Source organism: Pedobacter sp. AC163 (genome assembly GCF_979258665.1).
The window spans coordinates 3,287,275-3,344,945 of record NZ_OZ409872.1 but is presented as its reverse complement, the minus strand read 5'-3'; the positions used below and the strand labels follow the sequence as shown (position 1 = coordinate 3,344,945).

General features: G+C 37.9%; 55 protein-coding genes (2 of these 55 only partly in view). 31 read left to right on the top strand and 24 right to left on the bottom strand.

What is annotated here, in order from left to right:
* A protein-coding gene (locus tag ACZZZK_RS14455; protein ID WP_463484752.1) for a bestrophin family protein crosses the window boundary here: on the top strand, nucleotides 1-224 show its 3' end. Its footprint begins 667 nt before the window's first position; 224 of the gene's 891 nt are visible here — the last part of the coding sequence; its start codon lies beyond the left edge, outside the window; the stop codon is at nucleotides 222-224.
* On the opposite strand, the gene ACZZZK_RS14450 is transcribed toward ACZZZK_RS14455, so the two are convergent.
* The 8 genes from ACZZZK_RS14450 to ACZZZK_RS14415 all read right to left on the bottom strand — a co-directional run bounded on the left by ACZZZK_RS14450 (nucleotide 221) and on the right by ACZZZK_RS14415 (nucleotide 10,022).
* Entirely contained in the window at nucleotides 221-826 is a 606-nt protein-coding gene (locus ACZZZK_RS14450) for a Pr6Pr family membrane protein (RefSeq protein WP_463484751.1), read from the bottom strand. The genes ACZZZK_RS14455 and ACZZZK_RS14450 overlap by 4 nt on opposite strands.
* Nucleotides 827-936: 110 nt before the next feature.
* The gene (locus ACZZZK_RS14445) at nucleotides 937-1,479 is read right to left on the bottom strand and encodes a peroxiredoxin family protein (RefSeq protein ID WP_463484750.1); all 543 of its coding nucleotides are present in this window, start codon (nucleotides 1,477-1,479) and stop codon (nucleotides 937-939) included.
* 158 nt (nucleotides 1,480-1,637) lie between these two features.
* The gene (locus tag ACZZZK_RS14440; protein WP_463484749.1) at nucleotides 1,638-2,924 is read right to left on the bottom strand and encodes a hypothetical protein; all 1,287 of its coding nucleotides are present in this window, start codon (nucleotides 2,922-2,924) and stop codon (nucleotides 1,638-1,640) included.
* A 161-nt stretch (nucleotides 2,925-3,085) separates the two neighbouring features.
* Complete coding sequence (locus ACZZZK_RS14435; protein ID WP_235527247.1) at nucleotides 3,086-3,631, bottom strand: hypothetical protein; 546 nt, start codon at nucleotides 3,629-3,631, stop codon at nucleotides 3,086-3,088.
* The gene (locus ACZZZK_RS14430) at nucleotides 3,624-4,181 is read right to left on the bottom strand and encodes an RNA polymerase sigma factor (protein ID WP_082454863.1); all 558 of its coding nucleotides are present in this window, start codon (nucleotides 4,179-4,181) and stop codon (nucleotides 3,624-3,626) included. The genes ACZZZK_RS14435 and ACZZZK_RS14430 overlap by 8 nt, the downstream gene beginning before the upstream one ends.
* 150 nt (nucleotides 4,182-4,331) lie before the next feature.
* Nucleotides 4,332-6,527 (bottom strand): S41 family peptidase, encoded by a 2,196-nt coding sequence (locus tag ACZZZK_RS14425; protein WP_463484748.1) that lies wholly within the window; start codon nucleotides 6,525-6,527, stop codon nucleotides 4,332-4,334.
* Nucleotides 6,528-6,652: 125 nt separating this feature from the next.
* Nucleotides 6,653-9,490, bottom strand: coding sequence for a carbamoyl-phosphate synthase large subunit (carB, locus tag ACZZZK_RS14420; protein WP_463484747.1), 2,838 nt, complete (start codon nucleotides 9,488-9,490; stop codon nucleotides 6,653-6,655).
* Nucleotides 9,491-9,704: 214 nt separating this feature from the next.
* Nucleotides 9,705-10,022 (bottom strand): carboxypeptidase regulatory-like domain-containing protein, encoded by a 318-nt coding sequence (locus ACZZZK_RS14415; RefSeq protein WP_463484746.1) that lies wholly within the window; start codon nucleotides 10,020-10,022, stop codon nucleotides 9,705-9,707.
* A gap of 469 nt (nucleotides 10,023-10,491) precedes the next feature.
* Here ACZZZK_RS14415 and ACZZZK_RS14410 point away from each other — a divergent pair, with 469 nt between their 5' ends.
* The 5 genes from ACZZZK_RS14410 to ACZZZK_RS14390 all read left to right on the top strand — a co-directional run bounded on the left by ACZZZK_RS14410 (nucleotide 10,492) and on the right by ACZZZK_RS14390 (nucleotide 15,854).
* Complete coding sequence (locus ACZZZK_RS14410) at nucleotides 10,492-11,022, top strand: AAA family ATPase (RefSeq protein WP_463484745.1); 531 nt, start codon at nucleotides 10,492-10,494, stop codon at nucleotides 11,020-11,022.
* A gap of 605 nt (nucleotides 11,023-11,627) precedes the next feature.
* A complete protein-coding gene (locus ACZZZK_RS14405) occupies nucleotides 11,628-13,967 on the top strand; it encodes a TonB-dependent receptor (protein ID WP_463486295.1) in 2,340 nt (779 codons plus the stop codon).
* A gap of 141 nt (nucleotides 13,968-14,108) precedes the next feature.
* Nucleotides 14,109-14,741 (top strand): thiamine phosphate synthase, encoded by a 633-nt coding sequence (locus ACZZZK_RS14400; protein ID WP_463484744.1) that lies wholly within the window; start codon nucleotides 14,109-14,111, stop codon nucleotides 14,739-14,741.
* 61 nt (nucleotides 14,742-14,802) lie between these two features.
* Complete coding sequence (locus tag ACZZZK_RS14395; protein WP_463484743.1) at nucleotides 14,803-15,363, top strand: thiamine pyrophosphokinase; 561 nt, start codon at nucleotides 14,803-14,805, stop codon at nucleotides 15,361-15,363.
* Nucleotides 15,360-15,854: an N-acetyltransferase family protein gene (locus ACZZZK_RS14390; RefSeq protein ID WP_463484742.1), complete on the top strand. Its 495-nt coding sequence runs from the start codon at nucleotides 15,360-15,362 to the stop codon at nucleotides 15,852-15,854. The genes ACZZZK_RS14395 and ACZZZK_RS14390 overlap by 4 nt, the downstream gene beginning before the upstream one ends.
* Nucleotides 15,855-15,974: 120 nt before the next feature.
* On the opposite strand, the gene ACZZZK_RS14385 is transcribed toward ACZZZK_RS14390, so the two are convergent.
* From ACZZZK_RS14385 to ACZZZK_RS14370, 4 genes are all read right to left on the bottom strand, one after another.
* Complete coding sequence (locus ACZZZK_RS14385; RefSeq protein ID WP_463484741.1) at nucleotides 15,975-17,282, bottom strand: M20/M25/M40 family metallo-hydrolase; 1,308 nt, start codon at nucleotides 17,280-17,282, stop codon at nucleotides 15,975-15,977.
* A gap of 4 nt (nucleotides 17,283-17,286) precedes the next feature.
* A complete protein-coding gene (locus tag ACZZZK_RS14380; RefSeq protein ID WP_463484740.1) occupies nucleotides 17,287-17,676 on the bottom strand; it encodes a PDZ domain-containing protein in 390 nt (129 codons plus the stop codon).
* A 95-nt stretch (nucleotides 17,677-17,771) separates the two neighbouring features.
* Nucleotides 17,772-17,990, bottom strand: a complete 219-nt coding sequence (locus ACZZZK_RS14375; RefSeq protein WP_463484739.1) for a M61 family metallopeptidase — start codon at nucleotides 17,988-17,990, stop codon at nucleotides 17,772-17,774.
* A 147-nt stretch (nucleotides 17,991-18,137) separates the two neighbouring features.
* Nucleotides 18,138-19,262: a DUF4407 domain-containing protein gene (locus tag ACZZZK_RS14370; protein ID WP_463484738.1), complete on the bottom strand. Its 1,125-nt coding sequence runs from the start codon at nucleotides 19,260-19,262 to the stop codon at nucleotides 18,138-18,140.
* A gap of 125 nt (nucleotides 19,263-19,387) precedes the next feature.
* On the opposite strand from ACZZZK_RS14370, the gene ACZZZK_RS14365 reads away from it, so the two are divergent.
* Nucleotides 19,388-19,705: a rhodanese-like domain-containing protein gene (locus tag ACZZZK_RS14365; protein WP_056848082.1), complete on the top strand. Its 318-nt coding sequence runs from the start codon at nucleotides 19,388-19,390 to the stop codon at nucleotides 19,703-19,705.
* 142 nt (nucleotides 19,706-19,847) lie between these two features.
* The gene (locus ACZZZK_RS14360) at nucleotides 19,848-20,045 is read left to right on the top strand and encodes a DUF6358 family protein (protein ID WP_463484737.1); all 198 of its coding nucleotides are present in this window, start codon (nucleotides 19,848-19,850) and stop codon (nucleotides 20,043-20,045) included.
* Here the strand turns inward: ACZZZK_RS14360 and ACZZZK_RS14355 are convergent.
* Nucleotides 20,023-21,054 carry a dipeptide epimerase gene (locus tag ACZZZK_RS14355; RefSeq protein ID WP_463484736.1) on the bottom strand — a complete coding sequence of 344 codons (1,032 nt, stop codon included), beginning with the start codon at nucleotides 21,052-21,054 and terminating at the stop codon, nucleotides 20,023-20,025. The genes ACZZZK_RS14360 and ACZZZK_RS14355 overlap by 23 nt on opposite strands.
* Before the next feature lie 80 nt (nucleotides 21,055-21,134).
* Between ACZZZK_RS14355 and ACZZZK_RS14350 the strand changes: the two genes are divergently transcribed.
* Both ACZZZK_RS14350 and ACZZZK_RS14345 read left to right on the top strand, forming a co-directional pair.
* Nucleotides 21,135-22,271, top strand: a complete 1,137-nt coding sequence (locus ACZZZK_RS14350) for a hypothetical protein (RefSeq protein WP_463484735.1) — start codon at nucleotides 21,135-21,137, stop codon at nucleotides 22,269-22,271.
* A 682-nt stretch (nucleotides 22,272-22,953) separates the two neighbouring features.
* A complete protein-coding gene (locus tag ACZZZK_RS14345) occupies nucleotides 22,954-23,919 on the top strand; it encodes a hypothetical protein (protein WP_463484734.1) in 966 nt (321 codons plus the stop codon).
* On the opposite strand, the gene ACZZZK_RS14340 is transcribed toward ACZZZK_RS14345, so the two are convergent.
* From ACZZZK_RS14340 to ACZZZK_RS14330, 3 genes are read right to left on the bottom strand one after another with little or no spacing between them, the layout of a single operon-like run.
* Nucleotides 23,920-24,540 carry a rhomboid family intramembrane serine protease gene (locus tag ACZZZK_RS14340; protein WP_463484733.1) on the bottom strand — a complete coding sequence of 207 codons (621 nt, stop codon included), beginning with the start codon at nucleotides 24,538-24,540 and terminating at the stop codon, nucleotides 23,920-23,922. It lies immediately after the preceding gene.
* Nucleotides 24,541-24,544: 4 nt separating this feature from the next.
* Complete coding sequence (locus tag ACZZZK_RS14335) at nucleotides 24,545-26,284, bottom strand: M14 family metallopeptidase (protein WP_463484732.1); 1,740 nt, start codon at nucleotides 26,282-26,284, stop codon at nucleotides 24,545-24,547.
* Between the two features lie 28 nt (nucleotides 26,285-26,312).
* Entirely contained in the window at nucleotides 26,313-27,044 is a 732-nt protein-coding gene (locus tag ACZZZK_RS14330; RefSeq protein ID WP_463484731.1) for a hypothetical protein, read from the bottom strand.
* A 59-nt stretch (nucleotides 27,045-27,103) separates the two neighbouring features.
* Here ACZZZK_RS14330 and pepT point away from each other — a divergent pair, with 59 nt between their 5' ends.
* Entirely contained in the window at nucleotides 27,104-28,357 is a 1,254-nt protein-coding gene (gene pepT, locus ACZZZK_RS14325; protein WP_463484730.1) for a peptidase T, read from the top strand.
* Between the two features lie 78 nt (nucleotides 28,358-28,435).
* Here the strand turns inward: pepT and ACZZZK_RS14320 are convergent, their stop codons facing one another.
* Complete coding sequence (locus ACZZZK_RS14320) at nucleotides 28,436-28,759, bottom strand: nuclear transport factor 2-like protein (protein ID WP_056849347.1); 324 nt, start codon at nucleotides 28,757-28,759, stop codon at nucleotides 28,436-28,438.
* A gap of 151 nt (nucleotides 28,760-28,910) precedes the next feature.
* On the opposite strand from ACZZZK_RS14320, the gene ACZZZK_RS14315 reads away from it, so the two are divergent.
* Nucleotides 28,911-29,777: an aldose 1-epimerase family protein gene (locus ACZZZK_RS14315; RefSeq protein ID WP_463484729.1), complete on the top strand. Its 867-nt coding sequence runs from the start codon at nucleotides 28,911-28,913 to the stop codon at nucleotides 29,775-29,777.
* Nucleotides 29,778-30,185: 408 nt separating this feature from the next.
* Here the strand turns inward: ACZZZK_RS14315 and ACZZZK_RS14310 are convergent, their stop codons facing one another.
* Together ACZZZK_RS14310 and ACZZZK_RS14305 are read right to left on the bottom strand one after the other, a co-directional pair.
* Nucleotides 30,186-31,574, bottom strand: a complete 1,389-nt coding sequence (locus ACZZZK_RS14310; RefSeq protein WP_463484728.1) for a Gfo/Idh/MocA family protein — start codon at nucleotides 31,572-31,574, stop codon at nucleotides 30,186-30,188.
* 21 nt (nucleotides 31,575-31,595) lie between these two features.
* Nucleotides 31,596-32,414, bottom strand: coding sequence for an endonuclease/exonuclease/phosphatase family protein (locus ACZZZK_RS14305; RefSeq protein ID WP_463484727.1), 819 nt, complete (start codon nucleotides 32,412-32,414; stop codon nucleotides 31,596-31,598).
* A 196-nt stretch (nucleotides 32,415-32,610) separates the two neighbouring features.
* Here ACZZZK_RS14305 and ACZZZK_RS14300 point away from each other — a divergent pair, with 196 nt between their 5' ends.
* From ACZZZK_RS14300 to ACZZZK_RS14290, 3 genes are all read left to right on the top strand, one after another.
* A complete protein-coding gene (locus ACZZZK_RS14300; RefSeq protein ID WP_463484726.1) occupies nucleotides 32,611-33,045 on the top strand; it encodes an ester cyclase in 435 nt (144 codons plus the stop codon).
* 78 nt (nucleotides 33,046-33,123) lie between these two features.
* Entirely contained in the window at nucleotides 33,124-33,546 is a 423-nt protein-coding gene (locus tag ACZZZK_RS14295; protein WP_463484725.1) for a VOC family protein, read from the top strand.
* Nucleotides 33,547-33,701: 155 nt separating this feature from the next.
* A complete protein-coding gene (locus ACZZZK_RS14290) occupies nucleotides 33,702-34,781 on the top strand; it encodes an acyltransferase family protein (RefSeq protein ID WP_463484724.1) in 1,080 nt (359 codons plus the stop codon).
* 172 nt (nucleotides 34,782-34,953) lie between these two features.
* Here ACZZZK_RS14290 and ACZZZK_RS14285 read toward each other — a convergent pair whose 3' ends face one another.
* Nucleotides 34,954-36,546 (bottom strand): ABC-F family ATP-binding cassette domain-containing protein, encoded by a 1,593-nt coding sequence (locus tag ACZZZK_RS14285; protein ID WP_463484723.1) that lies wholly within the window; start codon nucleotides 36,544-36,546, stop codon nucleotides 34,954-34,956.
* Nucleotides 36,547-36,888: 342 nt separating this feature from the next.
* On the opposite strand from ACZZZK_RS14285, the gene ACZZZK_RS14280 reads away from it, so the two are divergent.
* Nucleotides 36,889-38,172 (top strand): ATP-binding protein, encoded by a 1,284-nt coding sequence (locus tag ACZZZK_RS14280; RefSeq protein WP_463484722.1) that lies wholly within the window; start codon nucleotides 36,889-36,891, stop codon nucleotides 38,170-38,172.
* 185 nt (nucleotides 38,173-38,357) lie between these two features.
* On the opposite strand, the gene ACZZZK_RS14275 is transcribed toward ACZZZK_RS14280, so the two are convergent.
* Nucleotides 38,358-39,230, bottom strand: coding sequence for a hypothetical protein (locus tag ACZZZK_RS14275; protein ID WP_463484721.1), 873 nt, complete (start codon nucleotides 39,228-39,230; stop codon nucleotides 38,358-38,360).
* A gap of 386 nt (nucleotides 39,231-39,616) precedes the next feature.
* Between ACZZZK_RS14275 and ACZZZK_RS14270 the strand changes: the two genes are divergently transcribed.
* The 10 genes from ACZZZK_RS14270 to ACZZZK_RS14225 all read left to right on the top strand — a co-directional run bounded on the left by ACZZZK_RS14270 (nucleotide 39,617) and on the right by ACZZZK_RS14225 (nucleotide 47,818).
* Nucleotides 39,617-39,808: a hypothetical protein gene (locus ACZZZK_RS14270; RefSeq protein ID WP_463484720.1), complete on the top strand. Its 192-nt coding sequence runs from the start codon at nucleotides 39,617-39,619 to the stop codon at nucleotides 39,806-39,808.
* A 100-nt stretch (nucleotides 39,809-39,908) separates the two neighbouring features.
* Entirely contained in the window at nucleotides 39,909-41,534 is a 1,626-nt protein-coding gene (locus ACZZZK_RS14265; RefSeq protein WP_463484719.1) for a tetratricopeptide repeat-containing sensor histidine kinase, read from the top strand.
* An 11-nt stretch (nucleotides 41,535-41,545) separates the two neighbouring features.
* Nucleotides 41,546-42,211 carry a response regulator gene (locus ACZZZK_RS14260; protein ID WP_463484718.1) on the top strand — a complete coding sequence of 222 codons (666 nt, stop codon included), beginning with the start codon at nucleotides 41,546-41,548 and terminating at the stop codon, nucleotides 42,209-42,211.
* A 246-nt stretch (nucleotides 42,212-42,457) separates the two neighbouring features.
* Complete coding sequence (locus ACZZZK_RS14255) at nucleotides 42,458-42,817, top strand: hypothetical protein (protein ID WP_463484717.1); 360 nt, start codon at nucleotides 42,458-42,460, stop codon at nucleotides 42,815-42,817.
* A 122-nt stretch (nucleotides 42,818-42,939) separates the two neighbouring features.
* Complete coding sequence (locus ACZZZK_RS14250; protein WP_463484716.1) at nucleotides 42,940-44,001, top strand: type I restriction endonuclease; 1,062 nt, start codon at nucleotides 42,940-42,942, stop codon at nucleotides 43,999-44,001.
* Between the two features lie 103 nt (nucleotides 44,002-44,104).
* A complete protein-coding gene (locus ACZZZK_RS14245) occupies nucleotides 44,105-45,637 on the top strand; it encodes a DUF6804 family protein (RefSeq protein WP_463484715.1) in 1,533 nt (510 codons plus the stop codon).
* 1 nt (nucleotide 45,638) lies between these two features.
* Nucleotides 45,639-46,727 carry a hypothetical protein gene (locus ACZZZK_RS14240; protein ID WP_463484714.1) on the top strand — a complete coding sequence of 363 codons (1,089 nt, stop codon included), beginning with the start codon at nucleotides 45,639-45,641 and terminating at the stop codon, nucleotides 46,725-46,727.
* Between the two features lie 18 nt (nucleotides 46,728-46,745).
* Nucleotides 46,746-46,955 carry a hypothetical protein gene (locus ACZZZK_RS14235; RefSeq protein WP_463484713.1) on the top strand — a complete coding sequence of 70 codons (210 nt, stop codon included), beginning with the start codon at nucleotides 46,746-46,748 and terminating at the stop codon, nucleotides 46,953-46,955.
* On the top strand, nucleotides 46,943-47,464 hold the full coding sequence (locus ACZZZK_RS14230) for a thermonuclease family protein (protein ID WP_463484712.1): 522 nt from the start codon (nucleotides 46,943-46,945) through the stop codon (nucleotides 47,462-47,464). Before ACZZZK_RS14235 ends, ACZZZK_RS14230 begins: the two co-directional genes overlap by 13 nt.
* Nucleotides 47,465-47,566: 102 nt before the next feature.
* Nucleotides 47,567-47,818, top strand: a complete 252-nt coding sequence (locus ACZZZK_RS14225; RefSeq protein WP_463484711.1) for a hypothetical protein — start codon at nucleotides 47,567-47,569, stop codon at nucleotides 47,816-47,818.
* Nucleotides 47,819-47,897: 79 nt separating this feature from the next.
* On the opposite strand, the gene ACZZZK_RS14220 is transcribed toward ACZZZK_RS14225, so the two are convergent.
* From ACZZZK_RS14220 to ACZZZK_RS14210, 3 genes are read right to left on the bottom strand one after another with little or no spacing between them, the layout of a single operon-like run.
* Nucleotides 47,898-48,737, bottom strand: coding sequence for an endonuclease/exonuclease/phosphatase family protein (locus ACZZZK_RS14220; protein WP_463484710.1), 840 nt, complete (start codon nucleotides 48,735-48,737; stop codon nucleotides 47,898-47,900).
* A gap of 16 nt (nucleotides 48,738-48,753) precedes the next feature.
* On the bottom strand, nucleotides 48,754-50,532 hold the full coding sequence (locus ACZZZK_RS14215) for a RagB/SusD family nutrient uptake outer membrane protein (RefSeq protein WP_463484709.1): 1,779 nt from the start codon (nucleotides 50,530-50,532) through the stop codon (nucleotides 48,754-48,756).
* A gap of 25 nt (nucleotides 50,533-50,557) precedes the next feature.
* Nucleotides 50,558-53,866, bottom strand: a complete 3,309-nt coding sequence (locus tag ACZZZK_RS14210) for a SusC/RagA family TonB-linked outer membrane protein (RefSeq protein ID WP_463484708.1) — start codon at nucleotides 53,864-53,866, stop codon at nucleotides 50,558-50,560.
* A 331-nt stretch (nucleotides 53,867-54,197) separates the two neighbouring features.
* Between ACZZZK_RS14210 and ACZZZK_RS14205 the strand changes: the two genes are divergently transcribed.
* From ACZZZK_RS14205 to ACZZZK_RS14185, 5 genes are all read left to right on the top strand, one after another.
* Nucleotides 54,198-54,755: an RNA polymerase sigma factor gene (locus ACZZZK_RS14205; protein WP_463484707.1), complete on the top strand. Its 558-nt coding sequence runs from the start codon at nucleotides 54,198-54,200 to the stop codon at nucleotides 54,753-54,755.
* Nucleotides 54,748-55,536: a hypothetical protein gene (locus ACZZZK_RS14200; RefSeq protein WP_463484706.1), complete on the top strand. Its 789-nt coding sequence runs from the start codon at nucleotides 54,748-54,750 to the stop codon at nucleotides 55,534-55,536. Before ACZZZK_RS14205 ends, ACZZZK_RS14200 begins: the two co-directional genes overlap by 8 nt.
* Nucleotides 55,537-55,555: 19 nt before the next feature.
* Nucleotides 55,556-56,473, top strand: a complete 918-nt coding sequence (locus tag ACZZZK_RS14195; protein ID WP_463484705.1) for a DUF4097 family beta strand repeat-containing protein — start codon at nucleotides 55,556-55,558, stop codon at nucleotides 56,471-56,473.
* 56 nt (nucleotides 56,474-56,529) lie between these two features.
* Complete coding sequence (locus tag ACZZZK_RS14190; protein ID WP_463484704.1) at nucleotides 56,530-57,255, top strand: hypothetical protein; 726 nt, start codon at nucleotides 56,530-56,532, stop codon at nucleotides 57,253-57,255.
* Nucleotides 57,256-57,408: 153 nt separating this feature from the next.
* Nucleotides 57,409-57,671, top strand: the 5' portion of a protein-coding gene (locus ACZZZK_RS14185) for an outer membrane beta-barrel protein (RefSeq protein WP_463484703.1). The gene runs 2,176 nt beyond the window's last position; the window shows 263 of its 2,439 coding nt (coding positions 1-263); it begins with the start codon at nucleotides 57,409-57,411; the stop codon falls past the right edge of the window.

Genomic DNA, 57,671 nt, shown 5'->3' with positions numbered 1-57,671 from the left:
AGGATGCAGGACCGGCATCAATCTTTTTAGGCTGGTTGATTGGTTTTGTGTTTGTATCCACTCAAATCAATGGGATGAGCCTGGTTGATCCGTTTGAGAATAATTCTGCAGGAATTCCATTAAATCAGATTACCAGAACAATTGAAATTAACCTGCTGCAAATGATGGAGGAGAATGAAATTCCAGAGCCTATTAAACCAATTAATGAAGAATATGTACTTTAGCTTTTAGCTAGCTTTTTCCCTATCCAAATTAACAATAGGGAGAGTATCCAAAAAAGAAACAGGCAGCCAAAGGCATTCAGTAGCGCTTTTGGATAGCCCAAATCAACCACATTAATAAATGGGTAAGGATATTGGTTGATTAAATATCCACGGATTACAATAAATATAATGTAGGCTAGTGGATAAAGCAACCAACTGAAAGCATCTCTATATTGCAGCGTTTGCTTGTTGACGAATAACATCCAAAATCCTAGAAATATTAGTGGATTAACAACATGGAGCAATTCGTCAGCAACCCTGGCCCATCCCACAGGGCGAAGTAAACCGCGTAACAACACGTTGTATATAATGCCTACTACAACAATGTAAACCGTTATTGCTGTTTGTGTTGATGGCCTGGAAAAGAAAACTCCTAATTTAGTCTTGCTAAACAGAATTATTGTAGTAAAGCAAATGGCCACAATAATATTTGTAGTGATGGTAAAAAAGGATAAGTATAATTTAGTAGTTGATAGAAAATCATAGTCAGCAGCTTTTAAACTTACTATAAATTGTAAAATTAAAGCAAACCAGACCACGGCGGCGCCGAATGCTAAATACATTTTAATAGCAGGAGATGACTTCATATTAGGGATGTGCTGATGGTTATGCAAGGTAAGTATTTACCCTCAATGCTTAGTAATAAGGAACATCGAATTTAAGTCATGACCGATTATTTACCCAGTGCTTGTAGCAGCCTCTCTTCAAATAGAATTGATCTTTCTTTGAATTCTTGATCAAGAAAAGAGATGTTGGCCATTGCGGAGATGATTTTACCGTTTTTATCCACAAGAATATTTGAAGGAAAGCCGTGGTTAATATTAAGCTTTGCGATGTCAGCCTTGCTTAAACTTACAATTTCGTATTGATAATTGTTCTTCGTTTGAAAACGTTTGGCTGTGAGTGGGACATCGTGAGTGATGCCTATAAAACGAACGCCTTTTTTAGCATATTTCTCCACTAATTTATTCAGTTCTGGCATCTCTGCAATACACGGCGGGCAGTTTTCAAACCAGAAGTTAATCACCACAATTTGATTGTTCAAACTTGTTTTTGAAAACATTTTCCGATTTGTTGTCAAGCCTTTGAAATAGGGTAAATCTTTTCCTATCAATTCTTCGAAAAAAGTTTCCTGAGTAGCCCATTTCACTGGGGTCTCTTGTGCTTTGGTGGTGAAGCCAAGAAGGAGAATAAAACAAAAAAAATAGGCTTTCATAAGCAGCAAAGATAAGCCAAATACGCCAATGCAACATTAAACAAAAAAGTCTTACCGAATTTCCAGCAAGACTCTTAGTTTGTTTGGTGATTATTTTGTTTTCAAAGATTTCTCGGCTTAGCCCAAATGGCGATTATTGCAATTCAGGCCTGTAAAAACTATTTGAAAGTAATTGAACCGTACTCAGTTTTAACGTTAACATTTGCTCCACCGCCGCTGCCGATTTTGCCTGCATATTTTCTGGTTTCGTCATCTTTACTCACTAAACTGGAACTAACATTAGCGCCATATTTAAAGCCAGAGTATGAAGTTGAAACATTGAAATTTCCATTAAATCGATCGGCGAAACCAAGTCCTACCGAAACATATTCGCCCCCGAAAGTGAAGCTTTTGCAGGCTGGAGTAATTTCGTTTACGTTTAACCTGTTATAATCCATATTGATATTGGCATCGCCATTAAGCGTACCCAAATTTACGTTTGAATATTCTGCATTAACGGCTATTTTACCCGCTGCCGCAATATTTAAATCGCCATAGGCCTGCTTAACTACGGTATTTCCTTTTACAGTGTTGATGTTTACTTTAGCATATTCGGCACTTAACAACAGGTTGCCGCCAATGTTACCTACTGTTAAACCTTTACCATACTGAACTTTGATATCTGCCGATCTTCTGATGGTGTTGATATTTACCCCAACGTACTCTGCATCTAACTCTAAAGTTCCTACAGCACCGATCGTTACCGGGCCGTTGTATTCATGTTTAACTACAGCAGCATTCATATCCTGAATATCGCACTTGCCGTACTGAACATTAATGTAATTGTTGCTGTTACTTAAATTTCCTGCCACCAAGTTTCCATATTGTACTTTTAATGAGGTTGGTCCAGAGAAATTCCCTACCTCAACATTACCATATTGCTGCAAAACAGATAGCGGGTTTGAGGCTGGCATGTATACCACATAATTAATTTTTACTTCTCGTCGCCAGGTAGTTATCCCATTTCTGACACCTCTTCCCCAACGGCCACTTCTATCAGCCAAATTGGTTTTTATCGAAACTACATCACCACTTTTAGTAGCATCAATATTAACCGCATCCAGCAATTTCTGCACATCATTATCCGAATTGCTAAACGCTTTAATGTCTATATCTACTTTAACTTCTTTCCTATCCCAGGTTTTTACCACGATAGAGCCGTACTGATTGTTCAAGTTTACTTTATCGCTATTGTCAACGCTAAAGCTTTTTGAAAAACTTTTCGACCGTTCGGCATCCGCACCCGATTGAACATCGGCGCTCACAGTTACATTGTTGTTAAGAGATACCGAAGTTTTATTCACTGCGTAGGTATTGTTTGATGTTGATACCACTACAGTCTGTTGCGCATTCGCTTTTCCGGCAATGAAAGCCACTAAGGCTAAGAATATTTTAATTGTTTTCATGTTGTTAATTGTTAAACATCTATTTGGCTCCACCTGCCGACCGGTTTTGCTTTGAAATGTTGTGAGCGTATTATCTTGTACTTAGTACTTGGTATAAAGTAGCTAGATTGGGTTCCAAAACTTTACACTTTCTACTTTAAACTTATTACTTTAAACTTCTTCTAAATCTGATTTACTTTTTTATAATCGTCTACCTGATTGATAATTAGCAATTGTTGTTTTAAAAGTTGTAGTTGTATTTCGCGGTTTTTAACCATTGCTTTAACTACGAAAGTTTGGTTCGGCGACGTTGGAAGCTCCAATCTTAATCGTTCATATTCTTCATCTAACTTGGCCAAATCAGCAGTAAATTTTTTATAAAGCTCTGGGTTTGCCGAAGCGAAAATGGCCAGGCTATCTCTTTTCTCGGTGATTAATCCCGTAAAATGAACTTCTTTCTGTGCATAAGCTTCGTTAACATCCGCGATTTCTAAATCTTTGTTTTGCAACCTTCCGGCGTACAACCAAACTAAACCGAAAACCACTACCAAACTTGCGGCTACACTCATCCATAAGTATAACTTTACCGGCTTTTTTTTATCTTGTTTTACCTGATTTTGTTTTGAATCTAACTCTAGCTCTATTTTGGCCCAAAGCCCCACTGGCGGCTCCATTACATCAAAAGCCTTTCGATTTTCTTTAACAAAAGTTTCTAATCTGTTATTCATCTCTCATCCCTTTCTGTTCTAAAATACTTTTTAACTTTTTCTTCGCCCTCATGTATTGTGTGCGACTTGTGTTTTCACTTATTTTTAAAATATGTGCTATTTCTTCGTGGTCGTAACCTTCTAATAAATACAAACTTAATACCACTCTATAACCATCCGGAAGTTCTGAAATGGCATTCCTAACCTCCTCGGCCTGCAATTTAACTTCATATTCATCTGCAGAAATTTCATCAGGTATTTCTGATAACTCTTCCGTTCCAACAAATTCAAATTTACGCTTGCGCAAATAGTTGATAGATTTGTTGATTACAATCTGCTTTAGCCAAAGTCCGAAAGTAGTTTCCTGTCTAAAATCTACAATCCTGGTAAATGCATCTAAAAACGATTCTTGTAAAACATCTTCAGCTTCTTCTTCATAATTCAGGATTCGTAACGCCACATTATACATCGCCTTTGCATACAGTTTGTACAAATCAAACTGCGCTGCCCGGCTGCCCTGCATGCATGCTTTAACTAGCTCTAGGTTTTTATCTACGTAAACGGTTTCCAAAATTTTGAATATTCTGATTATAAGACAGGCGGGATTTTAAAACGTTGCATCAAGGTATAAAAAAAATTGAACAGCCTCCTTACTTTGAGGAGGATAAGGAAACTCAACTTTGTATAGATAGGTGCAGAACCAGGAGAAAAGCAGAAATAATTATTTATATGCGGTGGCTAATCTAATGGCTTCTTCAAGAATTTCATCTTTTCCTTCCTGTATGCCCTTAATCGTATTCTTCACCATCACATCAGGAACTACACCGTTTAAATGGTGTTTGCTCCCATCAGGGTTTTTAACAAGCATACCCGAATAAACAAAGCGATATCCACCTGGCATCGAGATTAAATTTATATTGCCATTTGTACCAGAACTTGGCTGCCCCACAATTGTTGCTACTTTAAATTGCTTATAAGCAGATAAAAAGCTTTCAGTAGCGCTTTGACCGGTAGCATCAGCCAACAGGAATATTTTTGCTTTTACTATAGGCAAAGCAGGTTCAATAGTATAAGACCCTATAGCATATGATACTTTCTGATAATCTGGATATAATATTTGAGGTGTAAACATTCCACTATTTGAGGTTAGCTTTTTATCCGTTAAATGCGATAAAAATGTTTCTGTATCTTCATTCAAATAACCTCTCATGTCAACAATTACGGATTTTGCTTTCAAAATTTCAGCCATGTGTACCTCAGTTGTTGTTTTATTTAAATTAATATAGAAGATATCCTTCGATATCCATTCACTCTTCCCTCTATTATTTCGATCAGAGCCAGAGGTATATTCACTGTATGGGTAGGTTCTAGAAATATCGATCGAAATATTTTGGTTTGTTCTTTTCAAATTCAAATGAACAACTTCATCCTTTTTACCTTTTGTAAGAGCAACTGTACTTTTGGCGAGCTTCCATTGTGCCGAACCCGAAAAAAGCGAATCGGTAGATCGAAGAATATCGAATGGTTTTTTACCGTTAATTCGAATAAGCTCGTCACCTGCTTTAACCTGATCAATCAATCCAGAGTCAAGTATTCTTTTTACAACTATCTTTCCCTCTGCAACATCAAAAAGCAGTGGTAATGTAGCAATGTCTTTATTAGAGTCGCCATTCAAATCTACAAACATATGACCATCGTTGAGGGAATTTGCAATCCACTTTAATGTTTTCAAAAAATCTTGATCTGTTTTATCAGAGAAAGCCCTTAATATACTTTTACTCCAAATTTCATCGGCACTCAATGAAGCATCATCCCAATAAGGATAAGAATGTTTTAAGGCATTATATAGAATGATAAGATCCGCTAATCTAATTTTTAAATCTGCGCCACTGATTTTAAATTCGCCCTGATCATCTTTCGGCCACGAATCATAAGCAAGTTTGATGAGTTCAGCCACTCGACTTTCATTCACTATAGGGTAGGTATGCTTTTCATTTCCGTACAAGGCCAAAGGAACAATGCATTTTATCCCAGGCACTAAGGTTTGTGTTATAATCTCACCAATTTTAAGCTCTTCTTCGAAAAATTTTTCATCGCCCTGAGGTTTAAAAATTCGAATAATTCTTCTATCGATTTTCGAATCCAATTGGTTTAACGCCACCATTTTTTTAACCAGTGGGATAATTGGTCCTTTATCCTCATTTATAACATTTAAACTGATGTTGTCAAAATTCAAAGATCCGGAGCCAAAATTAGTTTCTATGGCAATGGTAAATAATTCTAATTCAGGGTCAAAAATTCCTTCGAAAATATACTTCTTTTCGCTACTTGAAACAACAGAATCTTTAACAAAGTTGAGTTTACCCATATAAGGCTTTAAAACCAAATCCTTAACGTCTGATTTGACAGTAATATTTAAGATAAATTTTTTGCCCTTATATGCTACTACACTAATTGGTGAGATTATGGCAAATGCTCTTTGGTTAATTCTTTCTTCTGATACAGGATTAAACCTATTGATACGGATGCTATTGTAAATATTAGTGAAATAAGGAAGCTTTAAACCAACATGTTGCCAATAAATAGGAGTATATCCAACTAAGGTTGGAGGTGTTATTTGGCTTACATCAAATTTCAGATTTTCTTTTACAGAAATTTTTATGGTTGGCGCAAGCGGAAGAAACAATTCATTTAATGTGTTAACTAATTCTTGATCATTTTTAACCTGAAGCATTTTTTGACTTCCATAAATAGCAAAACTTTGCCATTCAATTTTCGAAGCTTCATCTGAAGGATGGAAATATTGAATATAGCCATATAGCTTATTAAATGCGGTTAAATTGCGGATTTGCTGCTGAGTTTGTGTAAACCCTGTCAGAGAAGTAATAGTTAGGAAGATTGTAAACAGGAACCGCATTGGCTGATGATTGATTAAAAACAGCTTAAGATAACGACTAATCCTTTTTGAAATTTAGTTTTAACAAACATTAACATCATTTCTGATCAACCAAAAAGGGCGATGTTTCCATCGCCCTTTTGCTATTATTTACTCAAATACATTGATTTATCTTTGTAAAGCTTGCGGAAGTAAGGATCTTCCAAATCTTTAATGAAACGGATCGCTTCACCCGTAGATTTCATTTCCGGACCTAACTCTTTCGTCACCTCAGGGAATTTCTCGTAAGAGAAAACCGGCTCTTTAATTGCATAACCTTTAAGTTTACGCTCGATAGTGAAATCTTTCAATTTCGCCACACCTAACATAATTTTAGCTGCAATATTAATGTAAGGAACGTCGTAAGCTTTAGCGATGAAAGGAACTGTACGCGAAGCTCTAGGATTTGCTTCGATCACATAAACTTTCTCATCTTTAATGGCGAACTGAATGTTTAACAATCCACGAACATCTAAAGCTTTCGCTATTTTGATCGAGTATTCTTCCATCGATTTAGTCACGGATTCAGGTAAGCTGAAAGTTGGCAACACAGCGAATGAATCTCCCGAGTGGATACCTGCAGGCTCAATGTGTTCCATCATCCCTACAATGTGAACATCATCTCCATCAGAAATCGAATCTGATTCTGCTTCTTCTGCTCTATCTAAAAAGTGATCGATTAATACACGGTTACCCGGTAAATCGCCCAATAATTTTACCACTGCTTTTTCAAGGTCTTCATCATTGATCACGATGCTCATACCTTGTCCACCCAAAACATAACTCGGACGAACCAGAACCGGGTAGCCCACTTCGTTTGCTACAACGATGGCTTCCTCAGCATTTTCTGCTACACCGTATTTAGGATAAGGAATATCTAGTTCTTTTAACAAGTCGGAGAAACGTCCACGATCTTCGGCGATATCCATGTTCTCAAAAGAGGTTCCAATGATTTTGATACCTTTTTCAGTTAGTTTTTCAGCCATTTTCAAAGCGGTTTGTCCACCTAACTGAACGATAACACCCTCTGGTTTTTCTAGTTCGATAATCTCGCGAACATGTTCCCAGAAAACCGGCTCGAAGTATAATTTATCGGCCATGTTAAAATCTGTAGAAACCGTTTCAGGGTTACAATTAACCATGATGGCTTCAAAACCTGATTCTTTAGCTGCTAATAAACCGTGTACACAAGAGTAATCGAACTCAATACCCTGGCCAATACGATTTGGACCTGAGCCTAATACGATTACTTTTTTGCGATCGGATGAAATAGACTCATTTTCTTCATCGAAAGATGAATAATAATATGGCGTTTTTGCCGGGAATTCTGCCGCACAAGTATCCACCATTTTATATACTCTATTTATGCCCAAAGCTTTACGTCGGTCGTAAACTTCATCTTCAGTAACGTTGCCCAGTAACCATGCAATCTGAATATCAGAGAAGCCTTTGGTTTTAAGCGTGAAGAAGAAATCTTGAGGGATATTGTTTAGCGAGTAACGTTTCAATTCAACTTCTAAAGCAACAAGCTCCTGAATTTGATTTAAGAACCACTTATCAATTTTTGTTACCTTACGGATGGATTCCAAAGGCACGCCCATTGTCATGGCATCTTTTATTAAGAATAAACGGTTCCATGAGGCATGCTCCAAACCGTCCATAATTTCGTTAATGTTGCGGTTCTGGCGACCATCGGCACCTAAACCTGCACGGCCAATCTCTAAACTCTGACAAGCTTTTTGTAGAGCTTCGATGAAGGTACGGCCGATAGCCATTACCTCACCAACAGATTTCATTTGTAAACCTAATTCTTTGTTAGCGCCTTTAAACTTGTCGAAATTCCAACGAGGGATTTTAACAATTACGTAATCTAAAGTAGGTTCGAAATAAGCTGAAGTTGTTTTTGTAATCTGATTTTCGATTTCATCCAAGTTGTAACCGATGGCTAATTTGGCTGCAATTTTAGCGATTGGATAACCAGTGGCCTTACTTGCTAACGCTGATGAACGTGAAACACGAGGGTTAATCTCGATGGCAATAATATCATCATTTGCAGGATTAACCGAGAACTGAACATTACAACCGCCGGCAAAAGTTCCGATGGCTCTCATCATTTTAATCGCCTGGTTACGCATATCCTGGTAACAACGATCAGATAATGTCATGGCTGGCGCAACCGTAATAGAGTCGCCAGTATGAATCCCCATTGGGTCGAAGTTCTCAATCGAACAAATGATAATTACATTATCGTTGCTATCTCTAAGTAACTCTAATTCGTATTCTTTCCAACCTAAAACGGCTTGTTCTACTAAAACTTCGTGAGTTGGCGAGGCCTCTAAACCGCGTTTAAGTGCGGCATCAAATTCTTCTTTTTTGTGCACAAAACCACCACCAGAACCACCCAAGGTGTATGATGGGCGGATTACCAATGGAAAACCGATTTCCTGAGCCGCTTCTTTACCTTCTAAAAATGAATTGGCAATTTTAGATGGCGCTACCCCTACACCTATATCAACCATTAACTGGCGGAAGGCTTCACGATTTTCTGTTTTTTCGATGGCTGCTACATCAACACCGATCACTTTAACACCATATTTTTCCCAAACACCCCGCTCAGAAGCTTCTACGCATAAGTTCAACGCAGTTTGACCGCCCATAGTTGGCAATACTGCATCAATTCTTGGTAAATCTGGCGAATCAATGTGTTCTTGAAGAATAACTTCAATTGAATCAACAGATAAAGGGCGAAGATAAACGTGGTCGCCGATAACTTTATCCGTCATGATAGTTGCCGGATTTGAGTTGATAATCGAAACGGTGATTCCTTCTTCTTTCAAAGAAAGTGCCGCTTGAGAACCCGAGTAATCAAATTCACAGGCCTGGCCAATAATAATTGGTCCCGATCCGATAATTAATACTGAGCTTATGGAAGTGTCTTTAGGCATGATAAAGTTTAATACAATAATTAAAATTCTAAAGTTTTTTAACCTGTTAAGGCTGAAGAAGCAAGGAGGTGTTTTGCTTTTGAGGAGGAAAATCCCAACTGTTCTGTCGGGATGCAAAGATAGGTTTTTCGTATCGTTTTTAAATTACTTTTTTAAAATAAAAAAGAGGAGTTTATAAGCTCCTCTTTTTAAAATTATTCTTCCGAAATATTCATTATTGTTGCAATTTAATTTCGCCTAAATCAGTTGTTGCACTATCTTTCACGGCAACCTTTTCTATCAAAAAATCCTTGTAAGGAGCATTAGCCTTAATAGATATAGTATAAACGCCTTCTTTTAAATTCGTAAAAGTAAAAGCACCTTGATTCATCTGCGCCTCAACTGTATCTGTTCCGGCAATCAGTGAAATGCCTGCAACTGCTTCGGCTGGATTAATCCGCCCAACTATTCCTCCTTGTTTAATCAGTGCAAAAGCAAAAAAGAAAACAGTTGATACCATTAATGCGATTAAAAAAACTCCTAGCTTTTTCATTTTGATACATTTTAATAGTTAGAATCCAAATTTCCTCACTAAACGTATGATATGCAAAAATTGTTTGTCGCAGAATTAGCACAGTAGACAGTCTTGAACTAATTCCTTGTCTGAATTTTTGTACAACATTTAAGAAGTTAACGCTTCGAGAAGTTAACAAAGCGTTAAAACCTGATTAGAATGTAACATATCTATAGTGTTAAACACACACGAAGTCATGTTTTCGTCATGAAAGCATAGTATCGAAAAAATTGGCAATAATGTTGTAATAAGCAGAACATATATGCGTTTTGTATATACTTTAGAAAAAGATCTAAAGCTTCCTCCGCGGAGTAGTTAACCGCAATGAGGATTTCTTCATAAATAGTTTGTTTGGTTTATTATCCGGTTAGAGGAGCCCTCCTCAACCGGATTTTTTCTTTTTCAGCCATTTTCCTTTACATTTGATTTGATTGTAAAAAATTTTAATGTGAGCCGATCCATAAAAAAAATCGCCATTGTAGGCCCTGAAAGCACAGGAAAATCAACCATGTCGCAACTGCTTGCAAAATATTATAAAGTATCATGGGTACCAGAATATGCCCGCTACTACTGCGAAAATTTAACTGCGCCTTACACTTTACAAGATGAGGTAAATATGTATTATGGTCAGGTAGCTTTGGAAGATGCGATTCTAGTGACAACAGAAAGTGAGTTCATTATCTGCGATACCACATTTGTAACCGTAAAAATCTGGAGCGATGAAATGCTGGGCGAAACGCCACAAATAGTTTTGGATGCTTTGCCGAAAAGACCATATGACCTTTATCTGCTGATGGATATCGATTTACCTTGGCAGGATGACCCTCTGCGAGATTTCCCCAATCAACGGGAATATTTTATGGAGGTTTGGCATAAGGAACTGCAGGCTCTAAATGCTAACTATAAAGTGATTAGTGGTTTGGGTGAAATTAGGATACAGCATGCTATTACAGCAGTAGATCAATTTTTAGCTTTATAATTTGGAAAGCAATGGCAGCGGTTATAGAGCAAATTGTTCCCGCCCCCGCTTCTGCCACAATGAAAAAATGGTGGGCATCTCGCTAGGGTCGGGTTTAGGTGGCAACCTAGCAGCACAACTTTAGGTTAAATAAACCCGATTAAAATGAAAATCCTTTTTATATTTTTCAAATTACTAACCCTTCTATCTAAATTAAACAGGGTTAGTAACTTGAAATAAAAAGATTGAAGTGTAAGCGGGACTACAAATTCCGATGAAGCACCGAAATTGCTTTTCTAAAAAAGTAAAAAAGATAAATCTTTGAATATATTTTCTACATTTGCCCCATCATTAGGGGTGCCTTGTTTGTTATAAACACAAAAACGGGCTGAGATCATACCCATTTTAAGTAGAAAGTGAAAAGTAAAAAGTGAAAAGTTTGGTCAACCATCGAACTTTCAACTTTTAACCCTCAACTTTTAACTTGAATGCACCTGATCCGGGTAATGCCGGCGTAGGGATTGGAGTTATGGAAGTTTAACTGAAATCGGGAGTACCCCTATTTCCGATGGGTTTAACTAAAAACAAAAACATTGAAAAATTTACTTTTTGCAGCCCTTGTTGCAATGTTGCCTTTATTTGCATCGGCACAAAATTCGGTTACCGGAAAAGTTACCGATAACAATCAAAACGCCTTGCCTGGCACAACCATTAAAATCAAAAATCAGCGAACAGCAGTATTAAGTGATGCCAATGGGAACTACACTCTGGCCAATTTAGCTGGAGGCAATTACACCATCGTGGTCAGTTATGTGGGCTACAGAACGCAGGAAAAAGAAGTAAATTTAAATGGCAATGCTAACTTAAACTTTGCGCTGGTTCAGCAAAACTTTCTGGCCGATGATGTTGTGGTTAGCGCCACCCGTGCATCAAAAAACTCTGCTACAACTTTTAGAAACCTGGACAAAGCGGAGCTGGCGAAAAATAATCTGGGCCAGGATTTACCTTATTTATTAAATCAGACACCTTCAGTTGTGGTAACTTCCGATGCAGGAGCTGGTGTGGGCTATACAGGCCTTCGTATCAGAGGTAGTGACGCTACACGTATCAACGTTACGCTTAACGGCATCCCTTTAAACGATGCAGAAAGCCAGGGAAGTTTTTTTATTAACCTCCCAGATTTAGCTTCATCAGTTGATAACATCCAAATTCAGCGTGGTGTGGGCACCTCTACAAATGGTGCTGGCGCTTTTGGCGGGAGTTTAAATATTCAAACCACTACCCGCCGGGATTCTGCTTATGCCGAACTCAACAATACCTACGGCTCTTACAATACCTGGAAAAATACAGTGAGTGTAGGCTCTGGCTTAATTGCAAACAAGTTTACCTTTGATGGGCGTTTATCACGGATAAAATCTGACGGCTATGTAGATCGTGCATCGTCCAACCTAAAATCATTTTTTGTTTCTGGTGCCTATTACGGTAAAAAAGATATCCTTCGTGCCAACGTATTCAGCGGTACAGAAAAAACCTATCAGGCCTGGAATGGGATAAGCGAAGAAATGCTGCTTACTAATCGCAGACATAACGATTTTACGTACGACAATCAAACCGATAATTATCAGCAAGATCATTATCAGTTATTCTATACCAGAAATATAACCAGCCAGTTGGTAGCCAATGCGGCCTTGCATTATACTTACGGACGGGGTTATTATGAAGAATACAAGGAAGATCGAAACCTCGAAGATTATGGAATTCCTCCTGTGGTTTTAGGTGGCGTTACACAAAACACCTCCGATTTAGTTCGCCGCCTGTGGTTGGATAATGATTTCTATGGCGTAACCTACTCCCTAAATTATACACCAAAAAACGATCTGAATTTTGTTTTAGGTGGTGCTTACAACGAATATAAAGGCCGCCATTTTGACGAGGTAATTTGGGCACAATTTGCCAACTACGATGGCAGTGGATCCATTCGTCACCGTTATAATGATAATGACGCCTTCAAAACAGATTTCAATGTTTTCGGGAGAGCAAATTATCAGATTGGAAAGTTCAACCTTTTTGGCGATCTGCAATATAGAAGAGTCTATTATTCTTATTTTGGTATAGATCCAAATGGTGATCCGGCTCAGCAAAATGCAACCTTGGATTTTTTCAATCCGAAGGCTGGAATAACCTATAATTTTAACGATAAAAGCAATGTTTATGCATCAGTTGCTGTTGGCAACAAGGAGCCAAACCGGAGAGATTTTACGGATTCTAATATCAACAGTCGCCCCAAACCAGAAAACCTAACAGATATTGAAGCAGGTTACCGTACGCAATTTTCTAATTTCAATGTTGGTATAAATGGTTTTGCCATGTTTTATAAAGATCAGCTAATCAACACAGGAAAATTAAATGATGTTGGAGGCCAAACCCGTCAAAATGTTCCTGATAGCTATAGAGCAGGGATTGAAGTAGATGGCAAATGGCAGATTTTCAAGAATTTATCCTGGGCTGCAACGGCAACGTTTAGCCGGAATAAAATTAAGGAGTTTACAGAATTTATTTATGATGACGCCAACGGCGCTTTAACTACTTTTAGTTATAACAATACCAATATCGCTTTCTCACCTTCAATTATTGCATCAAGCGAGATTAATTATACTGTTTTACCAAATGCAAGCATTGCGTTTTTAAGCAAATATGTGGGCAAGCAAAATCTGGATAACACCTCTGCCGATTCACGCATTCTTTCTAGTTTTTTTGTGAATGATGTTCGTTTGATGTACAATACGCCTTTGGCCGGAATAAAAAATGTAGGCCTAAGTTTACTCATCAACAATGTGTTCAGCACTTTATATGAAAGTAATGGTGGTACTTATCCCTATTTATATGCTGGTGATTTACGCAGGTCGAATTATTATTATCCGCAAGCAACCCGTAACTTTTTATTGAGTTTAAACGTGAAGTTTTAAAATAGAGGGCATAAGGATAGGCTTAAAGTTAAAAGCAACACGGCAACCAGTCGCAAAACTTTAGTACATTCGTCATTGCGAGGCACGAAGCAATCTCTATTTCAGATTGCTTCGTGCCTCGCAATGACGAATTTTTTGATTATGAAATACATCGAGAAGCTTCAATATATTACCCACGACATTCCTAGTTTATCTCATATTGAGCAAGTGCAACTGGCTTGCGAAGCCGGGGCAAAATGGATCCAATACCGTTGTTTAAGTAAAAACGAGGAGGAACTTTTAACCGACATCAATTCGGTTGCAGAAGTTTGTGACGATTGGGGAACCACACTCATCGTTACCAAACACATTCACCTCAATGGAAAGGCAGACATTCAGGGTTTTCACATCGAAGATAGCAAAGCTGATTTCATCGCTTTGCGAAAATTAGTAGGTGATGATATCACCTTGGGAGGCACAGCAAATTCAGTTGAAAATATAATTCGTTTGGCAGAGCAAGGCGTTGATTACGTTTGCTTAGGTCCATTCTCTGCAGTTGAAACCAATACGAATAGTTCTCCGTTTTTAGGTATCGATGGCTATTTAAATTCAATAAATCAACTTAAAGAATTAAATATTAATATCCCTGTTTTAGCCGCTGGCGGGATTAAAATTTATGATGTAGAGCCGCTAATGCAAACCGGAATTTTTGGGATAGCAGTTTCTGATGCGATTTATTCCGCTGATGATTTCATTCAGGCTTATCAGGATTTTTATGATTTGGTGAAAGGATAGTTTAGCCCAAAAAATCTAAAATCGTCATTTCTAAAATCTGAAATTAGCTTATCTTCGCAACATGTCCTCACATCACATTGTAAAAGAAAAACAAGAGCCTGCCTTATATATTGATGAGCTTGGCAATTTTAATGAAGAACTTTTAGGTCAGCTTTTAGAATGGAGCCCAACTCTTTTGGTCAACGGCGAAAATTACGATAAAATCGTTTCGTTGGGGCTGAAAGTAGATGTTTTGGTTAATGGGAGCAATGAGGAAGTGCAGGAAGATACCAGGATTGTACAAGGCCCTGTTGATGCACTAATGGTCGCTATCAATTTTCTTTATGAACAAAGATACCCGGCAGTAAATGTAATTACCAGGAAGTTCGATCTGGAGAAATTTGCTGGTTTTGAAGATAAGATTAACATTGTTGTTTTTACTGAAAGAGCAAAACATTATCCTATCAAATCTGGCTTTTCCGTTTGGAAACCGGCAGGAAGTCAGTTTCTCATCCATGGAAACCGATACCTGGAAGTTACTAATCTCATGCAAAATGAAGAAGAAGTTTTCGAAGTGGTGAATGATGGATTTGTGGAGTTTTCTTTTTCAGGACAACCCATTTTTATTAGTGAGCCGATATGATTACGCTAAGAAAAGCCAAAGAACAGGATATTGAGGTGATCAGAGCTATTGCCGCTGCAACCTGGCCATCAACCTATCTTGACATTATAGGCCAGAAACAAATTGATTACATGCTCGACAAAATGTATAGTAAAGGGGAGCTACTCGGACAATTATTGGAGGGCCACATTTTCATCATTGCGGAAGATAACGAGAACCAATTTGGTTTTGCCGGCTACTCGATTATTGATCATGAAGAACGAATTTACAAATTACACAAGTTGTATGTTTTGCCTTCGGCACATGGAAAGGGAGTTGGTAAAATCTTGATTAACGAGGTTTTTAATCAGGTAAAAGATGCCGGCGCAACTGCCTTGCAACTTAATGTAAACAAACACAATAAGGCAAAAGACTTCTATTTAAAAGGTGGGTTTAGCATCAAAGAATCTGTAAAACTGGATATCGGTGAAGGCTATTTCATGGATGATTATGTGATGGAGTATCGGTTTTAGATTTTCCCGATATAAAAAAATTAGGCCACAGATTTACAGATTCTAATCATTAATCTGCAAATCTGTGGCCTTTCTTTTTTCAAAGAATTCTCCACGTCGGTCGAAATGACGGTTTATATCCTACTGTTTCAACTTCGGTATTCTTGTTGGTGCATCTGTTCCGTTTACAATGGAGGTTGCACTCTTGGCGATTGCTTTAATAGTTGAAAGAATATTTTCTACATCTAAAGTGCTGTATTCATCCTTAACGGTGTGGTAAAGTTTATCTACATCAATTTGATCGGTACTGATGGTGTGCGCCGGCACCCCTAAAGCAGCTAATGTTGCGTTATCACTTCTGTAAAATAAATTTTGTTCCGTGTATGGATCTGGGTGAAAGGTAAATTCTGTTCCTGCTAAGTTCTTTTGCAGAATTTTTCCAAAATCAGATTTATCGTAACCGGTAATGAAAGCGGTATTTTTCCCGAATTTAGAATCTTTACCGATCATTTCGATGTTGAACATGGCTACAACTTCATCAGGATTTAATTTGCTTGAAAAATACTTGGCTCCAAAATTTCCGATTTCTTCTGCGGTAAAAGCAACAAAAATCAATGTACGCTCATTATTTTTTTGTGCTTTGTAGTATTTAGCCAAGGCAATCATCGCTGTTGTTCCTGATGCATCATCATCGGCACCATTCGCTATACTATCGCCATCTACCGTTTTAATCACACCTAAATGATCATAATGGCCAGAAAAAACAACCAGCTCTTTTGCTTTTGATTTGCCCGGAATCATTCCAGCCACATTAAACAAAGCCATTTTATTAACTTTTCCTTTCAATTCTACAGTAAACTCATCGGCTTTTTTAGCGCCCAATACAAAAACCTGAACAGCAGATTTGCCGGCACCCATATCTTTTTCATCCAAAGTTGTCGGTTTATCAAAGTAAGCTTTATAGCGCTTAAAGTTTTCAGCAAACTTATCATCAACTAAAATAATTTGATTTTTGCCTGCAGCCAACATCGTCCTAAACTGATTTACGAAAGGCTTCTCTGGATCCAAAACCACAACTGTAGCATTTGACTTATTAAGCGTGATATTTTCTTCATTAGCACCGGCCAGAATTACATTTTCAGAAGAAATTTCGCTGCCATCTATTTTGATGCTTTTGCTCACATTGGCTACCTGGTATTTATAAAAAGTCTGACGGAAACCTTTCTCACCAGCTAAAGGTTGTAAGCCTATTTTCTTAAATTCTGATTCAATAAATGTAGCTGCTTTATCTATTCCTGGCGTAAAAGTACCGCGACCCTGCATTTCATCGCCACTTAAAGTTTTGATTAAATGATCAGTGTATTCTCTGGTAATTATATTATCAATGTTTTGCGCTTGAAGCTGCAAACCTGCCATAGCAGCAAGGGTAAAAAGGAATATTTTCTTCATCTTATTATTTCTGTTTAGAATTTACCTGCGAGTTTAACCAATTATCTCTGAAATTTTGCATTGCGGGAGTTAATGTTCCACCCGTTTTCTCTATCGAAACAACTTCCAAAGCTGGGTCTTCGGCAAATGTTAATTTCGTTGTTTTATTTTCGCCTCGATATTGATATTTAATTTCTACTACATCGCCTGGCTTATGCGATTTTGTGATGTTGTCAACAACCGATGCATCCGTTACATTTTGTCCGTCGATACTTAAAATGACATCACCCACATCTAAACCCGCCTGATAAGCTGGTGTTCCCTGCAATGTTTGCATTAGCGTTACTTTACTATCTGCTGAATTAAAGTTGCCTAAACCTGTGTAAGCCTGCCCGGGCTTTGCTTTGCGTAACACAAAACCAGCATTTAAAAGCAACTTTGCATAGTCGTTTTTCTCTTTGCCATAAATGTAACTGCTAAAGAAATCCTTTGCAAAAGCTTCATTTTTTGTTAAAGAAGAAAGGGTTTTTTGTGTGTGGCATATCTTCCAGGAGATGATCTGCTCATTCTAACTGTTAAATTTCCGGCAGGAACATTGGCGATGCTCATGGCAATTTCAGCCTCATGATGTATTGCATTTGAAAATGAAACCACGTAACTTATTTCATTCTGAGCAAGGGCAGAAAGCGACAACACACTAAACAAAGCGGCAGCTAAAAATTTCTTCATAAAAAAGGGTTTTGTGGTGGAAAAATACAAAAAATGAAACAGGTAAGATGTAAAATGGTTGATGGGTTGCCTCTATTCCCTGTTTTCTATTCTCCATTTCCTATTCTCTATTTTCCATTTCCAATTTCCTATTCTCCATTTCCTCTTCTACTCCTTATCCCAATCGTATTTTTCCAGGTCGCGGTAGGCTTTACCCTTAATAATTTCTTTACGTTTTGATGCTTCTGCATCCACCCGGGTTTCATGAATATGATCGGCCACTTCGAAATGGAAATCTTTGTCTTTTTTAGATTGATAAATGGATACGTCATCGCCGTCGGCCGTAGCAAAATCATAAGGACCACGTGCGCTCATTAGTTTTACAAACACGGGCAAACATTCGAAAAAGATAAACAACAAGCCAATAAAGGTTACTGCAATAGCGGTGTTATCATCTTTAGTACCATCAACGTTAAACTTCAGCTGACCTAAAGCCCAGTTTCGATCGGCAAAACCTGCAAGATCAGCCAAACTATCCAGCTGCTTTTTGGTGTATAATTTTTCATTAAACAAACCGTCAAATTCCTTTCGTTTATCAACAAAAGTTTCTGCTTTATTAATGTTTGCTTTCAACGAATCAAGTTCTGATTCGCGTTGTTTAATCTCCACCTCCTTACGTTTTGCATACGGGCCATAACCCATAACGCCAGATGTTTCATTGGTTTTATTTCCAAAAATTTCGAAGTTAAGTTTCTGCCGATCGGCTTTGATTCCCTTCTCTAATGAATCTCTTGTGGCTTTTTGCTGGTTCAGTCTTCCAAATTCTACCTGGTATTTTTTTTCGAAAGCTTTGTTTAGGGTATCAATTTTTGCTCGCTGTCCGTTTAAATAACTCACTTTCAAGCGTTCTTTAATTTCCTTATCAAAAATTTTCAACTCAATTGGACGAGAAATAACCATACCAATCATTATGGCCAATAAAATCCGTGGGGTAGCTTGCAGGAGCTGTTTATTAGTGCTAGCGCTTTTATTGATACTCGAAACAATATACCGGTCCATATTGAAAATGGCGGCACCCCACAAGAAACCGAAAATGATGGCAAAAACAACCGCTAAATCATCGCCTTTAAAAACGAAATACATGGCATAGCCACCAGATAAAGCGGCAAATAAACCTGTAAAGAAGATGGTGGCACCAATGCCAGTATATTTATTTTGTTCTGTAGGATACTTTTCCAGCGTAGGGATGTGAGCGCCAGAGCAAAACCAAAAGAAACGGTTCAGTTTGTCCATTTGTAATGTTTATAATTAAACGCCTAAGGGTTTGATATGTTACAGATTTTTGAGAAAATATATGACGCCACTTTGTTCATTCTACTCAAATCGATTTTCCTATATTTGCATAAACAATTTTCAAGATGAAAGAAATATCAGTACAAGAATTAAAAGAAAAAATCGATAATAAAGAAGATTTTCAATTGATTGATGTTCGCGAAACATTCGAATACGAAGTTTCTAACCTTAACGGCGAGAACATTCCTTTAGGCGGGATTTTAATTGAGGCTGATAAAGTTGAAAAAGATAAGCCTGTAATTATTCAGTGCCGCAGCGGAAAAAGAAGTGCCGCAGCAGTGATGCAACTTGAAGCGCAGTATGGTTACGAAAACCTATACAATTTAAAAGGTGGGATTTTAGCCTGGCAAGAGGCTTACGATCCAAATATGCCAGTTTACTAAGAATCATTCGTCATTGCGAGGTACGACGCAATCTCTCTTAAAAATCAGATTGCTTCAGCTCGCTCAAACCTGGCTTCGCAATGACGACTTCTTACATTCGAAAATCACTCATTCAAAATTCACTCATTCAATCATTTCCACTATGGGTAAAAAATTTGCTTTAAATATTTTCTACAATCTGGCCATCATCCTTTCTATTTTTGGAATCGTTTGGTGTTACAATAACCACAAACCTTTACCAGGTGGTTTTTTAGTAGGTGTTGCGGCTTGCCTTGCCTATTTTAAATATCAGCTAGTGAAAGATCTGCGGAAGAACTTTAAACAAAAAGATCAGAAGTAACACCTTCCAGTCCAAGCCCAGGTAAGTTTTTCAAGCTGTATTTCCCATTTTCAAAAGGCGGATCTGTAAAAGGATTATTTTTAGTTAACCAGGGGCCATCTAAATCTGCCCAATTACATAAAGGCGCCAAAGCCGCTGCAGCAAGGGTTGCACAACTTGTTTCGCTCATGCAACCAATCAATACTTTCATTCCGAAAGATTGTGCTTTCAGAATCATTTGATGACCTTCATACATCCCACAACTTTTCATCAGTTTTACATTAATGCCATGGTAAGCACCTTTTAGCTGATCCATATCGGCTAAACGCTGCACAGCCTCATCGGCCAGTAAAGGGATCGGGCTACGTTCCGTTAGCCAGGCGTTACCCTCCAAATCGTTTTTATCCATAGGCTGTTCAATTAAAACCACCCCTTGGTTATGCAGCCAATAAATTAAATCGATGGCTTTAATTCGATCACTCCAACCTTGGTTAGCATCCACGTATAGTGGCACATTTGTCAAACTACGGATGGTTTCAATAATCTCCCGGTCGTTATCTCTACCCAGTTTAACTTTTATCACCTTGAAATTCTCTGCATCTTTAAGTTTTTCGCGAATCACTTTCGGGGTATCTATCCCAATAGTGTAAGAAGTTACCGGCATTTTTGCAGGGTCGGCACCGTAAATTTCGTAGCAAGGTTTGTTTAAAATTTTTCCATTGATATCATTTAAAGCAATGTCTATCGCTGCTTTTATCGCCGGCTGACCAGGAGCAATACGATCCAGATAACTAATAATCTCTTCGAAATTAAAAGGGTAGGCGAATTGGCTCAAATCTACCTCTTTTAAAAAGGCAGCTGCAGTTTTAAAACTTTCTCCCATGTATGGCACCATTGAAGCTTCTCCGTAACCCACCACATCTTCGTACTGGATTTTTAAAAGCATTAACGGTGTGCTTGTTCGGGTAAATTTGGAGATCGAAAACGGGTGTTTTAATTCTAATTCGAATTGCTTGCAACTAATCTTCATTGTCTATCGTCTAATAAGTAAATAGGGCGGATATCGCTTTACAAAAGTATATTTGTTTATTAACGCAAACCACTCCTGCCATGAAAAACATTTCAAGATTACGGTATTTTATTTATTTATCCCTAATAATTTTAGGAGGATGTACCACAGGAAAAAATGCCTTACAAAAAGGCGATTACGATGCATCAGTTGCAAAGGCGGTAAGCAGATTGCAGAATTCGCCAAAAAACAGTGAGGCCATGCAGGTTTTAAAAACTGCTTATGATTTAGCCCTGCAAGATCATTTACGCAGAATTAACGAGGCAAAAATGTCGAATGATTTGTTTAGATGGGAATCTGTAATGTACGATTATCAGAAAATAAATCAGCTGGCAGATGAGATTAACAGTTGTCCGGCATGTTTAGCAGTTGTTCCAACGCCATCAAAATATATCAATGAAGTTGCAGAAAGCAAATACAATGCTGCAGTTGCGAGGTACAACTCAGGGATCGGTTATTTAAATGAACGTAACCGCTTAGCTGCAAAAAAGGCATATTACGAATTTGAAAAAGTGCAAAATCTACAGCCAAATTATAAAGATGTAAAAGCAAAAATGGATGATGCCTATTGGGCCGCCGTAACCCGCGTAGTTGTTCAACCTATTATTTTAAACGGAGGGCCGTATAAGTTGAGTGCTGATTATTTTCAGCAGCAAATTGATGAATTTATCTCCAACTATTCGCGGAATAAGTTTGTGATATTTTATGGCGAAGAACAGGCGACTACTCAAAAAATTATACCCGACCAGGTTTTAAGCTTAAATTTTGATGATTTCGTAGTCGGCCAGACTCACGTGAAAGAAAGAGTAGAAAAGCTTAAACGCGATAGTGTGGTAATCGGCGAAACCCGGGAGCGCAAACCTATTTACGGAACGGTGAGTGCTACACTGAGTATTTTTGAAAAGAATATTTCTTCATCAGGATTGCTAGACATGACAATTATGGATTGGCAAAGCAAAAAAATCGTTCGTCAGCAGAAATTTCCCGGCACTTTCGTTTGGCGAGACAGTTGGGGAAGTTACAAAGGAGACGACAGGGCGCTGAACAAAAATCAATTAGCCATAACGAGAAAAAGGGAGGTTCTTCCGCCACCGCCAAGCACGATGTTTCTGGAGTTCACAAAGCCAATTTACAGCCAGTTAATTGATAACTTAAGCGGATTTTATAATAATTATTAGTCCACATTTCATCATTGCGAGGAGGCTTTTTAGCCGACGAAGCAATCTCATTTGCAAGAATTGCAAAAAACCATGGTCTGTGTCCTCACAGATCATTTTAAAGTTTCGATCTGTGGGGACACAGACCGAGGAGCAAGTAATTACCAAATTAGCCCACATTTCGTCATTGCGAGGAGGCTTTTCGGCCGAGGAAGCAATCTAAATTCCAATATTTCTAAAACCATGGTCTGTGTCCTCACAGACCATTTTACAGTTTCGATCTGTGGGGACACAGACCGCGGAGCAAGGAATTACCAAATTAGCCCACATTTCGTCATTGCGAGGAGGCTTTTTCAGCCGAGGAAGCAATCTAAATTCCAATATTTCTAAAACCATGGTCTGTGTCCTCACAGACCATTTTACAGTTTCGATCTGTGGGGACACAGACCGCGGAGCAAGGAATTACCAAATAAGCCACATCTCGTCATTGCAAGGAGGCTTTTTCAGCCGACGAAGCAATCTCATTTGCAAAATTTCAACAAACCATGGTCTGTGTCCTCACAGACCATATTACAGTTTCGATCTGCGAGGGCGCAGCTGAAGGAGAGGAATGACGGTCTTCCAAACCATCATGTTGTAATCCCAGGGTTAAAATAAAATATCGCTAACAAGCAATAACGATATAATAACTAATATTGCAGTGATGAATACCGGCCTATACAATCCTTTCCAAAGTTTCGATTTCTTATACAAAAAATGTTTCCTAAGTGGCAACACTTTTAACTCTCCCGTAATCCAGGTTCCGCTGATTCCAAAATGGTTGTTGGAGCAAGCAGGATTAACAGGCGAGGAGCAAATTCAGTTTCTGGATGAAAGCATACGTTCTTACAATACCCTCGTGATTCCTGTTAATAGCGAAGTAAATGAGCAATTTTTAAATCCACTGGAAGAAAAAATAGAACAAGCATTTGCTACAGGTTATAATGCTGTTTCGGCTTTGCCAGAGCTTGAGCTCTTTAATTGGATTGGGAAGTTTTTATATGGCTTCGTTTACATTGAAATGCATTCTGCTTTGCGCAAGGAAATGACGGCAGATGGCTTAAACATGTCTCAATCGCTGATGATGAAGTTCGCCAACCTCAATTTTATGATGCAAAATCTGTATACCAGCATCGAGTTTGAAGATTTCACTCCATGGTCGATCACGGTGGTTAAGCTGGAAGATGAGCAAACTCCATTCAGTTTCAGGGATGAAATTAATACGCTTACCTTTTCGCTGAAGATGAAAGATTTTGGCATTATTGCTTGCCTGCAGGATAACGGAACCAATAAACGTTATCATCAGGAAATTATAAATGAGGTGAAGGGTAAAGCACTCACGGCACAGCAATTTGAAGAACTTACCGCTCGTTTTTACTACTCCGCTTATTTGTTTAACCGCTTGCCAGAATACACATTTATGCCTGTTGAGGGCATAACCTATATTGAAGCCATGCCACTTCGCGGAAATATGACCAAGCCTTTGTTTGATGTTTGGCAGCACAAAATTTATGCTCAGGTGTTGGAAAATTTCTGGAAACCCTGGGGCTATGTAAAGTTTGAGATCATTAAAGACCCTGACCATCCGATGAGCTTTTTCGAAAAACCCTGTTTACCTGCTGCAGGATAATTACATTCCTAACTTTGCGCCTATTATTGCGAAAAAGTTTTGGAGGATGCCCGGCACAAAAATAATAGTGAAAATCAATCCGGTTAATGCACCAAAAAAGTGGGCATCATGATTAATATTGTCTCTCGAATTTTTTGAGGCATAGGCACAATAGGCTAAATAGATTCCCCCAAAAATTACCGCTGGAATAGAAAAAGGCAAAAATAAAATCCCGATGCCGGCCATAGGGTTAAAAAGGATGAAACTGAACAAAACCCCGCTAATTGCACCAGAAGCACCTAAGCTATTGTAGTGAAAATCATTTTTATGTCTAAATACAGTTGGCAGATCACTTAATATCAAGGCTAAAAAATACATTAAACCAAATTGCCAGCTGCCCATCATTTGCTCCAGGGTAAATGCAAAAGCATAGAATGTAAACATGTTAAAAAACAAGTGCATCCAATCGGCATGAATTAAACCGCTGGTTATTAGCGTATAAACATTTTTTCCTTTCGATACACTGTAAGGATGTAACATAAACTTACCGTATAGGCTTTGATCGTAAAAGGCATACAAGCTGGTAACAATTGTAAAAACAAATATGATTGATGCTACAGGAGCAATGCTGAGGTATTCCATTTATTTATTTTAAGTTGAGCTTTACATCTGTTTCCAAACGAGCCACCGGGTATCTGTTATGTGTTTTCTCGTAATAATCAGAATTTTTATACACAAAATCAAGTTGCGCTGCCGCATTCTTGGCAAAGTCTGCATCTAATGCCTTTTTAGCCTCTAATTTATTTTTCAACTCTGGGTTTTTTTTGAGCAAATCCGCAGCAGTATCTTCAAAAACATAAGCCGAAAAATGTTCCTTCATATCTAAAATGGAATCGAAAAAATTCCAGTTGAAATAAGAGTCGGTGGCTTGTGGCTCGAGGGTTTCTACAATAAACCGGTTCGTTTTCTGGTTGGCGTAAACCACAAAATCGCCAGCATAGTATTGCAAAGTATTTTTAACTGGATTAACCGTTACAGCAGAATGTAAATAGTGGCCTTCATACGGACGACTAGCCGTTTTAAAATCTGTGATGTAATAGCTTTCTACGGAAATTTTGGTGTCTGTTTTGAGCTCTTCAACCTTCACTTTATTAAGTTTAAGCAATGCGATCACACTATCCCATGCTTTCGGAATGATATAAGCTACCGGTTTTTGCACCGATATGGCTGGTTCATAATTATTCCACTCCTTAATAGTTTTGGTATATGGCTTATCCCGATCATAATATAACCGATCAAAACCACTTACTTCACTTGGCTTTTTGCCGGCCTCAAAACCTTTAAAGGGCAAATCATTGGAAACAGATTTATTTAATTTCCAGGCCAGTGGAAATTCGGTTTGTTTCGCTACGAGCTCATCCGCTTTGCGTTTATTTTCTTTAATAACATGGGCATCACGCTGAACGATATCAACATAGGTTTGAAGCAGTTTATAGGTTGCATCAACCCGCAAGTTATACGCTTTAAGCATATGCGTTTCTGGCATAAAACCTATGGTATTGTGCAAGGTAGTATAACCTGTAGAGTAGCGGGGCGATTCAATAAAACCTGCAATTCCCGTTTCCGGCACTTCGCCAAAGGAGTTTACATATGGAATCATCGGATAACCTTTCTTTTCCATCGCCGAATACAAATCAGGCACCAAAGTTTTAGTTAAGTATCCTGATAACAGCGCATTTAACTTGTCTTTTTGTGTTGGAATGAGTGTCATCACGTACTGATAATCCGCACCGTTACTGGTATGGGTATCGACAAAAATTTCGGGTTGCCAGGTATTAAAAATTAACTGAAATGCCTCCGAATTTTTTGAATCGGTTTTGATGAAATCTCGGTTCAGATCTAAATTTTTGCTGTTTCCGCGAAAGCCATAAGCCAATGGGCCGTTTTGGTTTGCTCTTGAAGTTGAACTGCGGTTAAAACTTCCATCAATATTATAAATAGGGATAATGCAAATCACCACATCTTTTGGAAGTCTGTCTTCTTTTAACAGATCTCTTGCCAGCATCATTGAAGCATCAATACCTTCAGGTTCGCCCGGATGAATCCCGTTATTGATCAGCAAAACAGCCTTATTCCCTTTGTTTATTTCGATAGGATCAAAAACTTTGTCTTTTGATAAAACCAGCAAATGAAGTGGCTTGCCAAAATCGGTACTTCCGTAAGTCAAAAGCTTCGCCTGAGGATAGTTCTTCGCAATATTCTCGTAGAAAGCAATTGCTGCATCGTAAGTGGTGGTTTCTTTTTTACCACTGTTTTCGAAAGGTGTTTTTTGTGCCATTGTTTCAAAAGATAAGATTAAAAAACAGATGACAAACAAATTTCTCATGCAAAAGATTTAAGAGAATGAATAGTGTTTAGAAGAACTTACGATACGCCTTTATATTTCCGAAGAAATATTTTACCCCTACACTGTAAACGTTAAATGTATCAGGATCGTAGTTTTTAAATTTTGTTGAGGGATCGTTATAGCCATCTAAACCTTCGCCAAAAGTGAAATTGCTTTGTGCGTTGAAGTTGATCACATAGCGAACATAACCGTAACCATCGTTGAGGTAGTAGTTAAATCCTAAGTTGATGGGAACAATTAAATTAACGCCCTTATCTTCACCAGGAAAAGGGCCATAACCAGGATCAAAGGCAGCCCAGCTAGGTTTATAACGTACAATATCAGTAATATTATTATTTATCGCACCTATACCAATCCCAGCATAAATCCCCTTAATGGCTTCTAAAAAAGGTTTTCGCTCGTAAGGGATAAATTCACCCAAATGCAGTTTTAAATTTGCGGTAATACTGGTGTATTTGTTAATAAATTGTCGATTATGTGGGTCAGTAACAATATCACCGCCTTGCACCATTCCGTATTGTGCCTCTAAGCCGCCGGTAATAAAAGGCGTAAAATGATAATTGATTTCGCCTTTTGCGGTATATCCCCAATTCCCTTCCACTACGTCGGTTTTTGAGTAATTGGCACCGCCGCCTAAACCCCACGACCATTTGAAGTAGTTTGATTGCGCAAACGACAACATAAACGATAAAGAGAATAAAACAGTTAGCGCACTTGTCTTCGGGAGGCGATAAGTCATATTGTTTTTTTACAAAAATAATATGTTTATTCAATATCTATAACTTTTACCTTTGAATTATGAGCAATTACATCAACTTTAACAATTCATTAGCGCATAGATTTATAAAGTATGCCAAAATAGATACACAATCTGACCCAAATTCTGCCACTTGCCCATCAACAGAGAAGCAAAAGAATTTAGGAAAAGTACTTGTTCAGGAACTTTTGGAAATAGGCGTTTCTGATGCTGAAATGGATGAGAATGGATACGTTTATGGAACCATTCCTGCTACGAGTGATAAAAATCTTCCGGTAATTTTTTTCTGTTCGCACATGGATACTTCACCAGATTGCAGCGGAGAAAATGTTAAACCGATTATTCATGACAATTATCAAGGACAGGATTTGATATTGCCCGACGACAATAATATCGTAATTAAACTTGCAGAACATCGCGATTTAAAACAACAAATTGGAAACGATATCATTACTGCAAGTGGCACTACTTTATTAGGTGCCGATAACAAGGCCGGATTGGCGGAAATTATGGACGCGGCTGCTTTTTTAATGAATAATCCGGATGTTAAACACGGTACGATCAAAATTCTTTTTACCCCTGATGAAGAAATTGGAAGAGGTGTGGAAAAGGCAAATCTCGAAAAATTAGGTGCCGATTTTGGTTATACTATAGATGGCGAAACTTTAGGATCAATTGAGGATGAAACATTTTCTGCCGATGGCGCAACATTAACCGTTAATGGCGTGAGTACACACCCCGGTTTTGCCAAAGGTAAAATGGAAAGTGCCATCAAAATTATTGCTGATATCATTGCTTCTTTACCAAAAGATACACTCACCCCAGAGGCAACTCATCAAAAAGAAGGATTCATTCACCCAGTGAGTATCAGTGGCCAGGTTGAGCAAGCAGAGGCGCATTTTATCATCAGAGATTTTACGGATGAGAAGCTAGCGGAACATGGGAAGTTTTTGGACGGGACGGTAAAAAATGTTCTGCAAAACTATCCAAATTCCACTTACAATCTGGAGATAAAACCACAGTACAGAAACATGAAACAAGTGCTGGATAAACATCCAAAGATTGTGGAGTATGGAATAGAAGCCATTGAAAGGGCAGGTGTGGTAGCCAAGCAACAAAGCATTCGTGGCGGCACCGATGGCTCACGTTTATCGTACATGGGCTTACCTTGTCCGAATATTTTTGCAGGAGAACATGCTTTTCATAGCAAGCAAGAATGGGTAAGCGTTCAGGATATGGAGAAAGCCGTACAAACCATTATTAACATTGCCGTAATCTGGGAAGAGAAAGGGTGAAGGTAGTTGGGAGTTGGGAGTTAGGAGTCTTAAAGCTACCGACTTTGGACTAAAGACTTTAGACTCACTATTCCCAACTCAACTTTGGCCAATATCCAACCGGTTAATCTTCCCGCCTTTGCCGATTTGAAATTTAAAAAAAGTTTTAAAGTCGCCCCATTGGTCGGAGTGGAAATTGCCATAAACATCTAAACCATTATTTTCCACTTGATCAATGCTGGTAAAGCGTTCATGCCCTAAAGCTTTTTTAAAGAAATTATTAAACTGAAGCTGGTTGCCATCGTCATAAAATTTAACATCATCAGCAAACAAAGAGAACCAGGTTTTCTCATCACCTTTTTGCAAGGCATTTATTGCAGCTTTAACTTTTGAATTCGATAGTTTAGAGAGATCAACAGGCATATTTTATTGTTTTACGTGCCTTCCTAAATTAAACTGCAAACAATTAGTGCAACCTAAATAATCAGTGGCTTAATGGCAGACATGGAGATTTCAGATCAAATTTAACAAAATAGTTTCCAAAGCACCGCATATTTATTACTTTTAAAATGTAATGATAACCCTCGAAAACAATTACCTAAAAATAAGTATTGCAGCAAAAGGTGCAGAACTTCAAGGCCTTTATAGCAAGGAAACTAAAATTGAATATTTGTGGAATGCCGACCCTAAATATTGGGCAAAACATAGTCCGGTGTTATTCCCAATTGTTGGGTCGCTTAAAGATGAACATTTCAAATATAATGGTGTTGAATACAAGTTGCCACGCCATGGTTTTGCCCGCGATCATGTTTTCGCCGCTGAAAAGATAAGCGATACTGAAGTTGTTTTTACCTTATCGCAAAGCGATGAAACACTTAAGGTTTATCCTTTTTATTTTGAGCTTAAACTGATTTATAAATTGATAGACAGAAAGCTGAATTTAACTTACGAAGTAACCAATACCGGTACCAATGAAATGTTATTTTCTATTGGTGCGCACCCTGCATTTGCGGTTCCTAACACGCCAAACACCAGCTACGAAGATTACTATTTGGCTTTTAATACAGATGAGAAGTTAACTTACTGGAAACTGGAAGATGGTTTGGTTGCCAATGAAACTGAGTCTATTGAACTAAATGGCCATAAATTAAATTTAAAACACGAGCTGTTTTATAATGATGCATTGGTTTTTAAAACGATGCAAAGTAGCTGTATTAGTTTGCTGAACAATAAGAATGATTACGGTCTGCATTTCCATTTCGAAGACTTTCCGTTTTTTGGCATTTGGGCGGCGCCCGATGCTCCTTTTGTATGTTTGGAGCCTTGGTGTGGTGTAGCCGATGGCGTAAATCATAATCAGGAATTGCAACAAAAGGAAGGTATTATCTCTTTAGCACCTCATAAAAACTGGACACGTTTTTGGGAGGTGGAGTGCTTTTAGTTAGTGAATTAGATCTTTTTTATTTGGTTTGTGGAGACACCAACCAATAGAGAATTTAATGTTGTAGATCTTTTGCTTTAAGATCCCCGCATACGCGAGGATGACGACTAAGCGTTAACACCGGGAAATTAATCTGGTTGGTGGGCGGACAGGCTAACCATTAGAAAAGTCCCCGATACGAACGGTCGTCCTTCCCAATTTAATTGGGAATCTTAATGCAAAATAATGTTATAAATCTGGTCGGTGGAGACACCGACCAGTAGAAAAAATTTAAATCTTTTGCCTTAAGATCCCCGCATACGCGAGGATGACGACTAAGCGTTGACACCGGAAAATTAATCTGGTTGGTGGAGACACCAACCAGTAGCAAAAATGATCATCATCCTCATCTGCAAGGATGAAAATCATTTAAATCTTTACATCCATTACCTTACCATTCTTTCTGCTGCTCTCTGCCATAAAACCCATAATGTGGCTTTCTATAGATTCATCAATTGTGGAGGTTAATAATGCAGGGTTTTGCTGTGATACGGCTTGGCAAAAATCCTTTACCAAAAGCCAGTCGCCACCACCGTGCCCGCTATTTTTATAACCATCTACATCATCAGCTTTTGGAATAAATTTCGTTTCTTTTCTGGTCTTAAAATCATGCACCACCAACTCTGTCATATCGCCAACCATATCGCCCATCGAACCCATAATCCGGGTTCTTCTATCATGGTATGAAGTAAAAGCTTCCATTGAAAAGTTTGCGGTTACGCTATCACTAAATTGAATACTGGTTACATAATGGTCTGGCTGATCGTTATCCATGCGATAAACACAACGACCATAATTTGTTGTTTTAAGTTTAGCCATTATCGCCGCTTTTCTATCGCTTGTACCTTCAGGAATATCCAGAACCGATGTCCTCGAATTGCGATCTACATATTCTTTAATTGCCGAATACGGACATTCCCGCTCCACCGCACATCCATCAGTGCATCGGGCGGTACTTCCTTCAGGAGCATTTTCTTTTTTAAACCATTTTAAATCGCCCATGGCCACAATACGCTGGGCTTTCTTATTAATCACCCATTTCATAATATCTAAATCGTGACAAGATTTAGCTAAAATTATAGGCGTTGTGGCTTTGGAATTATGCCAGTTTCCACGCACATAAGAATGTGCCATGTGGGTATGTTCAATAGGTTCGAAATGCTGAATGCTAATTACCTCGCCAATAGCGCCTTTTGCAATCAGCTCTTTCATCTTTACAAAATATGGCGCATACCGCAATACGTGGCAAACCGCAACAATTCTTCCCGTTTTCTTCGCCAAAGCCAAAATATCACGACATTCCTTCTCGGTAGGCGCAATGGGTTTTTCCAGCAGGATATCGTATCCCATCTTTAGTGCTTGCATACAAGGTTCGTAATGCAAATTATCAGGCATGGAAATAATAACGGCATCAGCCATTTTAGGTTTTTTAAATACATCCTCCCAGGTATTAAACCGATTTTCATCAGCAATTTTGTGCTTTTTGGCGTATCGTTCGTTTCTGTAAGCAATCGGTTCGGCCACACCAATTATTTTTATCTGATCGGGAAAACTTGCCGCAAAATTACCGTAAACAGTGCCCCGGTTTCCCGCACCACAAGTAATTGCCGTAATGGGCTTTTCTAAGGGTTTATGCAAAGGATTATCAGCTATACGATAGCTGTAAGTATTATCCGCCAAGCGGGCAAGTACATCCGTACTCACTACGGTTGCGCCTAAACTTATACTTAAAGTTTTGAGTAAATTTCTGCGGTTCATAAGTTTTTGGTTTAGGTTGAGTTATTTATTTAATTTCAGTATGGCTAAAACAGGCAGGTGATCAGAAGCATAAGTTTCATTGATTACCTGATGAGAAATCACTTCGAAATTATTTCCTTTTTTAAAGGCAATGTGATCGATGGTATTTTTAGGATTGATTACAGGTATTGTAAAACCACAGTCGGTACAGGTTCTAACAAATTGCCTGTCGAAAACTTTAACCACCTCCGAGCTTGTGTTCGCATTTAAATCGCCGGCAATAATCAGCGGAAGGGTTTCTGTTTCCGTTAACTTATTGATTTCGTTTACCTGCATCATTCTATTCTCTTCCGATTTCTGTGCATCGAGATGTGTTGATGCAAAACGGATTTTTCTTCCGTCGGGCAGTGTAGCCGTACCCATTCCCAATACCCGTGGTTCTGCTTTTGCTTCGCCGGTGTTAGGCAACTTATAGGTTTGCGGATCGCTCAACGGATATTTCGAAAGTATTGCTACCCCGTAATCTCCGCCATCATGGTCTATCGCTTTAAAAAAATAGAAGTTCATCTTCAGCCTGGTGGCTAAAAAAACCGCTTCGTTCATGTTTCCCGAACGTTTCGTGTTTACATCAACTTCTTGCAAAGCAACTAAATCTGGTTTTTGCGCCTCAATCACTTTGGCTATGGCATCTAAATCAATCAAGCCTTCTTTTGCTTTGGATGGGGGGTTGGCGTGATGGATATTATACGTTAAAACTCGAATGGTGCTTTGATCGTTCCTTGTTATACTGGTTTTAGGAGAGCAAGAAAAAAGCAAAATGGTAAGAAGTAAAAAATAGGAAACGAAGTTAAATCTAGTCATTGTTTTGTTGGCTTAATGGCTTTTCGAATTTAAAAAATAAAACCAATCGAAAGAAATTGTAATACGATCGTTATAAAAAGAAACAAAACGCAATTTATCAAATGGCTCTCATGAGTTTTACGATCTCAAAATTGCGGAAACAACATGTACTTTATCCTGTTTAATTATTAATTCTTCAACAAAAAATATAAAAATTATGGATAATCAAGTAGAGAAAAACAAAGCGATTTGCAAGGTATTTTTTGATGAGCTGCTCAACAATGCCAATTTGGATGCCATTACTAAGTTCGTGGATAGTGGAGTTAAAGTGCATAAAACATTTCCTTGGCAACGCGAAGGCGAAAAAGCCTTTTACGATACAGTTGAGGTGTTTAAACTGGGTTTTCCTGATTTAAAAATAAAATTCGACGACATTTTAGGCGATGGCGACAAAGTGATGTGCAAATTCACTGTAACGGGAACGCATAAAGAATCGTTTCTTAACATCCCAGCTACAGGGAAAAAGATCGAGTACGAGGAAGTAAACATTGTTCGTTTAAGAGATGAAAAAATTATTGAACATTGGGCAGTTGCCGACATTTATAGTTTGATGCAGAAGTTAACAGGAAGTGAAGTACACAATCTAGTTTAAGAAGCCCCAAATTTGTCTCAACTCCCCCCTTTGTAAAATTTAGGTACTGCTTAACTTAGCAGAAATAGAAAAAATTTTATGAGAACCATGCATCCTTATTTAAACTTCGATGGCCAGGCTGAAGAAGCTTTCAATTTTTACAAATCGGTTTTGGGCGGTGAATTTATCTTTTTTAAAAAAATGAGTGATGCGCCTAACGCGGATGAATTACCCGAAAATGAGCGAAATCGGGTAATGCATGTTGCACTTCCGATCAATGAGCATACTATTTTGATGGCATCAGATTGTATGCCTTCAGCAGGCCATGTTATTAAAGAAGGTAATAATATGTATGTTCATCTCGCTGCAGAAAGCAGAGCAGATGCGGATCAACTTTTCAATGGTTTATCGGCAGGAGGAACTATCGAAATGCCTATGGAAGATATGTTTTGGGGCGATTATTTTGGAACCTTCAAAGATAAATTTGGGATCCAATGGATGATCAATTTTGGGAGTTATTAGCTTGAAAAGCTAATAAAAGGACCTTCAAACAAACAGAAGGTCCTTTTATTGTTACACAAACCATCAAAATCCCGCCTGCTTTAATTTGACATCATCTGGTCAAATACGTATTCTTGTTTCTTGCTTATTTTAATAATGTGAGAACAGGGCATACCATGAACAACGTAACTTCAGGTTTATTAAAAACCAAACAACATTTTATTATTCTTGATGGATTACGCGGTGTGGCTGCTTTGGCCATTGTTGCTTTCCATTTTTTGGAAGTGGTTTTTGAGTTTAGCAAAAATTTTCTCGGTCATGGGTTTTTAGCTGTCGATTTTTTCTTTTGCCTTTCTGGTTTCGTAATTGCCTATGCTTATGATGATCGCCTTGAAAAAATGGGCATTATGGAGTTTTTTAAATCTCGGATCATCAGGTTACATCCTCTGGTTATTTTTGGTTCTGTATTGGGGCTGCTAACTTTCATTTTCGATCCCTTTAGTGGTACCGCCGCCCAGTATAGCATAGGCAAAATCACTTTATTGTTTTTAACTTCTGCCTTATTAATTCCTTTTCCAACAATGGAAGAGCGCTATTTTAACAACTTCGGTTTAAATGCGCCAGCTTGGTCTTTATTTTGGGAATATGTGGCGAACATTGTTTATGCATTTGTACTTTACAAATTGGCCAGAAAGTATTTAATGGCACTCGCTGGCGTTGCCGCTATTATTCTGGTAGTAGTTGCTTATCGTACAGGTTCATTATTGGGCGGTTGGGCCGGAGAAAATTTTTGGGAAGGTGGGGCAAGGATATTATACTCTTTTACAACTGGCTTATTAATTTATCGCTCCAAATGGATGATTAAAAACAAGCTCGGTTTTATTGGCTTATCCATCTTGCTGTTATTCGCATTTTTTATGCCTTATTCAAACTATAATTGGCTAACTGAATCACTAGTTGTTTTGTTTTATTTCCCCCTTTTGGTTGCCTTAGGTGCCGGAACCGTTGCCACCCAGGGGTTAACCAAATTATGCACCTTTTTTGGCAAGATATCTTATCCTTTGTACATGACACATTACATGGCCATTTGGGTATTTGCCAATTATTACAATGCGTACAAACCAGAAGGAACAGAATTGGCTTTAGTAATTTCAGGTGGGGTAATCGCCCTAGTTTCCCTAGCCTATTTAACCATGATTATATTTGATATCCCTGTCAGAAAATACCTTTCTAAAAAGCGAATGAAGGCACTTTAAATCCATCTTAAGAAAATTTATAAATTTTTTAAAAATTTTAAAACAAACCAATTACACTTGTGTTTATAGTATAGTTTGTTTGGTTTAGTTTTATCGGTGGATACTTATAAGACATTCAATATAGCCTCATAGAGATATGAGGCTTTCTCATTTCCAGACTTTTTAAACCAAGCTATTTATCTAATATTATTTCCCTTTCTATATTAATCTGTTCCAAAAAATAAGTATCGTGAGATACGATTAAAAGTGTTCCCTTAAATTCGTTAATGGCTTCAGTTAATATTTCAACGTTTTGAATATCGAGGTTATTGGTTGGCTCATCGAAGATCATTATATCTGGTGCCTTATTCTTGATGGTTAGCAAGCAAAGCATCAACCTCATTTTTTCGCCCCCACTTAATGCACTGCAAGGCTTATCCCAGTCTTCTTTATTAAACAAAAACCGATTTAATCGAATTTTGATTTCATGTTCTTGTAACTCCCCGGTATTATATTGTTGTGCCTGTAGATAGACTGTGAGTTGACTATTGATTAAAGAATAATCCTGATCGATGTAAATTGCATCGTAGGTGGCGTTTTTAACTGTTCCTGTTTGAGGGAGCAACTCTCCTAAAATAATCTTGATCAAAGTAGATTTGCCAGATCCATTTATGCCTTTTAATGCAATTCTTTCACCACTTTTTATATCAAAATTAAGTGCCGAAAGCCAGAGCTTGTTATCACCATAGGCAAAGTTAATTTCCTTTGCCTCAATGAGTATTTTTCCATAATGAAGATTGGATTGATCAAAGCCAATTTTCATCTGTCCAGCTAAAGGAATAGTGCTTCTTAACTCCGTTAATTCTTTACTTATGTTGCTAATTTTTTCGTCATGCATTTGCTTAACACGAGCGGTACTGCCCTCAGCCTTGTTTTTCAAGGTATTCATTGATATGGTAGGTAAACCCGCTTTTTCTTGCTTCCTCTTTCCCCGGGCATCTAATTTTTGCTCCCTTTCAATAGTTTCACGGGCTACCACTTTCGCTTTCCGAAGCGTTTTTTCTTTAGCTTTGAGGGCATTAGATAAAGCTTCTTCTTCGATCTGTTTTTGAGCCAAATAGAAATCGTAGTTTCCTCCGTAGGTATTGATTTCCCCTTGGTTCAATTCGTACGTGAGGTTAAGAAGATTGAGCAAAATACGGTCGTGACTTACAATAAGCAACGTTTTATTAGTTTCCTGGATAAACTTGTATAGTAAATCCCTGCTTTCCACATCAAGGTGATTACTCCGCTCATCCATCAAAATAATTTCTGGTTGATGAATAAAGATTCCAGCCAGGAAAACTTTGGTCTTTTGCCCACCACTTAGTAAATCCAGCTTTTGATTCAAGTCCGATATTTCAAGTCCCCAATAGGCAAAAGCTTCATGGCAACGCTCTTCAATAGTCCAATCATCCTGTAGGAGCGCAAAGTTTTCTTCAGTTGCCTTGCCATCTAAAATTTCATGTAAAGCAGAAATTCGATCATTAATTTTTAGCGCTTCTGCAATGCTTAAATCATTAAACTGACCAAAAATTTGTGGAACCAGATAGGGTTGATCATCTGCCTGTAGCAAACCTCTAGTAACTTGTAAAGTTCCAGCCAAAAGATTGAGCAAAGTAGATTTACCCGAACCATTTTGACCTACCAAGGCTACTTTGTTCTGTGCTTGAAGGGTAAAATTTAAATTAGAAAATAATATATCCCGATTGGGATGTTGGTAGGCAAGGCCTTGTAAAGTAAGCATGATATCTTTGTTAAAACGTAAATAATTTCTGATCCAATGCAATTGGATACCGTTTGTTTTATCGAAAGAATTTGCTCTTACATTTTATACTGCGATGATTTACGACAAATTTAGTGATTTATCCAAAGTAATCAAATTCAAAGTCTTTGTCTCCCTAAATTTTTTCTGAATACGTTTTACCGACCAGCTGATTTAAGCAAGAAATTGCTGCCAATAATTAGAGGTTGTAGTATCCTTTTTTACCCAAAGGGATTCCAGTGAGCCAGTTTAAATGCAAATTATTTTTACTTTTATTCACTAATTAATTTAGTATTTTGCGGTTCGTAAAATCAAGATCGCATTATGGAAAATAAGGTTAGCATCAACAATAACAGTGTCGAGTTTTCGGGCATTACCAGAGATTACATGGAGGCCATTTCAGAGCTGATATGGAATGGTTTTGACGCCGGAGCAACTAAAATTGATCTTGTTTTTGATACTAATGAAATTGATTTCATTCCATCGATAGAAATTATTGATAACGGAAGTGGCATTAACCTCAATAATCTTAACCAAACCTTTGGGGCATTTCTCGATTCGTTAAAACGCAGTACCGACCATCGTTCATCTTACGTTCGGGGCAAAAAAGGCAAGGGTCGTTTTTCCTTTATTGCTTTTGCGCAAACCGCCATTTGGAATACTACATTTTTTGATGAAAATACTCAAGCATTTACCACTTACGATATCACCATTAATGCCAGCAACAAAGATTTTTATGCCGATGAACACCAACAAAAGGGGGTAAAGAATGCATCGGGCACACGATTAAAACTGCTAAATCTTTTCGGTGTAACTGCCTATAATTTCACCAACGATGCCTTTGTAAACCACCTGAAATCAGAATTTGGCTGGTTTTTATTGTTAAATAGCAAACACAATTTTCAGTTGTGCATTAATGGTGAAAGAATTATATATGAAGACCTTCTGGCCGACCACGAAATTTTTGAAAGGGAAATTGTAGATGCTTCCACATCGAGATTTATGTTTACCATTACCTTTGTTCGCTGGAATGAAAAAATTGGCGATAAGTTTTACTACTATTTTTTAAACAGCGATAAAAAAGAGGTTTTTAAACAGCTCACATCCTTCAACAATAACGCGATTAATTTTTATCACAGCGTTTATATCGAATCAGATTATTTTAATCTTTTTAATTTCAATGATACAGAAGAAACGGGAAATCTGTTTGGTTCCAATCCACAGAGTCCAATTTTTAAACAGTTAATTAAGGAGCTGCAAAAAATTGTCGTCAACAAGCAAAAGGAATTTGTAAAGAATAATGCTGCTGATGAATTAATTCAAAAGTTATTATTATCAGGCTCAATGCCCAAATTTGGAAATAATGATAATGATTTGAACCAAAAGGAGCTTTTCATCGAATTGGTAAAAGCGATTTACTGCATTCAGCCACGCATGTTTAAAGGCTTAAATGATGCACAAGAAAAGCTGGCCTTGAATCTTATCTTTTCCCAAATGAAGGATGCAGATTCGCTGTTGGCCCTGTTGGAAAACGTACTAAAACCCAATGAAGAAGAAAGTCAACAGCTTCATCGACTGATGTCTGCAACACATTTGATTTCTGATTGAAATTTTTAAGTAGATCAGTGTGAATTACTAATCAATCGAATTTAAGAGAAAGAAAATTAGAAAAGAATTGACCCTTAGGCGGTGTTCCGCATGAAAGACACCGTCATCGAATTAGATCATCAGCCAATTTTATGCTCATCACTATTTCGATCGTCCGCAATTTTATAAATATTAATTTATACCTCTTATTTTTTGTTGGCAACATATTTAGTTAGAATATATTGTGTTAATGGCAAAAGGCGTTTTGTGCTATTGGTTGGATGATCGCCTCCTGAAGTATAAAAGTCTACACTATCAACCTTAACTTTTGCATAATGAACTTTACCGATAGATGCAGCTGTCAAAGTATCCCGTTTGTCTATCTTTTTTAAATTCGAAATCTTAAAAGTATCCAAGGCAATTACTGGTGATGACGCTTTTTGATCGCATGCTATTCCTACATAATGATCGCCTGTCCAATACATACATTGATAGTTTTTAGGATAGAAAATAAATGCGCCTATTGCGACGGCGGCCGCAGTTCCAAAAGCGAATATAGATTTATAATATTTCTTAGGAATAGTATATTTTGAAAATCCAAGTTTAGTTGGAGTAACGTCTGGTGTCTGTTCTGGTCCATCACCCTGTTTCTTCTTTGCTCCATCTTCGGTTTGTGCAGTTACCAATGTTCTTCCAAATTCTTCCTTAGTTTCAGTTTCTCTCTGTTTTTTATAAAATAATGTACTTGGCCTAGGCTGAAAATCGATAAACCAAGCGATTAGCTCTGTATTTTTCATTTCGGTATTGTCAGTTTTATTATAACCTGCAATATGGTTGTGCACAGCTTTAAAATCATCTGCCTCCGACTTATTTAGCAACTGATGGAAGTTCGCTTCAAGTTTATCCACTTCAAAAAAATCCGCAAATACATCATCATCCTGCGAATTATACTTTTTGTTGAAAGCCTTTATACATTCTTTTCTAAATTTTGCCCGAGTCGATAAATCACAGGTAAGCCTCCCTGTTTCTTTTAGCTTTTTGTATTCCTGTAAAACTAAGGCTTGATAATCTTCAGTCATTTCAAAAAAATTTCAATAAAAATATAGTTTTAATATTATGATTTTTTACGGAATCCCGGAATTACAACGGAATCAATCAGGAAGTTCCAAGGAGCTTCAGGAATTGTAGGAATTCCTGGATTAATAGGTTTTTTAAGCCCCCATATTTGTATCAGCAAACAGCACAAGTGCAATCTAATTAACTGCACTTCATAAATAAGTTTTGCTAAAAGAGTAAACATCGCGGTTGCCTATAACTGACTTGGGAAGCAGTTAAAAAGCGGCCGCGGCAGGAACTCAAACACTTCCCAAAAATTTTCAGAAGGCCTTCTGATTTACACCGTAGCAAACCCCTCGAACGGTTCGAGGGGAACTACAAGTATTTCATTTTCTAAAATTTTTGAATCATGTTTTTACCCTTATTTTTAGCAATTTTATTAGGATTGGTTAGTCCATCAACAACAAATACGCCGCCCTCTGGTGCTGGCACAACTGTAAACATCAACAATACTGAAGATGAAGATATCTGTTATGAAGATCATGGAGAGGACGGAGATGATACCGGAGGAGAAAAAGGTCATATCCACCCAAAACCATAAACAAAAAAAGAGCGATTATAAATCGCTCTTTTTTTATATTTGAAGAAACTTGTCCCTCTTGAAAAATTATCTGCTATTACTTCTGCTCTCACTTATTCTTTTGTCCTGTAAAGAAAAAGCCAATCATCCTATTCCAAATGCAAACTCATATTACTCAAAAGCAATCAAGCTTTACGAGTTGAGCAACGATTCAGCTTTTTACTATTTCAACAAGGTAACTACGGATACTAATGTAGATAGTTTGACGATAGCAAAGGCTTATAACTATATGGCTACCATACAAACTGATGGTGGCGATTACTATGGAGCACAAGAGAGTGCAGTACAATCGTTTTCATTTTTAAATAAAAACAATCGGGAACATTACAGTTGTTTTGCCGCGAACTATAATATCTTAGGTTCAACATATGATGATTTGAAGCTGCATGAATTGGCGATAGGCTACTATGATCAAGCCATACATTATAGCAGTGACCCTGAATCAATACTCACAATTAAGAATAATAAAGCGCTGGCTTTCCAAAAAATTAAAGATTATGCCAAGGCTTTAACAATCTATAATCAAATCATCAGTCAAAAAATAAATCAAGTTGAGTACGCCCGTGTATCCTCGAATACAGCACGAACACAATGGTTGCAAAATCCAAAATATAATCCCCTTCCACAGTTGCTAGCGGCATTAAATATTCGTAGGAAATTGAGAAATGAATGGGGTCTTAATGCCAGCTACGCTCACCTGGCAGATTACTACACGAATAAAGAACCAGATTCGGCATTATTCTATGCTGAGGGTATGTACCAAATTGCAAGAAAGTTAGAGAGCCCTACAGATCAGCTGGAGGCTTTAGAGAAAATCATCAAACTTTCTCCAGCAAAAAAAATCAAGAAATATTTCGACGTGTATCAACACCTAAACGACAGCTTGCAAACAGCTCGCAGTGCGGCTAAAAATCAGTTTGCAGTAGTTAGATACAATTCCGAAAAGAGCAAGGCCGATAACTTAATCTTACAGAAAGACAATACCGAAAAACGTTATCAAATTATCAAGCGAGAATTATTGCTGGCGTCCGGTTTCGTAGTTTTTATTGCAGTATCTATCAGTGCTTTCTTTTGGTATAAAAAAAGACAACAAAAAATGGAACTCGAAAAGGAAAGTGCCATTCAGGAAAACAGATTGAAAACCTCGAAGAAGGTTCACGATGTTGTAGCAAACGGATTGTACCGCGTAATGAGTGAAATGGAAAATCAACCTGAAATTGATCGCGAAGCAATCATCGATAAAATTGAAGTGCTTTACGAAAAATCAAGAGATATTTCTTACGATCAACCCGAGCATGATGTACAATCTTTCGAAGTAAAAATATCAGAAATACTTACCTCATTTGCTACGCCACAAACCAAAGTATTTATTGTGGGAAACTCCAATAAGTTGTGGGAAAAAGTGCAGCCAAATGTGCGATACGAACTCGAACAGGTTTTACAGGAGTTAATGGTTAATATGAAAAAGCACAGTAATGCCACAACCGTTGTATTGAAATTCGAACAGGAAGAAAACCAGGTTAATATTCTTTATACCGACAACGGAATTGGCATGCCTGAAAATAAAATTTTTAATAACGGCTGGAAAAATACGGTTTCCCGTATAGATGGAATTGGAGGGAAACTTACCTTTGAAACCAAGCTGGAGAAAGGGCTCAAAGTCCATATTTCTTTTCCTGTTTCTTAATTCAAAATAAAATGTTCAAAAGAGTATTAATTGCCGAAGACCACGAAAGCACGAGTATTTCAGTTAGAAAAACATTGGAAGATTTAGGGATTTCCAAAACTGAATACACTTACTATTGTGATGATGCATTTATGCAGATTCAAAAAAACTTAAGCGATGATCAACCTTTTGATCTGCTCATTACCGACCTTTCTTTTGAAGAAGATCATCGTACACAAAAACTTTCTGGTGGCTTGGCGTTAATTGAAGCCGTAAAAAAAACTCAACCACTGATCAAAATATTGGTATTTTCTGCGGAAACCAATCCTGCAATAATTGATAGTTTGTTTAAAAATTTGCGGATTGACGGCTATGTACGTAAAGCCCGCCATGATGCTAAAGATTTGAAAAAGGCCCTTGAAAATATTGCTCAACACAAAACTTATCTATCCGACGATTTACGTCGTTCACTGAAACAGAAAAATGCTTTTGAGTTTACTGAATATGATGTGACCATTATTTCTCTGCTTTCCCAAGGCACTCCACAAAAAGATATTCCAACCTATTTATCACAGCATAAAATAAAACCTGTAAGTTTAAGTAGTCTCGAAAAGCGATTGGGTAATATTAAAGATTCGCTCGAATTTTCGAAGAACGAGCAGTTGGTGGCCTATTGTAAAGATTTGGGAATCATCTAAAACACTTCCCGCCATACGCCATCGCAACGAAATTTCCAATAAGGCCCTTTTCTCCATTAGGGTCATTTCGGCTACAAAATTTTTACATAAAAAACAATCCGCATTACGGTTTCCCGTAAATCAAAACTTTTTTAATTCTGTAGTTTTGGCACTACATTATTATTGATAACTGCAATAACATTGTATTTATTAAATCTATCGTCCTCCCGTTAACACATCCCAGGTTTATGATTAAAAGACAGATAGATGAAAAAATTTCTAACACCCATAATTTTCGTTTTCCTAATCGGAAGTGTCAGTGCGCAAAAGAGCAAAATGCAAACCTTTCAATTAATGGAGCCTAATTTTAACAACAAAGCTATCACTGGAACCATTTCTGAAATTTATAATACCCAGAGATTTGGCAAAAAATTATGGTGGGTAAAAATCGGCAGCGACACCCTAATTCACGTTTGGGAAAAGCATTTTGATGCGGCAACCATGAAAGTTGGTGTAAAAAGACCATTCACTTCTGTTAAGCGTTTAGACAGTAACTGGTGGATGAAAGAGAAATCAGAAGTTAAATTCCGGGAAGCTGTTGACCAAAATGTGTTATCAGTTCAATAGTTAAATTCAGCTAATTTCTTTTTTACATTTTTTTGCTCCTTTACGGTTTCCCGTAATAATTGATCTGCTCGTGTAGTTAATTTTGATTGTAAACAAACAAACTCAAAATCAAACTTCAGGAAATGGATCTTAAACTAAAGCTAGAGCAACTTCATCAAAGAGTAGTTGGACTCAAAGATCAAATTAATACAGAGGAGGCTACAAAAAATGCATTTGTAATGCCCTTCATACAAATTTTGGGTTACGATATTTTTAATCCGACTGAAGTTATTCCAGAGCATATTTGTGATATTGGTACCAAGAAAGGTGAAAAGGTCGATTACGTAATTCGTAAAAATAATGAGCCTATTCTCATATTTGAATGCAAACACTGGAAAGAAAGTGCAGATGCACATAACTCCCAACTACACCGTTATTACCATGTCTCTAAAGCCAGATTTGGTGTATTAACAAATGGTACTGTTTACAATTTTTATGCTGATTTAGAAAAACCAAATATCATGGATGAGAAACCTTTCTTAACCATCGACATTGAAGACCTTAAGGATAATGCCATAAAAATTTTAGAAAGCTTTACTAAAAATGAATACAATTTAGAAACAATTTTAGATTCGGCTGAAGGCTTAAAATACATCAAAGCGATTAGAAAGGAGTTTGAAAAAGAAATTGAAAACCCATCAGATGAACTCGTCAAACTTCTGGTTAGTCGCTTTTATGATAAACCATTAATTGCCAGCCGCATGCTGGCTTTTAAAGAATATGGTAAAAAAGCACTTACCCTCTCTATAAATGAATCGATTAGCGATAGATTAAAATCTGCATTAAACATTAATGAAAAACCAGATCTACTGGTAGATCAGAAAGTTGACCCGATAGATGATGGCGGTGACTCCAAAATTATCACTACCGAAGAAGAACTGGAAGCTTTCCAAATCGTGAAAGCCATCTTAAGAGAAAAAATCGCATCTACGCGTATTGCTCCAAGAGACACGCAGTCCTACTTTGGGGTTTTACTTGATGACAATAACAGAAAACCGATTTGCCGCTTTCATTTCAATACAGCCAATAAATACCTGGAGACTTTTGCGAATGGCAAAGACGCTGGCGATAAAAAGCAAATATTCAATCTGGATGAGATTTACAATTACCGCATTCAGCTACACCAAACCATAGATAATTATTAGTTAACGTTCAATTCTCTCACGGAAATGTAGAGGTTGCTTCCAATTGCTTTTAAGAGCGAAAGGAAGTGATCTCTCATTTTTAAAGCGATTTAAATTGAAGAAAATGAAATGGATACTACTTTTTAGTGGGAGTGTGCTGCTACTAGGTACAATGAACCAGCCGATTGGTTATTACACATTCCTAAGAACTGTAGTTTCAATTAGTTCTATTATATTTTTAATAACAGCATTTCAAAGTAAACTATGTGCTTGGATAATTATTTTTATTCTAATAGCAATGATATATAATCCAATAATGCCGATTCATTTAAATAACAAATCTCTTTGGATCCCAGTCGACATAATTAGCGCATTAGCTTTTATCTATAAAGCGATTACACTCAAACAGAAACACAAGAATAACATGGCACAAGAAACACTCAATGAACAGATTACCAGCATAGAGGATAATCGCAAAATAACATACTCAATGTATGGATTTCGATCTGCAACAAAATCCCAGTCGATACCAGAGGGTATCCATGGCTATCTAAATAACGTTTATGATAAGTTTTTAGAAGAACAGAGATTGGATGGACAAGGCCTAAAGGACAGGATCTCAAAGCTTAGAGCTGAACTTCAGCAGGAAAAAACTAGAAAAAATGACATTAACGCTGAAATTTTTTCTAACAAATCAAGCAAGGAAGATAAGGAACAGGAAATCGCAGAATTAGAGTTGGAAAAAATAGATATCAGAAATGGTGATGGTGAAATGGGAGACACTTCATCATTTATAATTGGTTCCTTTATAACTTTGATGCTTACCATGTATCTATTTGTATTTTATTCTTCATCAGGATATTCGGCATTTTACGGAATAAAAAAGGGCAGTTTAGGTTTTATAAATCCAAATGTATTTTCTGATGCAATAAATAAAGGTGGTGGTGTGATCGCATTAATTATTCTATTTCCTGTTATATTTTTAGCTATGGGTTTTTATATTCACGTAGCAATTGAAAACAATAAAAAACTTAATTCGATAGGTAAACCCTCCAAATATATTATTATAATTTCTTTATTATTTATAACCCTAATAGCCGATGTATTTATAGGATACAAGATTTCCCAAAGTATCCATACGAATGAGTTCAATTCGGGTTTGACAAGCGATGCTTGGAAATTAGATATGATATTTTATGATATTAATTTTTATCTCGTCCTCGTTCTAGGGTTTGTTGTCTATGTAATTTGGGGGTTTTTATTAAACTTCGTTCTAAGTCATTCTTATCTTAAAACTGAAAGCGAAAAGGTGAAATTAATGATAGAAAGTATAAATAATAAAATTGTCGACAAGAGACAAGAACTATCGGAAATTATCTCTAGGATACATAAATCGGAAAGTGATATCATTTCATTAGAAAATAAAATTGAAGAGAAAGCAAAGGACATTATTGGATATGAAAATGGTGTTATTCCCGTAAACTTATCCTCACTGAAAGCATCTGTAGGAGAATTTATGGGTGGCTGGCAAAATTATACAAATAGCAACTTTCATAGTGATCTAGCTTTACGACTGAATAATGAGGCAATAAATTCGCAAAATTTATGGCTAAATACCTTAATTCAAAAAATAGAAAATCCAAATTCAGATAATTAGAATGCAAAACTCTCAAAAAAAAAACAAGAAGATTAGAGATAAAAAACCACTATACATTCTTGCAGGTGCAATAGCATTTTTCGGAATATTTGTCTATCTCATCACAAGACCTTCTATTCAGAACATGGCACTTAAAGAGCTTGAAACAAGCTACAATAAGAAGGATGTTGAAACGGTTTGGTATAAATACAAAGCTGAATTATCTCAAGATGAAGAATTTTTAAACGCAACTCGGACAAAATTATCAAGTTTCAAATTATCGGATGACGATTTAAGATATTGCCAGGGATGGCTACCGCCTGCTCCAACAAGCATAAATATAGTTGTCATTCCTGATTTATCTGGACGAATCAATGATGAAATTAATAATCCTGATCAGGTTAGAAATGATAAGCTTGTGCTAAAAACAATTTGGCAATCTTTTATTGACGTCTCCAAACTTAAACAAGACTCAAAGGATAAATTTATTGTAGATGTAACTGATATTAACCAAGCAAAAGGACAATTTGGCAAAGTTGCAAATCAGCTTCAGTTTGATCTTTCGACTCATAAAGGAAAAAGTAACCTGTTATATTTTACAGATGAAAAAAATAAGGAGTTTGAAAAGGGAATAAATACTATGTACGATTCTGCAAAGGCAAAACCCCTTGGAGCTGACTATGTGTTTTATTTACGTAGGTACTTGAATTCTAGACTTAAAAAATCGACATTGTTTGATAACTACCTTAATAAGGTTGTGATAGTAACTGATGGATATTTAGAAGCAACAGGGAGATTGCCAGATACAAAAATTTACGGTTTTGAAAAGGTACTTTATCCAGCGGTTACTTTTGGGAATATTTTATCTATTATTAATTTAAAACAACTGAACATCCCTGCTGTCAGCGTGGATCTGTCGAACACCCAAATTCTTATTTGTGAAGTAAACGAACGGAAAAGAGGGAAAGGAAAGGATTTTGAAATTTTAGAAGTATACTGGAAAGACTGGATGACTAAAATGGGCTTAAAATCCGAGAATTTCAAGTTCATTCCTCGAGAACAAGCTAGTAATATAACCGAAAATTACATCAAAAATTTTATTGAAAATTAGGCTTACATATTCCCCCCAATGAAATCCCTATCTCTCATCCTTTTCCTTCTTACCAACATTGCTTGCATCGAAACCAAATCGGCGTACCTTTGCGATAGCGAGGGCGGTAAAAAATACCACTTCGAAAAAACTTGTCGTGGTTTAAGCAATTGCCAGCATAAAATTATCGAAACTACTTTAGACAAAGCAAAAAGACTGGGCAAAACACGGTGTGGATGGGAAAAATAACATTACTGATTTTATGGCTTTGGGTTCAGCCATTCGTTTCCGCTGAAGAAATAGATCCTGATCTCAAAAAAACAACTTTTAGTGCCAAAGTCATCAGGATTATGGATGGCGATACCATGGAAGTTTTATATCAAAACACACCCATAAAAATTCGACTGGCACATATCGATTGCCCTGAGAAACGCGGCTCGCAGCCCTTTGGAAATAATGCCAAAACAGCTTTATCAAATTTATGCTTCGGACAGCTGGTTAAAGTATATGGCGAAAAATACGACCGATATAAGAGGTTAATTGCTGTGGTGGCGAATCAACATAAACAGATTGTCAATCAGGAAATGATTAAACAGGGCATGGCCTGGCATTTTAAAAAGTATTCGTCAGATCCGCTCTACGCTCAACTGGAAATCAGCGCAAGGAAACGCAAAATAGGTTTATGGAGCGATGCACATCCTGTTGCGCCTTGGGAATGGCGGAAGCCAAAAAACAGGCCATCGGTTAAGAACATGTAGCGGAAAAGTGGCTCGCAGGAGCATTAATTAATGCGATCAATCCACACTCAGAAAAACTTTCGTAACCTTTCGTTGTTCCTTTTACAAATAAAGCACATCACGATGATTACACCAAAACCACTGCTCTCAGAAAACGTTAAAGATTTTATGGATTATGCCCTTGAAGTTATCAAATCGATGGATGGCGCACCAGAACACACCGCTGCAGATCGGCTGGTTGTAAATGAAAATATTACAAAGCTGAAAGAATATTTAGAGGCTGTTTCCACATCCTATAACGAAACGATACCTAATAATGTGAACACCCCAACCGGTGGCATACAGGAAAACTTTAGCGGCACAGGACATAGCTAAACGCTACTTTGCTGCTTTCCAATAAAAAAGCATCTCCCATTTTGAGGAGATGCTCTTTCAAAAATAGCTGTTTTTTAGCTTAAGGTTTCAATTCAACTTCTGCTAAAACAGGAAAGTGATCAGAAGGAAACTTACCGAAATAAGTATCCGTTAAAATTCCCCATCTGCTGGCGGTAAATTGCTTGCTCATAAAAATATGGTCGATAACACCATTACCCCGAGGCGTTCTAAACCCGTTAGCTGAAGAATTATTTGCGTAAGGATATTTTACTGCACCGTAAACATCGCTAACGGCACCCGATTTAGCCAATGTTTGATACCACTCACTTTCTCTGCCGCCATTGAAATCTCCGGTTAGTAAAACGGGCGAGTTACCCGCAATTTCCTTAATTTTTTGAAGCATTAATTTGCTGCTTTCTCTACGGGCAACCATAGCCTGATGGTCGTAATGCACATTAAAAGCATAAAATTGTTGTTTGTTTTTTAGGTCTTCCAGCAATACCCACGAGCAGATTCTGTTGCAACAAGTTGCATCCCAACCTTTGCCTGGTTTATCTGGTGTTTCCGATAACCAAAAGTCGCCGCTCTTTATCAGTTTAAATCTGTCTTTCTTGAAATAGATAGCTGAATGTTCCCCTCCATCTTTTCCATCATCGCGACCTTTACCGTAACGATCGTATTCTGGCAGGGCCGAAGAAATATCTGCCAGTTGATTTTTGAGTGCCTCTTGCACACCGAGTACATCAAACTGATGAAAACGAATGAGATTTGCCACCACTGGAGCCCTGTCTTTCCACAAATTCCCACTATCTGCCGGATTATCATATCTGATGTTGAATGTTCCGACTGTAATTTTTTGCGCCTGAACAGCAACTGATGTCAATAACATCAGTGCTGTTAATATATTTTTTATTTTCATCTGTATCTAGTTGATGTTATTGCCATCCCGGATTTTGCTTCAAATTCGGGTTACGCTGAAGATCGTTTAATGGAATTGGATAATAATAGTTCCGCTCATTCCATTTTCTTGGAATTTCATTCATCCAGGTTAACTCTCCTGAAGTACCATTTTTCAACTTTTGCGAGTTTGTCGCATTGCCGATGGTGTTCGAAACATCAACATAAGTTACACCTGCTGCACCTGGATTTGGCCTCGTACCCTGATAAAATGCAACATCCAAAATACCATCCTCATTCAAATCCATGGGTGTATTTAACGAAGGAACGTAAAACCCGTTCCACTCTTGTTCCATTAGCGAACCACGTTTCCATCTCAAAATATCAGGAAAACGCAAGCCTTCTAAGCTTAATTCGATACCACGCTCTCTTCTTACTTCCAAAATTGTCGCATCGCTGATGCCCGGAAAATAGTTCGTTATTAAATAAGGATCGGCCAATGTTGGTTTGGTAGATAATCCGGCAGTTATTCCTGCTCTGGCACGAAGCGCACCTACGGTTAAAGCCCAATCTGCATCAGTTAAAGTACCCAATTCGGCTTTTGCTTCAGCATAATTCAACAAAACCTCCGCATAACGAAATAAAGCAATGGCGTTTGTATTGAGTGCCCCGGCATCAAAATAGGTATCGTCTAAAGTCCATTTTATAGGTTGATAACCTGTAAAGGTGTAAGAGAAAACTGGTGGGGCAGGCACTGGCTGACCGCTGGTAATTCTTTTGTAATCGCCTAACCTAATGGTTTGTTTTAATCTTAAATCGCGGTTTTTTACTTCATCTTTAAAAACCATGGTCCGATAAGCCGGATCATTGGTAAATGGTGTACCATCTAATTTAAGGTAAGTGTTGATGAACGTACGGGTGAAACTTGCTTTTGCGCCATAGGTACCACTCGTCCACCACCAGTTGGCCTCATTTAAAACGCCTAAATTAATATCGGCAACCGAGGCCTGTAATACTTCATTCGTTACCGGGGTGTTGCTGGTAAATACCTGGCGATAAGAGACTCCCGGGCCACCGTTAGTGTTAATAGAATATCCGCCGTTTTTGATTATTTCATTTGCTGCCGAAGCCGCCTCTTCCAACCATTTATTTGCAGTTGAAACCAGATTTAGTTCTGTGTGGTACTTTCTAAAAGTTCCTTCAAATAAACACAATCTCGATTTATAAGCATGAGCTACCCATTTGGTAACCGTGGTACGACTTGGATCGTTAGTGGCTTGAATGTTTGCGCAGGCAAAATTAATATCAGCTAATACCGAATCCATCACCAGTTCCCTTTTATCGCGACCAGCATTTAATGCAGGATCATCAATGTTTAAGGGTTTACCAATCCATGGCACATCGCCGAAACGCTTCACTTTTTCCATATAAAAGTACGCCCTGAAATAACGGGCGATACCTAAATAATTATTGCGCACCGAAGCTGGCACCGCCGGATTATTACAATTGGCAATAAAATAATTGATGTTTCGCAAATCGCCCCAGCTCCATCCAGAGCTGTTATTTGCTCCAAAACCGCCTTCTCTAATAAAATCCTGAACCGATCTCACTGCTAAATAATCAGACATTGCATCCTGACTGGTAGAGTTTTTCGGTAAAAAATCCATGTTATAAAATGAATTTGTATATAATTTCAGTCCGTTTTCAGTGCCAAAAACGGCATCTTTTGTGGCTGTTGATTCAGGTTTCTGATCTAACTTTTTACAAGCTGCCAAACTCAGGCAAGCCAGTAAAGCCCATATATATTGTTTTTTCATCGTTGATTTTTCTATTTTATTGATTCTAAAATCCAATGTTTAAACCGAATGAAATACTTTTCATCAGGGGATAATTGTAACCATCGCCATTGGTGGGATTATTGTTGATATCCTGATCTGCCGGTACAGCATTTTCTACATCAATTGTGTTTTTCACAACTTTGTACATCGGCGAATAGGTAAATAAGTTCTCACCAGAGAAAAACACCTTTGCCGTACGGGCGCCAATACGGTTAACCCATTTGGTTGGCAAGTTATAACCTACCTGAATATTTTTCATTCTTAAATAAGCAACATTTTGCAGGTAACGCGTTTGCGCCACACCTAAGGTACGGTTGGTATTGCTTGATGCCGCTCTAGACATTGTTCTTGGGAAATAGGCGTTTGTGTTTTCCGGCGTCCACATATTGCCTAAATGAAACGTTGGAATATTATTGTATGGCCTGTTGTATTGCCCCCAAAACATTTCTGTTTCCGTACTAGGATACCATTGTTGCTTACCAATTCCCTGAAAGAAAACAGAGAAAAAGATATTGTTCCAATCTGCACCCAAATTAATTCCATACATATATCTTGGAGCAGAATTACCAATGATTCTTCTATCTCCGGATTTGCCTACTTTATTCTCGCCAACATTAATTAAACCGTCGCCGTTTAAATCTCTCAATTTAATATCTCCGGGAAACCATCGCCCTGTTGGAGAAGCACGCATCTGCGGATCTTGCTTGGCATGCGAGGCGATATCTGCCTCATCAATAAAGAAACCTTCCGTTTCATATCCCCAAATCTCTCCTAAAGTTTGCCCTTCATAATAATCATTCAACAACTTATCTGGATTGTTGTACTTATCAATTTTGGTTTTATTATCCGCCAGGGTAAGCCTTACGTTATATTTGAAAGGTTTATTTTCATTGCCAAACCTGTCATTCCAGCTTACTGATACTTCCCAGCCACGTGTAGTTAAGTTAGCATAGTTTCCTCTAGGCACATCGGCACCAAAAACAGCTGGCGGAGTAAGGCCTGTGGTGAACATGTCGGTTGTTTTTCGGATGTAAGCATCTCCATTAAAAGTTAAGCGGCCCGAAAGCATGGTTAAATCTAAACCGAAGTTGCTGGTTGTCGAAGTTTCCCAGGTTAAACCTTCAGGTAAAACAGCTGGATTACGGGTAGTTTGTGGTCTCGAGCCATTCAAAATCTGGCCGGATTGCGAAATGTTAAATTGCTCCTGAAAAGCATAAGATGCAATGTTACCGTTACCTAAAGATCCGTAAGAAGCTCTTAATTTTAAATCAGAGATGAATTTATCCGATACTTTCCAAAACGGCTCTTTGTTGATTCTCCAACCCGCAGAAACGGAAGGGAAAAATCCATAACGTTGATCTGCAGGAAACTTTGATGAACCATCATAGCGGGCATTTACTTCCACTAAATAACGATCTTTGAAGGAGTAGTTTAACCTGGAGAAGCCACCTAAAATAGCCCACTGCTCGTAACCACCACCGGTAGTAACAGATTGGCCTAAAGCTAAGTTAAGATCAGTAGCATCTTCGAAAATAATTCCGTTACGTTGAACTGCAACCCTGTTATAGGTAGATTGTTCGTAGTTGTAACCCGCCATGGCTTTCAAATAATGGTCGCTGCCGAAACGATTTTCATACTCTGCATAAATATTTGTAGCCAGATAGTTGGTTTCACGCAAATCGAACAACAAATCGTTGGTAGTGGTACCTACAAATGAAGTAACGCCACGTGTGCTGCTGTATGGCACTTGCACCCTTCTTTGTTCTTTGTCGTTATTTGTATTTCTAAAAGTAAAATCGGCGTTAACCCTAAATTTGTTGTCAAAGAAATTACTTCTTAAACCGGTTATATTTCTAAAAACCTCACGCTTGGTATCAATTCCATTTTTACCATAGAAAAAATCACCTACAGTATAAGCAGAAGCGAAGGTTAAAGTTCCATCCGGGTTGAACAGGGGCATGGTTGGCTTACCTTCATCGGCAATGTTTCTCCAGATCCCACCACCTTCACCCACGTTGATGGGGTTATGGTAATTCATGATCGAGTAATCGGCATTGTTTTCGATGCTTAACCAGGGAAAAACCTGTACCGATCCTCTGGCACGGATATTTTTCATATCGTAATCATCGCTGTTGTAGCGGAACAGACCATCCTGACTTAAGAAACGACCAGACACTAAAAACGAAGCTTTATCGCTACCGCCACTCAACGAAAGATTATTTTCGAAAGCAGCTGTATTTTTCTTGTAAAGTTCAGCGTAGTAATCCGTGCTTCCGTAATAAGTGTATTCGCCTGTAGTTGGGTTTACTTCAACCTGATTATAAGGCTGACCGGATTCTACTCGTCTTTTAAACTCATCAAGATAGGCCTGTGAAAATTTCTGTGTTTTATTTGCATTTTGCGGAAAAGCACCATCGCCATTCACAAATGCTTCTGCAAACATCTTTGCCCAGGTGTAACCATCGGTTACAAAATCGGGTACCTGCAGCGGACTTTTAATGGCGTAATTGGTCGAGTAACTTACATTCGTACGCCCCTTTTCGGCTTTCTTTGTGGTGATGAGTACTACCCCAAAAACACCTCTAGCGCCATAAATGGCTGCCGATGCCGCATCTTTTAATATCGATACACTTTCAATGTCGTTCGGGTTTAACAAACTTGGGTCACCCTCGAAACCATCAATAAGGATTAAAGCGCTACCACCCTGTCCGATGGAAGTTGTACCCCGGATATTATAACTAGGAGACTGCGTTGGCTTACCGTCCATCATCTTTAAATTAAGATTGGGCAGTAAACCCTGAAGGCCTTGCGTAAGGTTGGAGATGGGTCTGTTTTCTAAACTTTTTGAAGTAATCTGATCAACAGCACCAGTAGCATTTTCTCTTTTCTGCGTTCCATAACCCACTACCAGAACCTCGTTTAAAGATCCTGTTTCGCCTTTCAGCGTCACATTTAGCGGCGTTGTTTCACCAGCTTTTACGGCAATTTTAGTTAAGGTTGCAGTAGTATAAGAAATAAAGCTTACGGCAACACTGTAATTTCCTGCCGGAACACTAACGCTATAACTTCCGTCGTTAGTGGCTTGAACTACCTTGTTCAATTCTTTAATTACGATACTGGCACCAGGAAGCGGCTCGCCTTTTTCATCAACAATTTTCCCGCTGATGGTACCTGGATTTTGTTTCGTATTGGATAATGAAACACCGGATATTTTTTCAATGGCCCGGGATGGCGCTGTAATGGCACTCGTTAGCAGACATGCCAACGTAGCATATACCGCAATCTTCTGCGTCAACAGTAAAGGTTTTCTCATTGTTTGGTTTTTTGGCAATAAATGAATTCGTGAGCCACAAGGGGCTTTGATTATGCCGCAAAACTACCTGCCCGATGTGAAGGCTATGTTAAATTACCTTAACCTCTTTAATTTTTATAAATTGGAGAATTGAGCCACCAACATAGTCCATTGCTGACAAAATAGAGCCAAATTTTAGTTTTTGGTCTATACGCAAATCCCGATCTTTCGGATCATCAATAGTTTGTTAGAATATTATTTTCAAAAAATATTAAAAAAGTGTAACACTTTTAAATAAGTTGCGACTACCCTATAGAACATACCTAATTAACACATTTAAAAAGCTCCGAACTTGCCGTCTGCAGATCACATAACGGATAAAGAATTGATTGGCCTTTGCCTTAACGGGCATGAGGGCGGCTATACGGGGTTGTATAACCGTTATGCCCGAAAGGTTTACAATTCGATTAGTAGAATTGTGAGTCACACAGGGGAAGCCGAAGATATTTTACAAGATACTTTTTGTGCGGTGTTTAGTGAAGTGGCAAAGTTAGATGGCGTATTAAACATTGAGGCCTGGGTGAGAAGAGCAGCAATAAACCGCTCCATTTCACACATCAGAAAAAGGAAAATTTTGTTTTCTGATATGGAAGAAATGGATTTAGAAAATGTAGCTGATGTAGAAGAAGATTTTGAGGTGTTGGATTGTAAGGTAGAAGATCTGAAGAAGAGTATTGAATCGCTTCCTGCTGGTTACAAAACCATCGTTAATCTGCATGTTTTTGAAAAGCTAAATCATGAGGAAATTGCGGTGATGTTAGATTTAACAGCAACGAATGTAAGAACGCAATACCACAGGGCAAAGAAGAAGATTTTACTATCATTAAAAGATAAAGTTTATTATGAATGATCAATTGAAAGATTTTGTGGAGCGGAACAGGGAGGAATTCGATCATCTCGAAGCACCTGTTTTTGATATGCAACGCTTTAAACAGCAAGTGGCACCACAGGCAGCACCGAAAGCCAAAACGGTATCACTTTACAATAACAAAAAGTGGTGGCTTGCAGCATCCGTATTAATTGCCATTGCAGCAACCTGGTTTATTTTTGATCAGCAGCAGACAAAAAGCCCGGTTTACACGGCGGTAAAACCAAAAGTGATTCAGCCTCAACCAACAACCAGAAAGGAAGAATCAATACCTGCACCAACCAAAACTGCACCAGTGGAAGTGCAAAAAGCAGTGGCCTATCAGCCTCAAACAAAACATTTAAAAACGAAAACAAACACGGTGCAGACCACAAACAGCGATTATCAGGCATTAACAGATAGCAGCTCGGCAAGTGTAAGGCTGCTCGCCATTTTGGAAATAGAAAAATCAGAAAACATCAACAACCACGTGTTGAACATGCTTTCTAAAACGCTTAATCACGATGGAAATACCAATGTTCGCCTGGCGGCTTTGAGTGTGCTTCAAAAGTACAGTGCCGACCGCTATACCGCCTCACTTTTGGTTAACGCTTTAAATAACCAGGATGATCCGATTGTTCAGCTTGGGCTGATTAGCTTTTTGGGCAAAATGAAAGGACTCAAAATTGATAATCAACTCAAATCGATTGCGAATAATCCGGAAACTTTTGCCGCGGTAAGAGATGAAGCTTACAACGTATTACTAAACCAAGACAAATTATAACATTTAAAAAAATAAAATCATGAAAAAACAATTTATCGTTCTTTTTTCTCTGCTTACGCTGGCGATAACCGCTTCTGCACAGAAAGAATACAAAATAAGCAAAACAAGTGGTCAGCTGAATTTACATGTTGCCGGTGCAATAGTGGAAGGCTATAGCGGAAACGAAATCATCTTTTCTTTGCCAGCCGGCGAAACGGAGAAAGTAGATGAACGGGCAAAAGGGCTTCGTGTAATCAGTGGCTCTGGTTTTGTAGATAACAGCGGTTTAGGTCTCGATATTTCGGAGAAGGGAACTGAAGTGAATGTGAATGTTGTGAACAAGAAAATTGATGGCGTTTTAACGATTAAAGTACCACAAAACATCAAGGTAACTTTTGCCAATCAGAGCAGCATTTACCAGGAAGATATCATTCTGAAAAACTTAAAAAATGAGCTCGAAATATCAACGAGTTACAATAAAATTAAACTGGAAAATAATACTGGCCCGATGAATATTAAATCATTGTACGGAAGCATTGATGCCAGCTTTGTTGAGCCCATTAAAGGTCCGGTTTCTATTGTTTCTGTTTATGGCCATGTAGATGTATCACTTCCTGTAAGTGTAAAGGCAAACGTAGATCTATCTACCAGCTATGGAAAATTATATGCTGCCGACGGGCTTAAAATTGCCCTGGAGAAAAATATTGCAGAAGAAAAGCCAAAGGATGAGGATTTAATTACCACCATTAAATCGGCAACGAATGAAGCCCTTCTTATTTCCGGCCTAAAAAGCGGTAGCGGAACAATTATTTCAAACAATAAAAACATTAGGGTTGCAAACGGAATAGCCGTTTATGGCGGAAGAAGTTCTGAAGATATTAAAGGAAAAATAAATGGTGGTGGTGCCAATTTTATCCTTAAATCAAACTACGATAACGTGTATCTCCGCGTAAAATAATTCAATCTCAAATTTCCAATGGGCTTAATGCCTGTTGGAACCTAAATCTTCACCTTATGAAAACATTTTTTTGCTGGCTTTTAATGGCCACGGTATCTTGTATTGCTTTTGCTCAGGAAACAATCAGTAAATCTTATCCAATCACTACCGGACAAACAGTAAAATTCGATTTCGATTTCCCGGAAATCATCAAAATAAGTAATTGGGATAAAAAAGAAATTGCTGTTGTGGCTACGGTTAAAGTTGATGGTGTTGCCGCTGAAGACGTTTTTAGCTTGATTGAAACTGAAACCAAAGATCAAATCTCCATTAAAAATAAACTCGAAATGGCCAAAATTCCACAACGTTTTTATGCTGTTACAAATGGTGTGAAAAGTATTTTCAATACCAAAGAAGAAATGAACGCTTTTTTGAGGGAAAAGGGCAGTACGGTGACAGCGAATTATCAAAGTCGAAATATCGAGATTAGTATTGAGATCAAGCTTCCGGCTAATACGAAAACTAACTTAAGCTCTACATATGGGATTGTTGAACTGGTTGATTTTGAAGGCCCGATAAAAATTGATGCAACTTACGGTGGTATCGATGCCAAGCTTCAGGAGAAAGCTATTGGCTCATTAAAAATGACTAATCGTTTTGGCAAAATTTATACAGACTTTAATTTTAAGCCGGAAGAAATTAAAGAGCAACGTTTTTTTACTTCCATTAATGCAAATCCTGGTAAAGGTGCCAGCTACGATTTCAGTTCCTCTTATGGCCATATCTATTTAAGGAAGCCCTAATAATTGCCCCAAAAACAACCGATTATCATGTAAAGAAAAATAATTTTCTTTTTGATGCAACCTTTGTTAACATCCAACGTCTTCTATCTAATTAACACTTAAAATCTAAATCATTTTCGATTCCCTTTTTATTTTACGAAATCCTCATCCTTCATGCATTACTTTAAACGCTTTCACCTCTTATTTGCCATTTTACTTACCACAATTGTACTTCACACCTCCGCTCAGGATAAAGGCGGCATTGTACAAGGAAAAGTGATCGATTCTGTTTCAAAAAAAGCACTCGAATTTATTACACTGGCCATCAAAAAAGATGGACAAGCTATTAAAACAGCTGTTACAGCAGAAAACGGCACATTTAAGTTTGATAAAATAGTTGCCGGCAAATACAGTTTAACAGCCATTGCTGTTGGCTA

Excerpts from the sequence above, each read along its gene's own strand:
- ACZZZK_RS14195 (WP_463484705.1), top strand. The coding sequence starts at position 55,556 with ATGAAAAAACAATTTATCGTTCTTTTTTCTCTGCTTACGCTGGCGATA.
- ACZZZK_RS14225 (WP_463484711.1), top strand. The coding sequence starts at position 47,567 with ATGATTACACCAAAACCACTGCTCTCAGAAAACGTTAAAGATTTTATG.
- ACZZZK_RS14415 (WP_463484746.1), bottom strand. The coding sequence starts at position 10,022 with ATGAAAAAGCTAGGAGTTTTTTTAATCGCATTAATGGTATCAACTGTT.
- ACZZZK_RS14245 (WP_463484715.1), top strand. The coding sequence starts at position 44,105 with ATGAAATGGATACTACTTTTTAGTGGGAGTGTGCTGCTACTAGGTACA.
- ACZZZK_RS14365 (WP_056848082.1), top strand. The coding sequence starts at position 19,388 with ATGAAAGAAATATCAGTACAAGAATTAAAAGAAAAAATCGATAATAAA.
- ACZZZK_RS14285 (WP_463484723.1), bottom strand. The coding sequence starts at position 36,546 with ATGCTTACTTTACAAGGCCTTGCCTACCAACATCCCAATCGGGATATA.
- ACZZZK_RS14320 (WP_056849347.1), bottom strand. The coding sequence starts at position 28,759 with ATGCCTGTTGATCTCTCTAAACTATCGAATTCAAAAGTTAAAGCTGCA.
- ACZZZK_RS14350 (WP_463484735.1), top strand. The coding sequence starts at position 21,135 with ATGAAAAACATTTCAAGATTACGGTATTTTATTTATTTATCCCTAATA.
- ACZZZK_RS14425 (WP_463484748.1), bottom strand. The coding sequence starts at position 6,527 with ATGCGGTTCCTGTTTACAATCTTCCTAACTATTACTTCTCTGACAGGG.
- ACZZZK_RS14230 (WP_463484712.1), top strand. The coding sequence starts at position 46,943 with ATGGGAAAAATAACATTACTGATTTTATGGCTTTGGGTTCAGCCATTC.
- ACZZZK_RS14275 (WP_463484721.1), bottom strand. The coding sequence starts at position 39,230 with ATGACTGAAGATTATCAAGCCTTAGTTTTACAGGAATACAAAAAGCTA.
- ACZZZK_RS14270 (WP_463484720.1), top strand. The coding sequence starts at position 39,617 with ATGTTTTTACCCTTATTTTTAGCAATTTTATTAGGATTGGTTAGTCCA.
- ACZZZK_RS14290 (WP_463484724.1), top strand. The coding sequence starts at position 33,702 with ATGAACAACGTAACTTCAGGTTTATTAAAAACCAAACAACATTTTATT.
- ACZZZK_RS14255 (WP_463484717.1), top strand. The coding sequence starts at position 42,458 with ATGAAAAAATTTCTAACACCCATAATTTTCGTTTTCCTAATCGGAAGT.
- ACZZZK_RS14240 (WP_463484714.1), top strand. The coding sequence starts at position 45,639 with ATGCAAAACTCTCAAAAAAAAAACAAGAAGATTAGAGATAAAAAACCA.
- ACZZZK_RS14310 (WP_463484728.1), bottom strand. The coding sequence starts at position 31,574 with ATGAACCGCAGAAATTTACTCAAAACTTTAAGTATAAGTTTAGGCGCA.
- ACZZZK_RS14215 (WP_463484709.1), bottom strand. The coding sequence starts at position 50,532 with ATGAAAAAACAATATATATGGGCTTTACTGGCTTGCCTGAGTTTGGCA.
- ACZZZK_RS14360 (WP_463484737.1), top strand. The coding sequence starts at position 19,848 with ATGGGTAAAAAATTTGCTTTAAATATTTTCTACAATCTGGCCATCATC.
- ACZZZK_RS14190 (WP_463484704.1), top strand. The coding sequence starts at position 56,530 with ATGAAAACATTTTTTTGCTGGCTTTTAATGGCCACGGTATCTTGTATT.
- ACZZZK_RS14340 (WP_463484733.1), bottom strand. The coding sequence starts at position 24,540 with ATGGAATACCTCAGCATTGCTCCTGTAGCATCAATCATATTTGTTTTT.
- ACZZZK_RS14335 (WP_463484732.1), bottom strand. The coding sequence starts at position 26,284 with ATGAGAAATTTGTTTGTCATCTGTTTTTTAATCTTATCTTTTGAAACA.
- ACZZZK_RS14355 (WP_463484736.1), bottom strand. The coding sequence starts at position 21,054 with ATGAAGATTAGTTGCAAGCAATTCGAATTAGAATTAAAACACCCGTTT.
- ACZZZK_RS14395 (WP_463484743.1), top strand. The coding sequence starts at position 14,803 with ATGTCCTCACATCACATTGTAAAAGAAAAACAAGAGCCTGCCTTATAT.
- ACZZZK_RS14200 (WP_463484706.1), top strand. The coding sequence starts at position 54,748 with ATGAATGATCAATTGAAAGATTTTGTGGAGCGGAACAGGGAGGAATTC.
- ACZZZK_RS14280 (WP_463484722.1), top strand. The coding sequence starts at position 36,889 with ATGGAAAATAAGGTTAGCATCAACAATAACAGTGTCGAGTTTTCGGGC.
- ACZZZK_RS14390 (WP_463484742.1), top strand. The coding sequence starts at position 15,360 with ATGATTACGCTAAGAAAAGCCAAAGAACAGGATATTGAGGTGATCAGA.
- ACZZZK_RS14445 (WP_463484750.1), bottom strand. The coding sequence starts at position 1,479 with ATGAAAGCCTATTTTTTTTGTTTTATTCTCCTTCTTGGCTTCACCACC.
- ACZZZK_RS14250 (WP_463484716.1), top strand. The coding sequence starts at position 42,940 with ATGGATCTTAAACTAAAGCTAGAGCAACTTCATCAAAGAGTAGTTGGA.
- ACZZZK_RS14450 (WP_463484751.1), bottom strand. The coding sequence starts at position 826 with ATGTATTTAGCATTCGGCGCCGCCGTGGTCTGGTTTGCTTTAATTTTA.
- ACZZZK_RS14305 (WP_463484727.1), bottom strand. The coding sequence starts at position 32,414 with ATGACTAGATTTAACTTCGTTTCCTATTTTTTACTTCTTACCATTTTG.
- ACZZZK_RS14235 (WP_463484713.1), top strand. The coding sequence starts at position 46,746 with ATGAAATCCCTATCTCTCATCCTTTTCCTTCTTACCAACATTGCTTGC.
- ACZZZK_RS14435 (WP_235527247.1), bottom strand. The coding sequence starts at position 3,631 with ATGAATAACAGATTAGAAACTTTTGTTAAAGAAAATCGAAAGGCTTTT.
- ACZZZK_RS14405 (WP_463486295.1), top strand. The coding sequence starts at position 11,628 with ATGTTGCCTTTATTTGCATCGGCACAAAATTCGGTTACCGGAAAAGTT.
- ACZZZK_RS14315 (WP_463484729.1), top strand. The coding sequence starts at position 28,911 with ATGATAACCCTCGAAAACAATTACCTAAAAATAAGTATTGCAGCAAAA.
- ACZZZK_RS14330 (WP_463484731.1), bottom strand. The coding sequence starts at position 27,044 with ATGACTTATCGCCTCCCGAAGACAAGTGCGCTAACTGTTTTATTCTCT.
- ACZZZK_RS14300 (WP_463484726.1), top strand. The coding sequence starts at position 32,611 with ATGGATAATCAAGTAGAGAAAAACAAAGCGATTTGCAAGGTATTTTTT.
- ACZZZK_RS14295 (WP_463484725.1), top strand. The coding sequence starts at position 33,124 with ATGAGAACCATGCATCCTTATTTAAACTTCGATGGCCAGGCTGAAGAA.
- pepT (WP_463484730.1), top strand. The coding sequence starts at position 27,104 with ATGAGCAATTACATCAACTTTAACAATTCATTAGCGCATAGATTTATA.
- ACZZZK_RS14440 (WP_463484749.1), bottom strand. The coding sequence starts at position 2,924 with ATGAAAACAATTAAAATATTCTTAGCCTTAGTGGCTTTCATTGCCGGA.
- ACZZZK_RS14345 (WP_463484734.1), top strand. The coding sequence starts at position 22,954 with ATGAATACCGGCCTATACAATCCTTTCCAAAGTTTCGATTTCTTATAC.
- carB (WP_463484747.1), bottom strand. The coding sequence starts at position 9,490 with ATGCCTAAAGACACTTCCATAAGCTCAGTATTAATTATCGGATCGGGA.
- ACZZZK_RS14220 (WP_463484710.1), bottom strand. The coding sequence starts at position 48,737 with ATGAAAATAAAAAATATATTAACAGCACTGATGTTATTGACATCAGTT.
- ACZZZK_RS14210 (WP_463484708.1), bottom strand. The coding sequence starts at position 53,866 with ATGAGAAAACCTTTACTGTTGACGCAGAAGATTGCGGTATATGCTACG.
- ACZZZK_RS14375 (WP_463484739.1), bottom strand. The coding sequence starts at position 17,990 with ATGAAGAAATTTTTAGCTGCCGCTTTGTTTAGTGTGTTGTCGCTTTCT.
- ACZZZK_RS14260 (WP_463484718.1), top strand. The coding sequence starts at position 41,546 with ATGTTCAAAAGAGTATTAATTGCCGAAGACCACGAAAGCACGAGTATT.
- ACZZZK_RS14385 (WP_463484741.1), bottom strand. The coding sequence starts at position 17,282 with ATGAAGAAAATATTCCTTTTTACCCTTGCTGCTATGGCAGGTTTGCAG.
- ACZZZK_RS14370 (WP_463484738.1), bottom strand. The coding sequence starts at position 19,262 with ATGGACAAACTGAACCGTTTCTTTTGGTTTTGCTCTGGCGCTCACATC.
- ACZZZK_RS14400 (WP_463484744.1), top strand. The coding sequence starts at position 14,109 with ATGAAATACATCGAGAAGCTTCAATATATTACCCACGACATTCCTAGT.